A 57,671-nucleotide genomic window follows, 5' to 3' on the forward strand; every position below is an offset into this window, starting at 1 on the left:
CCAACCCAACCAGTAGCGTAGTAGACATTATCACCCGTATGATCAAACATCACTTTTCTATTGGTATCAATTGTCTCAATTCCATCACCATCTAAATCTAAAACCAAGGGATCTTGACGCAACGCAGGTACGCTTAATGCCGTATTAAATAGTTGATTAATCAAATCATCCAATACAACATTGCCCACTTGATTAATATCAACACCTTGAGCTAGTAAAGCCATTAATTGGCGCAATAACTCACCTTGTGCTGAATCATCATCAACATTTGTTCCCATGATTAGCATGTCTTTAAAATTCGCATAATCGCCAAAGACATCTTTGAAATCAGATAGACGATCGCGTGCCTCACTTAACAAGCCCTCATCAATGCCCGCATCTTCCATAGCTAACTTATATAGAGCCTCAAAATCTGCAGTATTAAGTGGGTTCTCAACCATTTTCTCTATTAATTGCTGCAAAACCAGCTCAGCTTTCGCAATCAACGCAATATCGTCCCCATACTCCTTTAGCACGACATCAATATTCAGCTTATTTGGAATCAAATTGCCATTATCATCATAGCCTTGATATAAGTAATTATGGATTTTATGGATATCTCCAGAGTCGAGAATCCCACCGCCAGGTAACATAATTGTTTGCCCAATATTATCCGACACCGGATCGACATAATCTCCTTCACGCAGATAATTGAGTATTTTATCATCGATAAGATCTTTATTCTCAGCATATTTATTATAAAGCGCTATTTTCCTCGGATCAGTTACAGCCACATGAACAATTTGATTATTAATCACACCGATCTCATAATACTGCCCATCAATCTTTAATGGATTTATAATGTTTTGGATACCAAAGGCTTCAAATGTGATACTTTCACCTAACTGCTCACCTAACATCGCACTTTGCGCTTGTGCAATACTGCCACCTAACGAATGACCCGTGGTGGAGATCGTCATGGGTTTTAAATTATCTCGAATTTTATCCACAAAAGTCACTCCAGCAAGCATATTATCAGCAATATTACCAATAAGCATTTGCACATCCGAGATAACATCACCTACACTATCAGTCCCTTTATTGACTATCGCAATACTCGTTTTGTCATCAACCGGATTGATTGCAATTCCATAATACCCCATACCGCCGACACCGAGCTCTCCATTATGCTCAATTGTCGTACTTGTCTCTCTTAGCTGAAAATTATTTAAAACTTCACTAAATTGTGCCGGCATTGTCGCAATTTGTTGTTTAATATCATCAGGGATGCCTTTTCTAAAATCACCTCGCTCGTCATAAATATAATCGTTTAGCGTTAAATCTTTTTTCTCACTATTAGCAACTACCGAATTATCAAAAATATAATTGCCTTGATTGTCACCTTCGGTACTGACCGCATAAATCAGATTGCTTAATATGGCAGCTTGCTGCTGTGTTATTGTCTTAGCCATGACTGTTCTCCTGCTCTTTATTGTCTTTGTTGTATATATCTTTTATTTGTTGATACATGGGGGTATCGATTAGCCACTTTGAGTCTGAGAGCTTAGCCCTTCTTGTTATACCCCATGAATCCTGCTCCCCATAAATTAAAGAATCATACTTAGCAGGTCTTCTGGGAATAAATTTAAAATATTGCGCCACATCCAAGGGGCTTTTAATGTTTTTGCCTATATTTGCATACTTGGGGATATTTGGTTGCCCATAACACTCTCTTTTGACGCCATTTATTGTACATTCATATATGTCTATAATTGCCCAAGTGTATTTATTGGTTTCCCAACCCTGTTGACGAACAAATATTTCATAACTGAGTGGAAACGTAACGAATTGTGGTTTTTCTGGTAAATCCATAAGCTGAATGCCTACTGCATAACTAAAAAAATCTGCTGACAACAAGTGGTTATTAAGCAAATAAACCGCCTCTAATACTTTAAGAATATTTTCGGGTGTTTCTTTAATATTGATTTTAATCGTACCACCAAACTTCATTGCCTGATGACTTGTTTGAATCCATTTATCCAAAGGCAACGCTTGACCATGCAAATTATCCAATGCTACTTTCGATAAATATTTCTGGTGTTTTGGTAGTTCTAAAGGAGATATAGAAGCTCCACTAAAACTTGCTTTATAATCCCTAGTCACACCTTTAAAGTAACCCTCTACCAATTTTGCAGATTCTATTGCTTGCCGAGTCTGCAAAAAATTACTGACAAAAGCCCCCTTATCCATCAAATCAGTAATAACAGTGAACTGCTCATCTGGCATCGAATCTGTCTCAACAATAAAGCTATAAGTTTTACTTTGAGCGTTATATTTGCCTCTGATTACTTTGAACTTTTCGTCATATCGCTCATTGAGTTCTTTGACTATGTTAGGCTTTAAGGTCTCAAGCTTAGCATCTATTGACTCATACGTGGCTGACCTATAAATAAAATAAGACGATAAACAGATGAGTAATACCACTATTGCCGATATCGCCAAATACCTTTTACTGCACGCCTTCATCACGCACCCCCAAATTGACCGATTTTTTCGTTTTGGATATATACCAAATACGATAAAAATGCCGCTTGTTGTGAATTGATTTGCTTATTCATAAGTCTTCTCCCGTGATTGTAGTTTAACGATTTGTTGATAAAGCGGGGTATTCACTAAAAATTGCGCCTGTTCTGAGCTATAGCGCCTTGAAATTGCCCAGGAATCTACAATATCTCCAAAAATATCAGCTTTAACAGGATGAGTTGGGATCAATTTAATATATTTGGCAATATCTAAAGGACTTTTGATTTTTGTATCTAGTTCAGTGTACTTTAAATCTCCTCTTTCTGCACTATTACACCCATTTTTACTAGGACTGTTTTTACAATCTGCTATAAATAACAATCCCCAGGTATGCCTTATTGCATAGCTATTTTTATAATACATCAATTGTCGCCAATCAAATGGAATATCAATCTGAGTGCTATCTATTGGTTCGGGTAAATCGACCAAATTAACTTTTAGGTAAGTTTTCTGAGTATTATTAATATTTTGATAAATCTCAAAGATGCTCGTCATAAACTCCAATAATTTCCGAGGCGTCTTCTGTATATCGATATACCCACTTAACCCATCAGAATAAATATTAAAAATCATTTTATTAACATCAAACTGCTTAAAGTATTTTTGCCTATAGGCAAGTTCTTGTTTGGCTTTTGTTAAATCATTATTGTCCAAATTCACACTATTACTTTTAGTAATACTAACGTCAAAATAGTGCCCTAAATATTTCTTTGATCTGACTGTAAAGTAATTGGTTTTACCTTTTCTTAAATCAGTGTAGGCTTTGACATCATAAAATTTTGCATCCGGATAATTTTTAGCTAAAAATATTTTGATGACATTCTGCTTACTTTCAAGAAAATTCGCCTTTTTATACTCGAGAATTAATGAAGCTATTGTTATAGATAGCGTTAATCCAACGATAATGATCAGAAAAATTATCCAGATTTTTTTTGCTCTTGATTTATAATAGACGCGCGTTCTTTGCTTATATTTATCCCATAATTTTTGATGTTTTTGTTTATAACTATCCCGCCGAGCATAACCACTAAATATTAACACAATAGATACAACAAAAGAGATAATCATAGCTATTATGACAAAAGGCGTAATTAAAGATAAAAACAAAAGTGGTCCAGCTCGATCACTTCCAACATGAGTATGCATAACATACACAATGCACAAACCAATGAGTAATGGCCAAAAAGCAATAGAAAATATGACAGTTAATACGTCAAAAAATGGCTTTACTTGCTCTAACAATCTAATTTTTCTTAGGTTTTTAAGCTTGGAAACTGTGCTTTCATTCTCTATCTTTGTCTCATTCTGCATTTCATACCTCGCCTAGGTTATATTACCAAAGCAACACAATTAAAAATGATTCAAACCAAGCCCTAAAAGTCGGCTGTTAATATAATTGATCCCTCAATAGATAAATAAACAAATAGAACAAGTGTCGCCCTTACAAGCCTAGCTCATTTTTTCAAAAGATCAAATTTCATCCTTTATTTTTTGTAATTTCGCACCACGCAATAATGGATAGGTAATCATTAATGCTAAAACAACAATAAAATAAAACCAATAGTTACTTGGGAAATGCATTTGGCTATTGATGATCAAAAACATCGTATAGATGACCATGACCATTAAGCCGGATAAGCCATAGCTTAAACCTTGGGTTTTACCTTGTAGCGTGATATCTGTATGCCTTTGGGCAAGGGTAACTGAAATTGCCCAACATGAAAGGCATATGCCAATAACAAAGTAAAAGATTAGCGCCAGCCACACACTATGGACTATTGCCAGCATAAAGTATAAGCATACCGATATCAGCAATGCGCCAACGATTGTTTTGACCTCGCTATAACGATCTGCAAACCATGGCAGGATAATACAACCAATAATAAATCCTATTGAGAAACCAGTTTCAATCAGTGCAAATTGCCATGAGCTTGCCTGTAAAATATTCTTAGCATAAGGTGCGATAAAAATCGGTACCGTCATAAACAAGCAGGTAAAGCCAATTTCTGCGACATAAAACCAAAAGACAAACCGCTTTTGCCGCAAAAAACGATAAACCATGCGCCAGTCTTCAATAAAGCTACTTGCTCTGCGTTCAACATGGCGTTTAGGCTTCACACCAAAGCTTGCTATCAATGCGACTGCTGTGCCAAATAATAAGAAGTATAGGATTTGATGCATATTAAAAAACACGACCAACAAACCACCCAGTGACATACCAATAACCATGCCAATTTCAAATATGCCATCCATTGTGCTATTGGCATATAATAGATAACTATCATCACTAAAGATCTCACGTACCATAATCAGCATTGCCGGCATATAAAATGCTAATATCAAGCCCCAAAAGCTAGTAAAGAAGTATACCTCAGCTAATGTATCAAGGTAGCCAAACATTAAAAAAGCAGCAATCACAACAACACGTGCACCATTGGTCGCAATAATGATTTTTTGTCGCGGGAAACGATCGGCAATATAACCTGTCACAGGAGATAAAACGGCTCCTGAGACCCACCAGCTAAACATAAATATAATAATCGCATTAACGCTATTATAAATAGCTAGCAAGTGCCAACTAAATGAGACATAAGCCATACCAACGGCAATAGCAGAAAAAAAGCTCATAATACATGCACAAGTAAATGAGCTATTTTTAAACAATGCTGCACGCGCCTTTAAATACGACTTCACACTACCCTCTTTATACAATTCTCCGCTCTAAAGAGCATTGTGGCAAAGATCGGATTTTACAGCAAGCAAAAGTATTTAAATCAGGCAATCTGCCCTTTTTTATAATGCCAACGACAAACTGAGATATAGCGCTCATTGCCGCCAATTTGCAGCTGTTCACCATCTTTAATAACATTCATATCTTGATCCAGACGTAAGACATGTGTCGCCTTTTTACCGCAATGACAAATGGTTTTGATCTCAATCAACTGATCAGCCCAAGTCAGTAGATATTTACTTCCCTCAAAAGGCTCCGCCTGGAAATCATTACGTAAACCATAAGCAAGTACTGGGATATCTAACTCATCAACAATATCAGTTAATTGCAAGACTTGCACTTTTGTTAAGAACTGTGCCTCATCGACCAAAATACAATGTAACTTTTTGGTTTTAAGCACTTCTTGCGTTTCCACACAGAGATCTGTTGATTGATCATATAACAACGCATCGGCTTGGAGACCAATGCGCGATGAGATCTTACCCACATCAAAGCGATCATCAAAGCTAGGCGCAAAGAGTAAGGTATTCATCCCGCGTTCACGATAGTTATAATCAGATTGTAAAAGGGTTGTACTCTTGCCAGCATTCATGGTGGAGTAATAAAAATGAAGCTTTGCCATATTCGTAAATAGTTATTCTTTATCTATTAGTCGCATAACTTACTGTATTGCGCGTCCACTTGGAATAAAAAGTTGTTGAAAATAGTTCGCGTTCGCTCAAAAATCCGTTAGGCTGTGCCTCAATGTTACGAAAAAATCGCTACTTGATTTAATGAAATTTGATTTTAAGTTTTTAGCTATTTTAGCTGTCTTACCACTTGCCGGTTGTATTACCGCACCACCAAACCATCCTAATAACGCTTGTTCAATCGCACAGCAATACCCTGATTGGTATTATGACTCTTTAGATTCCTATAAAAAATGGGGAGTACCCATCAGTGTGCAGTGGGCATTTATTCGTAAAGAATCAAGCTTCATTGCCGATGCGCAAACACCGATGCAATATGTATTAGGGTTTATCCCAACCGGACGCCAATCAACGGCTTATGGTTATGCTCAAGCACTTGATGGCACATGGGAGGAATATCAAAAAGAAACCGGAAACTCATGGGCAAGTCGCACGAATTTCTCAGATGCAGTGGATTTTATTGGTTGGTATGCCAATCGCGCACAACGCATTGCTGGGATTTCTAAGGACAACGCCTATCAACTATATTTAGCTTATAACCAAGGTGTTTATGGCTATATGAAAAAAAGCTATCGTAATAATCAATTTTTAATGAAGTACGCACGTGAAACCCAAGATATGGCGTATCGCTATGCCTATCAATTAAGACGTTGCAATATCCCATCGCAAAGTTGGTGGTGACAACTTAGACTATTTTGATATAGGCTATCAAACAGAAGCTTATGTGATAGTAATATCATCTACATTCTGAAAGCCTCGTGGCAAAATCTTGCCACGTGAAGCACGTTTACCCTGATAATCATGTAGATCGCTAAAGCTTAAACGCATATGGCGTTTACCTGAGTAGATTACTAAGCTTTGACCATTAGTAATGGCGCTAACAAATTTAAGCTCTTCACCGGTAGCTAGTGGACTTGGCATATTCAAAAGACGATTGCCTTTTCCCTTTGCTAAACTTGGCAGCTCACTCCTATCAACCGCAAGCAGACGCCCTTGATTGGAAATAGCAACAATCAAACTATGTTCATAATCATGCGCATTAGCCGGTGGCACCATCTTGTCACTACCTAATGTAATGACCTGCTTGCCTGAGCGGTTCTTACTAATCAGATCATCAACGTTTGCTAAAAAGGCATTACCGGCACTTGATGCTAAAACAAACTGATCTTCTGAAGTCACAAAAGTTAGTGAGACAATATGCTCGTTTTGGTCAAGCTTCAAATGTCCTGTAATCGGTTCACCTTGGCCTCTTGCTGAAGGTAGATCAGCACTTAATAAGCTATAAGCCTTACCCAAACTTGAGAAGAACAAACAATGCTGATTACTCTTACCCATACTTGAGGCAAAATAACTATCACCGGTTTTATAACTTAACCCTTCAACATTGACATCGTGCCCCTTGGCAACACGCACCCAACCTTGTTTTGATAAGACAACGGTGACACTTTCAACTGGTTGTAAATCCGCTTCTTTTAACGCTTTGGCTTCAGGGCGCACCACAAGGGCCGATTTTCTTTGATCACCATGTTTTTGTTGTACAGCTTTGAGCTCTTTTTTAATGAGGTTCTTTAATTTAGTTGGATTCTCTAAATACCCCATAATCTCATCACGCTCTTTTTCAAGCTCATGCTTTTCCTTTTTGATCGCCATTTCTTCAAGCTTGGCTAAATTGCGTAAACGCAGGTTAAGCACGGCTTCAGCTTGTGTATCAGTGAGATCAAAACGCTTTTTCAATTCCTGTTTAGGATCATCCTCATAACGAATAATGGCAATGACTTCATCAATATTTAAAAACGCAATCAAAAAGCCATCTAAAATATGCAAACGCTCTAAGATTTTATCCAAACGAAACTCTAAGCGCTTGGTTGTGACCTCCGTTCTAAATTGCAGCCATTCTACAAGTACTTCCATTAATGACTTTACTTGTGGCTTACCATTTAGACCGATCATGTTTAAATTAACACGATAGCTTTTCTCAAGATCAGTTGTCGCAAATAAATGGCTCATCAAAAGATTGGTATCCACACGATTTGAGCGTGGTACTAATACGATTCTCACCGGATCACTGTGATCAGACTCATCACGTATATCACTTAGCCATGAGATTTTTTTACTGTTCATTTGGGCAGCAATCTGTTCAATGACCTTGGCACTTGAGACCTGATGTGGCACGCGAGTAATAACGATATTACCCTCTTCCGTATGAAATACTGCACGTAAGCGGATGCTGCCGGTACCTGTTTCGTAAATCTTTTTACGTTCTTCAAAAGGCGTGATAACCTCAGCTCCTCCAGGGTAATCAGGTCCAGGGATATGTGTCATTAAACCATCTAGACCGTGATCTTTACCCGTTAGAAGATATAAACAACCATTAACAACTTCAGTGAGGTTATGTGATGGGATATCCGTTGACATCCCCACAGCAATCCCCATACTGCCATTTAATAATACATTTGGCACTTGCGCTGGCAACATCTTTGGTTCTTGCAATGTGCCATCAAAGTTTGGCTGCCAATCGACTGTGCCAAGCTTCAACTCATTTAATAACACTTCAGCATATTTGGATAATCGCGACTCAGTATAACGCATTGCCGCAAATGATTTTGGATCATCAGGCGAGCCCCAGTTACCTTGCCCATCAATCAAGGGATAGCGATAGGAGAAATCCTGCGCCATCAGCACCATTGCTTCATAACAGGCACTATCACCATGCGGGTGATACTTACCCAAGACATCACCGACAGTACGTGCTGACTTCTTATGCTTACTTAATGCCGATAAGCCAATCTCGCTCATCGCATAAATAATCCGCCGCTGCACTGGCTTTAAACCATCACCGATATGCGGCAATGCGCGATCGAGAATTACATACATCGAGTAATTCAGATATGCCTGACGACTAAAGGCGCTAATCGTCTGCTTTTCATTATCTTCAAAAGAAAGGCTTAATTGATCCATACGTTAAAAAATTAAGACGTTAAACTCATCATATCATAGCAAATGATCACCTAAGCGTCATCAAGCATTTTAGTTTCGTAAATAACTTATTAGCAACTCACGCGTTTTAAGTGCTCTGCCTTGCAGACAGGCATTTAAATTAATCCGTATGAGTTTTTGCAGCACTTGCAACGTGTCATTATTCCAACTAGATACAGGCTGTTGCAATTGTTTAATATATTTGCCACTGATACCACTGTCAGCAGTTGTTTGATAAAAGGCAGATAACGGCGCCATTGCATAATAATGATCTTCAGTAATTATTTTATGTTGCTCATCATAATCCACCTGAAAACCATAACCTAAACTTTCTAATAACTGCAGCTCAAAATAGCGTAATAATCTTGTAATATCATCACTAACCAATTCTTGTATTACTAATGAATAACGATCAAAGAGCACCGCATCATGATGATCATGTGGCAAGAGCCAATACAAGACTTCATTCAGATACATACGTGCCAATTGTGATAAATAACTTCCCATGCTAAAGCTTTTCTCACACTCGGCAAAGCGAATATTTGCTAAGCTTTCCGTCGCAGGCATGATCTTTATATCCACATTCAATAAGCTAAATGGCTGATAAATGCCATGATTCTTTTTGTTCGTCCGCGCAATCGCATTCAACTTACCATGCTCTTTTAACCATAATGTTAATAACAGTGATGATTCTTTGTACTTACGACTATGTAACACAACCGCTTTTTCTAGCGTCGCCATCACAACAACTGCTCAATCAACTGCAAAATCACTAAGGCATCTTGACGTTTATGCGTTGGTAACTCAAACATCTGTTGCAGCTTAGCAATATCAGCAAAAGTAGCAAGTGCTGCCTTATCGTTATCTTGCAATTGCATTACTAGCCATTTTGTCATTGCCAATAAATACGGGCTACCGATTGCTTTAAAGTAATAATTCATCTTATCACTATAAATGAAAACTTGCTGCCCCAACTCCCCAGCATGCGCAATCGTTTGAACGCATGAATGAGTATATTGGCAATCTTTCAATGTAATCGCTTTAAGCAGATCTAAAATTTTCTCACTCATCATAGTACTATTGCCCTTGCCACAATGGTGATAATGCACGCAATTTAGTGACCACATCAACAATTGCCCCAATTGCAATATCAATATCTGCACGTGTGGTATAGCGACCAAATGAAAAACGTAAACTGGCATGCGCTTGTTGTTGTGTTAAACCAATGGCACTTAATACAAATGACGGCTCAACACTGGCTGAATTACATGCCGAACCCATTGATACTGCTAACTGATGAAGCATAGCCACTAATGACTCGCCATCAACACCTTGAAAGGTAATATTAACAATTCCAGCATAACTATTATCTAGTGGCGTATTAATGATTAACTCAGGTAATACATTGATTCCTTGTAAAAACTGATTACGCAATTCATGCACATACTTATTTAATTCATTTTGCTTTGAAGATATTAATTCACAGGCGCTGCCTAATCCCACAATTTGATGTGTTGCCAACGTCCCTGAGCGAAATCCTTGTTCATGACCACCACCATGAATTGATGGCGTGAGTTTCACCTTAGGTTTTCTTCTGACATATAACGCACCAATGCCTTTTGGTCCATAGATCTTATGTGCTGAGATTGACAACAGATCAATATGCATTGCTTTTACATCAATGTTGATTTTACCAACGCCTTGCGCGGCATCAACATGAAATAAAACCTTACGCTCGCGGCATAAAGCACCAATTTCTGCCAAAGGATACATCGTGCCTAATTCGTTATTGACTGCCATGATTGAAACTAAAATCGTCTCATCTGTTAATGCGCTTTTGATTTGCGCTAATGGGATTTGACCTTTAGCATCGGGCTTAAGATATGTAACTGTATACCCTTTTGTTTCAAGGTAAACACAAGTATCAATCACCGCTTTGTGCTCAATCATTGAGGTAACAATATGCTTACCACGAGCCCCGTAGGCATCTGCCACACCTTTAATCGCCAAATTATCCGACTCTGTTGCACCTGAGGTAAAAACAATTTCACGCGCTTCCGCATTAATAAGATTGGCAACTTGTAATCGCGCACTATCCACGGCTTCTTTTGCCTGCCAACCATAATCATGCGTATTTGATGCCGGATTACCAAAGGCATGATCAAAGCTTAGATATTTCAACATCTGTGCAACCACCTCATCAGCAACCGGTGTTGTTGAGGCATAATCAAGATATATTTGTTTCATAACCAGAATACATTTATATATATTAGTATTATCACTAGCATATAGTTTATACCCATCACAGAGCAATGCCAAAAAGAAAAACTTTATTTGCAATCCACCTCGTGCATTTTTAATTATTTTCGATATGCTAATGTTTAACACAAACTTGGATGCTGTTGCAAAGCACACTAAGAAGGATTTTAAACCCACAATAAGGAGAACAACTCTATGAAAGCTACAAAATCAATGATCATCGCTTCGGCTTTAGCATTTGGCATGTCAACACACGCCTTTGCTGATAGTAACTTTCAAAGCAATGACATGAATAACGGGTATGCCAATGGTCAAAATGAACAAAGCGGCCAAATGGCAAATGCAAATAATAAATCTAGCGACATGAAATGTGGTGCTGGAAGTTGTGGCGCTAAAGCTTCGGAAAAATCAAGCGACATGAAGTGCGGTGCTGGTAGCTGCGGCAGTGATCATGCCATGGATAAATCACAAGATGGCAAATGTGGCGCAGGTTCATGTGGTACTTCATCTGATAAAAGCAGTGATATGAAATGCGGTGCTGGCAGCTGTGGCAGTGATGATGACAGTGACCATAATGACAACTAAGTAACAACAAGGACAGCACATGCTAGATCGCCAAGCCATAGGACTTGGACTGCGTCAGGAGTTTTTCGACGAGCTATTGCAAAACCCTCAAGGGGTTGATTTCATTGAGATTGCTCCTGAGAACTGGATTGGCATAGGTGGTCGTCGCGCGCACTTACTTAAAAAATATCGTGAACAATTCCCCATCGTACTGCATGGATTAAGCTTATCGATTGGCGGGACAGAACCTTTAAATATTGACTTTATTAAACGCATTAAAGCCTTTATGCATGAGCATCAGATTACTGTATACAGTGAACACTTAAGCTATTGCTCAGATCAGCAAGGCTACTTATATGACTTGTTGCCCTTACCTTTTAGTGATGAGATGGTTAAGCACGTTGCTACACGTATCCAGCAAGTACAAGATATTTTAGAATGCCCATTGATTTTAGAAAACGCTTCCTATTATGCAGCTCCTGGGCAAATACTCAGTGAAATTGACTTTATTCAAGCCATCGTTTCCGAATCTGGTTGCCAGCTACTGCTAGATGTGAATAATGTCTATGTCAACAGCGTTAATCATGACTATGACCCACGGCAATTTATTAAGCAAATACCTCGTGACAACATACACTATATTCACGTTGCCGGTCATTGGCAGAAATCTCCTCAACTAATTATTGACACTCATGGTGAAGATGTGATCGATCCGGTGTGGCAACTTCTTTGTTACTGCTACCAAACGCATGGTTTCTTTCCAACCTTGCTTGAACGGGACTTTAACCTACCTCCTTTGGCAAGTTTAAAGCGCGAGCTTCAAACCATTGCCCAAATTCAGCAACAGGTTTATTCAAGGGAGTCTGTATGAGCTATAAGATAATGACTGATTTCACCTGTAATTTACGCCAGCAAAATGCATCAAAAGATATTCCTAATATCAATCATGAGCAAATGGAGGTTTATCAAAACCTTATTTACAACAACATCAATAACACTTTAAAACGTGCCTTTCCTGTCAGTGTCAGCATTTTATCTAAAGCACAATGGCGTACATTAACCTTAGGGTTTCTAGCAGATTATGGTAGTGAAAGTCCTTGTTTTTATGACCTTCCAAAGCAATTTGTTGAATATATTAATACCCTAGAAGAATTACCTTGGCCTTTTTTGCATGAGCTTATGCATTACGAGTGGGTTGAACTAGATATTGAGCTATCCGTTGAGAGTGAACGTAACCCAGACTCTCATGTTCACTACATGACGAATAACAGTACTCGCGTACTTGTCTATCGCTATCCGGTGCATCAAATATCTAAAGACTTCACGCCCGAAAAGCCACCTCTTAATCCAACTTTTCTTGTGGTTTATCGCAATAGCAGCTTTAAAGTATTGTTTATGGAAGTAAATCTGTTAAGTGCTCATTTATTAGAGCTATTGATGACAGCCCCCCAAAGTATTGATCAAGCAATCACAACTGCCGCGCGCAATTTATCGCTACCTGTAAATGAGGACTTATTGCAAAACGGCAGAGCGCTCTGCCTGTCGTATATTGACAAGAATATACTTATTCCAACACACCTGTCATAAACCATTACTCCCAGCAGGCAACAGGTGTGCGTGTGATTGCGCCACCATTGGCGACTAAAGTTAAATTAGGACAATCACCACTATCTGCTGTTTGTGACCCCGTTGGTGTTGCAATAATGGTATAACCACTGCTTGTAACACCTGTTAAACTCATATCATAGTAACCTCTTGTTGAGGTCGTTCCTGACCACACATGAGTCAGCGTTGCTGTGTAAGTGCCTGAGCTTAAAGCCCATGCTTCTTCATTCATTGCAATTAGATTAATTGAGCTTACTGCGTCGGCTCGATGTGCCTTTAGCACATAATTGCTATACATCGGAATGGCAATGGCAGCTAACACTGCTATCACCGCAATGACGATTAATAATTCGATCAATGAAAAACCTTGTGCTTTGTCATTTCTGTTTGTTTTTTTAAGAGACATTTTCATACTCGCTATCGATGTTTATGCACCTAGTATAGAAGACTTTCAAACATCAGCTGACAAAAAACTCAAATTTTAGGAATATTTAAATCTAGCGCTTGACAGCCTTTTAAAACCTCCCTAGAATGCAGCTTCAGTTTCGGGGCTATAGCTCAGCTGGGAGAGCGCTTGCATGGCATGCAAGAGGTCAGCGGTTCGATCCCGCTTAGCTCCACCAGTAAACTGATACAACACAAGTTTGTGTCCCCATCGTCTAGAGGCCTAGGACACCGCCCTTTCACGGCGGTAACAGGGGTTCGAATCCCCTTGGGGACGCCATCATTAAAACCGCGTTAAGCGGTTTTTTTGTTTCTATGGACAAATATTTTCGCGCTTAAAACATTTTTAACAATCCTATATGCCCATTATAAATCGCTTTGCGGTGTTTAATGGTTTGTGATGGATATATATATGCTATACTTTGCAGCATTATGGACAACACGAGCAGCATATGGGTAAAGAACTCGTTCCTAAAAAAAACACCTTACCAATACCAGCACTCTCTGATACGGATGGCTTAGATAGCTACATCCGCTTTGCCAGTAGCATCCCGATGCTTTCCGAAGAAGAAGAAAAAGAACTAGCACATCGCTTACGCCAACAAAATGATATTGATGCGGCACAAAAGCTAATTCTTTCGCACTTGCGCTTTGTTGTTAAAGTCGCACGCGGATTTTCAGGTTACGGCTTACCGATTACTGATTTAATCCAAGAAGGTAATATCGGCTTAATGAAAGCGGTACGACGCTTTGATCCTGATGTTGGCGTGCGTCTTGTCTCCTTTGCTGTGCATTGGGTTAAGGCTGAAATGCATGACTATATTTTGAAAAACTGGCGTATTGTTAAAATTGCAACAACCAAGGCTCAACGCAAACTGTTTTTTAATTTGAGAAGTAGCAAAGAACGTCTTGGCTGGTTTAGTGATGAAGAAATCCAAAGTGTCGCCAAAGAGCTCGGTGTTAAACCTGAAACCGTCCTTGAGATGGAAAAGCGCATGAATGCCTATGATATGGCATTTGATGCACCGGTTGAAGAATCAGGCGATGAATCAAGTTTTCATCCGGCTTTATACTTGGAAGATCAATCAAGAAATCCGGAGCAGACAGCTGTTGAGGATGATTATGAGGAAAAAGTTCAAAGTAAACTACAAGAAGCAATTGATAAGCTGGATGCACGTAGCAAAGACATCATCTTATCGCGTTGGTTTGCTGAAGATAAACTCACCCTTCATGATTTAGCGGCAAAACATGATGTATCTGCCGAGCGCATTCGCCAAATTGAAGAGCTGGCAATGGATAAGCTCAAACGTGCTGTTGCGCGCGTCTAGCTCCTACTCAAGCATGTTTAAAACGAAATGCCAAAGCATTTATGGAGTAGAAAAGATTTAAATTTTTCTGCGTTTATATAGTAAAAGCCCGCTACATCCCAAAAATTGACGAGATAAATATCTGCAAACAAATAAGTATAAGCAACACCAACATTGGTGAGAAATCCATGCCACTTTGTGTTGGCGGGATAATTCTGCGTGCCTTTCTAAGCAGGGGCTCAGTTAGCTGATGCAATGCCATCAAAGCTGGATTATATGAACCTTGCGCAAACCAGCTGGCGATCGAGCGAATAAAGATCAAGATAATATACATCCAGATCATCGTTAGAATAAGCTTTATCACTGCAATAAACCAAATAATCGCCCATGTGATATAAAAGCTTTTTGCAGTTAGCATTTGTATTAAAATAATTTGCAACAATAGCACAACATACGCCAAAACAAGCGCTGCAAAATCCAAACCAAAAAAACCAGGAATAATGCGACGCAATGGTTTTAACAAAGGATTGGTCACACGAATAATCAACTGACAAAATGGATTATAAAAATCAGCCTTTACCCATTGTAAAAAAAATCTAAGCAGTACCGCATAAGCAAATAAGCTAAAGATAATTTCTATTAAGAAAAGTCCTACATTATTAAATGCATTAATCATACTTTATCCTTTTGTTCATCATGTGTTAAAGCATTACCAAACTGGCTTGCCAGCTCTTGTGAGCGTGAGAGGTTCTCTTTGATCGCTTTTGCAATACTCTCTTTAAACCCTGTTTCTGAGAAAGCTTTTAATGCAGCAGCGGTCACTCCTCCTTTTGAGGTGACATTTTGACGCAAGTGTGACAGAGTTTGTGTACTTTCTAACGCCATTTTGCTTGCACCAAAGGCGGTTTGCGTCACGAGCAATGCCGCTTGTTTTTCACTTAACCCTAGTGACACTGCCACATCAATCATATGCTCCATCATCAAGAAAAAATACGCAGGTCCTGAGCCTGAAATCGCGGTTGTGACATTAATTAAGCTCTCATGGTCAACCCAAGTAATAACGCCAACCTTACGCATAATTTGCTCAGCCATCTCTTTTTGCTGACGTGACACATATTCATTGGCAAAGAGCGCACTTGCACCACAACCAATAAGACTTGGCGTGTTTGGCATAGCACGCACAATCGCATAATCACCAACAAGCCAATGCGCAATTTGTGCCAAGGTAATACCCGCTGCAATCGATATAAATAAGGGTTTATTCTGCTTATGTAGTGCTGTTTTAACTGTAAACATCAACTCCTTTAATGATTGTGGTTTAACGCATAGCATAATAATATCGGCATTTTTCACTGCATCCTCAACACGTTGCGTTGTATTGACACGAAACAGCTGATTAAGCATATCCAGTTTGTCTTGGTTATGATCAACCACCGTAATTGATTGACCAGAAACACCATCACTAACTAACCCCGCGATAATACTTCTTGCCATATTACCGCCACCTAAAAAGCAAATTTGAGCATTAACCATTATTCAATTCCTTTTCCTATTTCTCTTATTTTTTTAAACCTTCTTAATCATTGGCATCTACACTTTTTCTACTTCAACACCCCGCCTCGCACGCTTAAGTACCCCTCTTGCAAAGAGTGGAATATAAAATTATCCTTACCTAATTCCCCTCTTTTTAAAAGGGGTGGCAGCCATAGGCTGACGGGGTGTTTTAAAATCATAGTTTTTTCTAAAATGCTAACTCCAACTAATTATTCTTTATACATTTCTTTTTTGTTTATGCAACCTTGCATTCACAACCCTCACATAAATATGATCATAAATGTAATTAAAAACAAGTGCATAGCACAAATAAAAAAATACAAAACCTAAGTTCACCGTAAATGCCGCAATAAAAGGTAAATGTAACAACATAATCACAAAGGGGACACTAACCAGACATAACGATAACTCAAATAAACAAGCATGCACAACACGCAACCAAAACTTCCGCTTAAAGCGTACACCGCCACATTTATTTTCAATCACGTCAAATAGCCAGTTATAAATAAAGTTCCAAAGCATCGCCGCAATCGCAAGAATAACAGCCAAAGCACCCAGTGCGACTGCGTTTTTCTGTAAAACAAAATACGATAGTGGAATCACAATCAACAAGGCGATAAACTCAAACGATAGCATATGGACAATACGTCCTTTAATACTCATTTTATGCTGACTCATGCTATCTATTATCGTATTTTAAAATTTTCATGTCATGCATTGTTTCAAATTGACTCGTTAAACTCAAGGTTTTGTAACCACTTCACTGATCTTTTGGCGTAACAGCTACACCAAATTTGCTAATCACAATCGAGCCAATAACGGCAATAATTCCACCAATAACAGAAAGGATACTTGGGATTTCGGATAAGAAGATAGCTGCTAATATCAACGTGAAAATGGGCATAAGATACAAAGCGCTTGATGCCGCTGCTGCCTTGATATGTTTAAAGGCGTACCCCCATAATAAATAAGCAATGGCTCCTGGGAAAACACCCATATACACAATGCTTAAGAGATGTGACATATCCGAATGTATTACTGATTTTATTGCCTCGGGCGCAAAAAACATCAACATCAAAGTGCCTAGCCACATGCAGTAACACACGACTTCAATTGGATGGTAGCGTGCTAAGAACTTCTTTTGAAAGCATGAGTAAATCGCACCTGAACAGGTCGCGCCATAGACTAATAGCACCCCACCAAATCCCGCGTTATTATGACTTCCTAAGAGTATTACCATTACACCGAATAAACTGATCACAAAACCCAAAACACCATAACGATTAACCCGCTCTTTAAACAAAATCATCGCTAAAACAGTGACGATAATCGGCAATTGCGCAACGATAAAGTTTGCTAATCCTGCACTTACCGTTTTTTCACCTTCATTTAACAAGATGTTATAAGAGAAAAAGCCGAAAAACCCAAGAATGGCAAAAATCATTAAGTCTTTAAGTCGTGGCAATTGTTTATTCTTAATCAGACAAAATGGGATTAAAGCAGCAATCGATGCCACAAAATAGCGTGACAATGCCAAGCCACCAGCTGAAAACGCTTCCATCACATAGCGAATACCGACAAACGCAGATGCCCATAAGACAACGGTTATGATCAGTGCAATCAATGCTTTTTTCTCGTTGGTCATACTTTCTCTTTTCTTAATTTTGATGCGATATACTAACTTAATCAGCTCAATAGTGACTAGCAATTTACTTCATTTGCTTAGTTTTTTATTTGCTATTAAACTACGCACAATTTATTAAACAGGATTCACTAAGCACATGAAAGAAATTGTCTTTGCATCAAGTAATAAAGGGAAAATCAAAGAAGTCAGCGAGATATTATCGCCCTTGGGCTTTAAAGTCATTCCACAAACAGAGTTTAATGTCTCCGATGCTGATGAAACTGGCTTAAGCTTTGTTGAAAACGCTATTCTAAAAGCACGACACTGTGCGCAATTTACGGGTCTTCCAGCACTTGCCGATGACTCTGGTTTATGCGTTGATGCCTTAAAGGGCGCGCCTGGGATTTATTCAGCACGCTTCTCAGGCGGGCATGGTAATGATGAAGCAAATATCGATAAGCTGCTTCATGACATGAAGAATATCACAGATGATAAACGTCAAGCCCACTTTCAATGTGTTTTAGCCCTTGTAATGCATGAGCATGACCCCATGCCTGTGATCGCTGAAGGACGTGTTGACGGTAGTATCACACATGCGCGTCGCGGCAGTAATGGCTTTGGTTACAACCCTGTTTTTTTATTGCCTGAATATCAGCAAACGATGGCTGAAGTATCTAATGATGTCAAAAATAGTGTCAGTCACCGCGCGCGCGCGTTGGCAAAACTCAAAGAGAAACTCCACCGCCTTTTGTAGAAAAACATGATACTTCAAGATGATTTTCTTGATACTTTACATTACACTGAAGCGCAATATTGTTTGGCAACTATAGGTTATATTTAAGATGAGCAACAACGACAAGAAAGAAGCACCAGAAAACAAAAAAGAACAAGCACTTCCTACAGAGACAACTAAAGCTGAAGGTGGTGAGGCAAAGCAGACTGAAACCTTATTTGAGTTTCCTTGCAAATTTCCAATCAAAATCATGGCAAATCCACAAAAAGAAGTTGCTGAGTTTGTCCTTAATACCTTAGAGAAATACATCGAAAATCCTGAGAAAATTGAATTCAGCACACGCGAAAGCAAAACTGGTAAATACGTCTCTATTACTGCAATCTTTGAAGCAACAAGCAAAGAGCAGCTTGATAATATTTATCAAGCATTAAGTGGACATCCAGAGATTCACATGGTCCTTTAACAGATGTCAATCCTCATTAAAAATCTGGGATTACAGGACTACGAGTCAGTTTATCAGTCAATGGTTGAATTTACACAATCACGCACCGAGGACACTCAAGACCAAATCTGGCTTGTTGAGCACCCAGCTGTTTTCACCCAAGGTCGCCATGGTAAACCTGAGCATATCATTAATCCTAAAAACATCCCGGTTATCCAAAGTGACCGTGGCGGTCAAGTCACCTATCACGGACCAGGACAAGCAGTTATTTACTTCTTGTTTGATCTTAAACGCCTTAATTTAGGTGTTAAAGACTTTGTTTGCACGATTGAGAAATCATGCATGCACTTACTAAAAACCTATAGTATCAGCAGTCATACCATTGAGAATGCACCAGGTATTTATGTTGATCAGGCTAAAATTGCATCACTTGGCTTGCGTGTTAAAAAAGGGCTTACCTATCATGGTCTTGCCATTAATGTAAATATGGATCTGACACCATTTAGCTATATCAACCCTTGTGGTTATCAAGGCTTGAAGATGACGCAAATTCACGCACATAACCCTAAAGTTAACATTGGCGATGTATTGAATGACTATGCGCAAATATTAACGCACAAGTTATAGCTAAATTGACTATAACCATATTCCAAACCACTTTGATTGTGTAAGCGCTGGCTGAGCGTAAGTCGAAGCCTCTATGAAGTTGTAACTTTCCCAAGCTTATCCACTTCGACTGATGCTCAGTGCATCGCTTCGACTTACGCTCAGGGTACGGTGAGCACTTGTGGGTAAATATTTAGTCTTAGCCGCTAACATAGATAGTTTAATTTTCAATTAGACCGATCATGAGATTATTGTCATAATAGCCAAAGATTCATTTGACGCGCATAGGCTATGCAACTAAAACCTAAAAAACTACTTCTTAACACCAAGCAACCCTTTGGCTTATGGTTTTTGTTATTAACATCGCTCTTTTACAGCATGGGAACGACTGCCATCACGGTGCATTTTTCTGGCTTTATTCATAGCATTGCTGATAGCACACAAGAAGGGTTAACCTCTGATATTTTAGCCATTAACTTTAACCTTGTGACCAATCTTTTCTTATATAGTGCCGCAGGATTGATCGGTGGTATTTTAGGTTACATGATCGGTCATCGCCGCTCGGTGATTATCGGCATGCTTTATTCATTTGTCGCGCTTATTCTATTATCACTTAATAACTTATCTTTAATCGGTTTTTCCGCCTATGTGATTGGTGTAGGCCTTGTCATTCCCAACCTGTTCACCACATTAAGCTTTCTTTATACCCAGGATGACCCACGACGTCACGCTGGTTTTACTTTGATGTATATGACCACGGTTCTTGGCGCTGCATTATCATTATCCATTAGTGGCACATTGCAACACTTAAGTTATCAGCACTGGTTTATGATTATGTCCGTAGTCACTCTCTTTGCAGTACTTATTTTCTTAGCAGGTGGCATTTATCTTAATCGCAATATTGGTTTGATTGATGGCGTTGAAGCAAAATATACACCATCAACCTACAGTGTTTTGTTTATTTTGATCGTACTATCCTCATTAACAGATTTCTTGCTGCATTATCAGCGCGTGTTACAAGCGCTTATTATTGCCTTAGCATTTATCTCGGTTACCATCATGCTTATCTATGCTTATCTTGAAAAAGATGAGACGCAACGCAAACGCAACCGCTTGCTGCTTATTCTATTAGCCTTTAGCGTGTTTTTCTGGTTGGCTGATAAGAGTATTATTACTATTTTTCTTAACTACCTCACCCTTTTTAACCGTGATTATGGCTTCTTTAACGCCAAGAGTTTATCGGCTGATTTCTTTTTTGAAGCTAATATTGCTTTGGTACTTATTATTGGCTTTGTCTCGGCAGTACTGTGGAATAAAAATAAGCACACGCAACATATGAAGCGCTTGATTCGCTTATTTAGTTTGGCTACTTTTTTTATGGCATTAGCATGTGGCTTGTTATTTTTTAGCTTCTTCTCGCAGTCATTAAATCACTTTGCAATGACGGGGAATTATCTGCTACTTATTACCTTGATGTTAAACTCCGTTGCCAAAGTATTGTTGTTACCTTTGTATTATGCAATGGTTGGGAAATTCTCACCACGCAAATATGAATCTATCGTAATGGGCTTTTTCTTTATCATCACTGCAGCTATCGGTGTATTTGTCTTTTCGCTTAATCAAAATATTCTTAATTCGCAAACATTAACGACAACTTACCAATCATTATCTTATCTTTATGGCACGCTGTTAATTGCTGGTTTGATATGTGCTTTAGTTGCCTACCTGTTATCAAAATTCATGCACTATCATAAAAAAAATGTCTAAATTTAAGCCATTGGCTATTGTTTTTTCAGCGACTCTCCCCATATACTTAGCAGCGATTTTAAGCTTTTTAATTAAATATCATATGGAGAGAATATGAACGATCGTTTTAACTACCAACAAAATGCACGCGTGATTGATGCTCGTGGCAGCTCTGTCATTCAAACCAACAAAGTATTACGTAATACTTATTTACTGTTGTCACTAACGCTTTTGTTTAGTGCCTTAACAGCGGGTTGGTCGATGATGGTGGCAGCACCTCCTATTAACCCATTTATTACTTTAATCGTCTACTTTGCTTTACTCTTTGGTGTGCAAGCAACACGCAACAGTCCCATGGGGTTAGTGTTAACTTTTGCATTAACAGGCTTTCTGGGATGGACATTAGGACCTATTTTAAACTATTACATTACAACATTTAGTAATGGCTCTGAGCTTATTATGATGTCTTTAGGAGCAACAGGTGCAATATTCCTAGGCCTTTCAGCAATCGCCTTAAATCCAAAACGTGATTTCTCAAGATTGGGTTCTTTCCTTGGCATAGGTGCACTGATTGCATTAGTTGCTATTGTGGTTAACTTATTCTTACAAATGCCAGCATTGTACTTAGCGCTGTCTGTTATTATTGCCTTTATCTCAGGTGGTTTTATTCTGTGGCAGACCAATCAGATCGTACGTGGTGGTGAAACAAACTACATCGTTGCGACAGTCACTATCTATGTCTCAATCCTAAATATCTTCTTAACCATTTTACAATTCCTAGGTATGTTCTCAGGAAATCGCAATTAAAAAAATACAGAGGAAGCATTTTCAGCAATCTGTTGCTGATCAGAAGTTTTATATCAATTGTCCCTGATTGTTGGTTGGTTACACCCAATACATACAGCAATCTCGCCATAATTGGACGACGCGCCATCATCATCATAGGCATAAACTGCTAGGTCAATAAACCCTCTATAGCCTGATTGTGTTGAAATACCAATACCCTCACTTAAAGCTTCAATTATTGCATCTTGATTATGTTCACCATTAATTCCTGTGATGGTCACGCTTGTTGTATTGTTGCCAGTACCTTCAGTATTTTCGGGCAAAAATAGTACGACTTCCTCACCAGGATTACTGTAACTTATCGTGTATTCCACATATGATAGATTACCATCAATATCATCCGCTTCACCAGCATCTACTATGGCAGTCGTAGTATCTACGGGTAAAATTATTAGATCTAATGGACTATTAAATACTGGAGGATCATTTACATCATTTACTTGAATAGAAACTGCTAATGGATCGGCACTTAAACCTTGAGCATCAGTGGCATAAATTATCATTTCAACTTCGCCAAAGAAATCTGGTTCTGGTGTGAATTCAATGCTTGCTAGAGCTTCTTGTATTGCATCCTGACCAAAGTTTCCTCTATACCCTGTTATAAGTAGTGTAGATGTATCATGACCAAAGCCTTCGGAATAGGGAATATTTAGTGTACCACTCTCTACATCAAGCGTTACTCTTGCTAAATTTCCTTCAATATCCGAAACCATAACAGCATCTATAGAACCTACTTCATCTTCTTCTACTTCTATTATAGATTCTGCAGTGATCATAGGAGGATCATTTGTGTTTAGCACGTTAATTATACTTGTTTTTTCGATTGCATAGAGACCTGTAGTATCAACAGCATTAATTGTTAGATAAGCCTGACCAACATAGTTGCTTTCTGGGGTATAAGAAATACCTTCGTATATGCTTCTTACGATTCCTGAGTGAGTAAAATTTCCATTAAACCCTGTTATCGTTACTTGATTTGTTCCATCACCACTGCCTTCGCCAAAAGCAGGTAGATTTAGAACACCCTTATCTACACTTATCTCTATAGCTTCTAAATCACGATCAGCGTCGGTCACTATTATACTTGTTTTATCAAACCTAGATGTAGTATCTTCCAGCACAGTTTTCGGAGATTCTGACACGATTATTGGTGCCTGTCCTGCGCAAGCTTGCCAATCTGAAACTAAACTCTCGGTTTGAACAATATGCAAACACCCATAACCTATTCTGATATTATCTGAATTGGATGTAAATATATTTATAATATCAGACTTAATAAGTGATGTATCATATCGTTTATCCTCAGACCAACTAACAACTGATTTGGGCATGTTAACAAACGAAGCAGCAAAAGCATCTTTGCTTCCTTTTGCATCTAAGAGGCTATTAGTTTTAACATATTTATCTATATCCTGTGGCAAGAACCCTTCATTACCCCAAATGCGCAAATCATATTCACCCAAAGTGTTGTTAGGTGTTAATAAGATAAATGAATTCATTGTTGTACCAATTGTCAAACCCTTATGTTGCTCACTATCTATAATCTCTTCTCTAGTGTCTACTTCAGCAGTCTTATCAATATTTCCCCAAGCCTTTGCAATATAATTTTGCTTAGATTCATCCATATCAACTGCTAAAAAAGCATTGCGATTAGAAAAGAATTCAGGATCTATCATTCCGTCCAATACTGGAGGCTCGGTAGTTCGTAGCTCTCCCCATGTAACCGCACTTTTAGATATGTCTACACCATTTTTGACAATTTTAAGTCCTGAGAATGAAGTTTGTGTCGCTGCTATATTTTTTATACTAGAAGCGCCACTGGTTATGGTCCCTCCTTCATCTGCATTTCCCCAACTGACTACAGTTAGATTTCCCAATAATACGGCAAAAGCACTTCTTGTGGAATAAACTGCAATGGCATTATGATTATCAATTGCTGCTTGATTATTAAGAGTTATCTCTCCGCCGGCTTCTATATCACCCCAAGAATAAACATTATAATCTTTAGTCAATACTGCATAGGCAAAAGGTGCTTCATCTTCATCACTACCACTACGGTAAACTGCTCTAACATTATTTTTCAGCTCAAGTAGGATCTCTTGATCTAGCGGTGGATCTTGTAGTGTATTAACATTAGAGGAGGAGATTAACTTTAGCTCACCGCTTGAGTTTATTACAACATACTCATCAATACCTGGATAAACTCTAGCAATATTATTAAAAACTCCAGTATTATTTGATGGATCAAATTTTGCCCCCCAAATAATTAACGTGCCATTGCCATCATTCAATAAAGCAGCCAGAGAACTTTTATTTGAGTACAAAGATTTGATTCCGTTGCTTTCAATATCATCTTTATATGATCCAAGTTTATCAGTAACTTCATCATTTCCACCTTGAGTTAGTTCATAGGTACTATTATCAAAAATGGCATAAGCATCATTACCCGTTGAGGCAAAAAATTCACTTTCAAATTTATACATTGAATTAAAGCCATGATTAGCACCTTGGTTTAGCCAACTTTTTGCAAATACTGACTCTGGAATTCCATCACGATAGTTGTCAATGTAGATAGATGTTTTTGATGGAACCCCAGCAACATCTCCACTAGGATTTGCTTGGATTGGTGTGACTATAAAGGTTAAAATTCCTGGTCTTCCAGAAGATATCATATCTTCATGGTTTAAACGAATGTAAGCAGTGTTAACTGAGTCTATTTTATTGCCATTAAAGTACCACTCATAAACTGATAGTCCTTCCTCTCCAACATTATTATCACAATAAATATAATTCGCATAAACTTTTGTATCTGTCCCTAACTTAGGGTCTTCACCACCATCAACCAAAACTTTTAAATCTTTAACATATATATTAGTCTGAAACTCTGATGATTTAACATCAAATAAAGTAGTTTTTTGGTCTCCACGACCTGGAACACAGGTATCTGATTTTACACCCTTGGTGCTTCCATTGACTTGATTAAAAGCCACAAGACTTATAAAACTTATTGAGAAATACTTAGAAGTTAATAAATACCCCTTACTTCCCACATCAAAAAGGCTTTTAAACCAACACATTAATAAGCTATAGTTAATCACGCTTTATTTTCCCCCATATATTTTAGCTTTACAATATTTCACCAATACCTATATACCCATCACAACCATCCTACAGTTTTCCTGCTATTGAATTTCGCGCATTTTTTCTATTTCAACACCCCGCCTCGCAAGCTTAAGCACCCCTCTTGAAAAGAAGGGAATTAAAATGACCGTCGCCCAATTCCCCTCTTTTCAAGGAGTGACAGCCGCAGGCTGACAGGGTGTTTATATAAAATCATAGTTTTTTTCTAAAGTACGTAACTTCAGTAATTTAAACTGTATCTTGCACACACATCACATACTGTGTACTTGAATCATAAACGTTATAGACACCACCGTAGGTAGTACCATCAGGTGGGTTTGGATTCATATAAACTGCTGTATATGGTGCGATTGGATCATTCGAAGGAGTTGATGATATATAGTTTACTTCAACAGGCCATGCATAAGTTGTAAGATCAGAACTATCGCTATCTAGCCATGATTTCAGTGCAAGTATATCATTAGATGACGGCAATCTCATTGCTTTGTTATTAATCTTCAAACCTGCACAAAACTCTACAGGACCAACCACATCATCATCCAAACTCATGCCATTCTCACCATGACTAATAGTAACCCAATCTGTTGAGCTTTCCTTCTTATTGTAAGTATGGGTTGGAGAAGGTACTGTGTTTAGTTCATTAAGTCGTTCGATAGTTATTGGAACACAAAAAATCTTATCTGTAGTTTGAATACAATCTGAGTCAAAAGCATAAAGGGTACTGTAATTTACCAGTTGAGTTGAATCGCCTGCTGGGTTTTGTTCTACGATGCGTAGTTTATAAGTAACATAATCCCCTTTTTCTATCTGATTCGTAATAGTCGAATCTAAAGAGCTTATATCTATGTTTGCAGTTACTTGTGAACGCTTATCTGGATCGTTAGGAAACTGATATGTTAAAAGTTGCTCTGAACCAAGTGCAAGCCCTGAGCCAACTGCTTCGTCTGAAGCTGTAGCATAAAACTGTATACCAGAAGCCATCACATCAATTGCGATATCAGTATCACCGTCTGTATTTTTTGCACTAATATCAACCGTTATTTCAGAAGCATCGTCAAAAGCCCCGTCATATGGACTTAAAGCAGAGCCTCCTGTTTCGCTATGAGTGATATCTGTTGATTCTACATCAAGCGCCAGAAAATCAGATTGCGCATAACTTATGTTTCCTAAAGTAATACCAAATAGACAAACTATTATTTTCTTCATGTTTTCCCCTTTTGAAATTTTAACATAAACATTTAGTAATCTAAGATTTATTATTTTTTAATTTTATTTACTTCATTTATTTCTCCATATATATTTTTATCGTTACTTTACTTGTATTTACATCTTTTAATGCAAGCTTTACCAAACCAAGTAGGCTTTATTACAATTAGCATCACCAAATGTATTTGTTAGGCAGTCAAAGTTGAAGTGCAAAAGGTTGGGTTTATCAATCTGGTTTACTTCTTCTAACACGCCCACCATAGAACTCTGACCATCTTTTGATACTGCAACATCGACAATTGATTGATAAGGAAAATACATGGAATACTCATTGCCAAAATAATTAATATAATTAATAGCGCAAGATGATGCATTTTCACCACACTCTCTACCAAAAGCTTTAACAACCATTGTGTTACCACTATCTGAAACTACGAGTTTACTAATGCTTGTCATTTCTGCTGGAGTTTTAAACTCTTGATATGAGCTGCCTCCATTATTCGAATAATATATAAGCGTTGGAGGCTCTTGCTTTCCACCAATATAATTCATTCCAACGTATATTTCTTCTTCATCGTAAGTCATTGCTATCGAGTTGTAAGGGTATGCTCCAGCAATTCCAGAAAGCTCTGAAACCATCTCCCAAGTAACACCTTTGTCTAAAGATTGATATACGATGCTCAAAATATGTTGCATATCGTTAGTACTATTTATCGAGCCTCCTAATAGAAGCCTTTCCCCAGATAAAGAAGCACCTACTGTATTTATTGAATAGTTTTCCGGTAGACCTGCTACACCCGTTATCGATGATAATTTATCATTGATCTGACTCCAGTTATGCCCAAAATCAGTTGATAAGAATGCGTAGTTTTGAATATCAATATTTCCTTTCAGAGACGTTGCGGCAAGCATTACAGAACCATCAGCTGATATTTTCAGAGAAAAAACAGGTTGATTAAGAATATTTTGCGTAATCGCTACTTCATGAAAACTATGACCAAAGTCAGACGATATAAATATACCATATTTAGTTACACCCACAGCCATATATTGACCATCTGAGGAAATATCAACACTCTCATTGATAAGATAAGGCACCGAAGTAAAGTTATCTATTATTGTTGTTTCTTGCCAATTTTTACCATAATCATTAGATCGATAAACACGCATTGAGCTATCTGTCAAAGCTAATGCTAAAATAAATATATACTTCCCATCTTCTGAAAGTTTAACCGTCTGAACATGGAAGTTGCCATTAGCACTTGGCGTTATTTCACTCCAATGCTTCTCTTGCTCTTTATATAAGAAGACATCTGTATCAGTAGCTGCGACAGCATATTCCCCGTTTTCTGACATGACTACTGATTTTAAATATATACTATCTAAATTTTCAACAACTCCTGCACTAATCGAGACAGAGTTATCCTCTGATTCATCTAACATAATTTTTAGCTGATGTTGCTCTGGCTTAGTATCACCATTAGAGGTAATTTCAAATGTCACAGGAGTTCCAACGGGAACCATTGCCTCTGCCACAGAGTTAAAGGCTGCTCCTGCCATTTCGGCACCTTTGACTCTTACTTGAAGTTTTTCATTTTCATTTATCTCTGAGGCGTCATATATAGAAACCTTAACCAAGTCGTTACCCACTGAATTAATTGTGGTGGAAGTTGTATCAACGATGATCTCATGCGTTGAAGGTTTTGTCTTAGATGCTAAAAAAGTTAGTCCATTGGGTGCGTTTATCTGAGAAATGGTTTTTTGTGATGTCTGCTGGCTAGCCTCAACTCCAACCTTACTGCTACATCCACTAACAGCAGCAACAACAAAAATGAGAAGAGAAATACATCTGGATTTACTAATGGATTTACTAAAAATTTTGAATATAAATTGATACATAAAATTCCGGCTCCTTATGAAGAAATATATCTTAAGGGTATCTTCTTGCATTCATAGGAATGAGTTATCAAATCAAACCGCATCCAACTGTCTGCCTTACATACAAACACCCATATTTTTTAACAAAATGTGACTCCGTGAGTTTATGCATAATATAAGCTATCCTTATACTCACTTATAAATATCCAATAATCATGGATAATCATCAGAACCATATCTAGCATCCAATGCAGATGACCCTCACCGCCACGGTGAGATCGGATAGAGTAATTTGAAAGCGCAGGAAATGCGGTGACAGGAATATTGTGAAACAGTTTAAAGCAGCATGTGTTTCATGCTTAAAAAGGTTGCGATATACCGCTTAAATTTAATACTTGAGCAACGATGACTAAAGCACCCAATATTAGAGGATACAGATTAACAGGATCTCTTCTATTAGATTTATCAAGATAAACTGGTGTGAATACAAAAATCACTACTGCAAAAATCGCAGCGTATTGCAATGCTAAAATGAAGCCTTTAGGGTAAAAAACCGTAAATATAAATGGCGGGATAAAGGTCAATAAAAAGCCAATAATTTTATTTAGCTCAATATTAAATCGTCTAAACGTATCTCTAATGTAGTGATAAAGCGACAAGCCAACACAAATAAATGAGGTAATAATTGAAATATTCACAAATACCGATAAGAAGGTATTAATACTCGCACTTTGGGTAGCTTGTTTTATCTCACTCATCAACGCGGTTAAGGTATTTCCATCTTTAAAAATCGTCTCATAACTATGCACACCTTGTTGTGGCAAAATCGCCAAGCAGACAATAAGCCAGATGATATAGATCACTAATACAGCAATACTGCCAATAAAAACACTACGCTTGACTGCTTGAACGTCACCCTTTTGATATTCATACAATACGGGAATGATGTTCTGAAAACCAAAAGAAGGCAAAAGTGTTGGCCATGCAAACACCAAAGCATAGAAAGATAATGGCATCTCAAGCATATTTGCCCACTTTAAGGCAAACAGCATACTCACGACGCAGAGCACATAAAATACAAGTTTAACTGACACAAATGAGCGATTGACATAATCACTTAAGCGCGTGCTTAAGATAACAAGTCCAAAAATCAAGATAAAGACAACTGCATCAACACTGACTGTTGGCACCTGTGCTTGTGATACTAAGTTTACCAATGATGCACCTTGTGTGGTATAAGCTGCCATTAACGCATAAAGCAAAAGCAAATAAACCAATGTGAAAACTACTTGTAAGCTCTTGGGCATTTCTTCTTTTATCAGCGAGGTAAAATTCACCCCCAATGGCTGATGCGCGCAGACTTTGATTAATCTTAACCCCGTCAAGTACATCACTGACCATGAAATAATAATTAATACTATCGATACCCACAAGCCACAGGCTGCAGTAATTAGCGGCAGTGATAACATCCCAGCACCAATCGTTGTCCCAACGACTAAAAACGCACCACCGAGCGATCTTGTCATTTGTTTTCTCCATTAAACACACCAAAAACGTAACGATACAACAGTACAGACAAAAAGTCTAACTCAACCATATCACATATCTAAATAAAAATTGTACTTCTCTAGATTATCTGCCAGTATGCTGCCATGAGTTTAAAATCTATATCAACATGCACTCTCAGAAGAATTGTTTCAAAAAGCGTTTATATCTTTGGATAATACTTTCAACCCTAAGCGTTCTAAGCTTTGTCTTTTTGCTTTTCCAAGGTTTGCCCATTAACACCAATATGCTGGCACTATTACCAGGTGCTAAAGACGCTAATAGTGTAGAAAAGATCGCGGATGATTTTGCCAACACCATGGGCAAACAAATCGTTATTTTGGTTGGCAATCCAGATCAAGATAAAGCACTGCAAGCTTCGGATATATTTAGTGATAGACTTCAACAATCTGATTATTTTTCGAGTGTAACTAATGGTGTGAGCACCAATGAACAAGAAGCATGGGCTAGTTTTTATTTCCCTTATCGATTATCCTTATTATCGGATAAAGATCACAAGCTTATAATGCAACATCAGTTTGGCACCATTAGCCAACATGCTTTGTTTAATCTCTATAACCCTATTGGCATTAGTAATTCTAAGCTTCTGCAAAACGATCCTTTTTCGCTTTTTCAGCACTTTATCTTAGCTTTGCCTAAACCATCTAATAAGCTTGATTTATATAAAAACCACCTGATGACCAAAGACAATGGCATCTGGTACAGCATGATTAACGCCACATTAAAAGATGATAGTTTTTCCTTAAGTAATCAAAATAATATCACGCATCTCTTTAGTGATATTAAACAAACGATTACAAGCGATTATCCACAAAGCACTTTTTTAATGACCGGCATGCTGTTTTATGCCAAAGCAGGCACGGATAGCGCGCGCCATGATGTGTCAATCATTGGTGTTGGTTCACTGATTGGTATCATTCTCTTAATGCTTATTAGTTTTCGTTCATTATCACCATTGCTATTGACATTATTCTCAAGTGCTATCGGCTTTGTTTTTGCCTTTATTGTGACTTATCTTATATTTGGTAAGGTCTTTTTATTCACACTTGTTTTTGGTGCCAGCTTAATTGGTATATCAGTTGATTATGCCTTTTTCTACTACGCTGATCGATTGTATGGTGGCAAGCTATGGCAGTCAACAGTGGGGTTAAAGCGCATCTTCTCTGGCATTACTCTAGGTCTTTTAAACGTTATCATTGCTTATTTGATTATCGCCATAGCCCCTTTTCCTGGACTCAGACAGCTTGCCACCTTTGCCATTAGCGGTTTATTTATGTCATACCTGACTGTGATCTGTTTGTTTCCTTATCTGCTTAAACCACATAAACGCGCCTTTAATTCGTTTATTTGTCACATTGCCACGCTTTATCTTAAGCTCTGGCAAAACTTAAGTATCAAAAAAATCATGATCATCTATATGATTCTTGTGATTATTGCCGCCATTGGCATCTCCAAACTGCATAGCAATGATGATATCCGCATTTTAGAGGCAACACCCAAAGCACTAAAAGCCAATGAACAGCAGTTAAAATCGATTATTGGCAGCGATGCTAGTACTGACTTTATTGTTGTGACAGGTAACACACCTGAAGATGTGATCAGTCATGAGCACATGTTAGTTAATCAAATTAAAGCGCAAAACCCAAATATCTTGCAACCGGTTATCTCGATTAGTCAGTATCTACCAAGTATTGAAGATCAACAACAGAACTACACCCTTGTGCGCGAAAACTTGTTACAAAATCGATTAAGTGACTTTTTAAACCAAATTGGTGTTGATAAAAAAGAAATCAAAAGCATTGAAAAGAACTTGCGCAATATCCCTTTTAAACCACTGACTGTTAACGATTGGTTAAGCTCACCCGTTTCACAAAACTTACAATTTTTATGGATGGGCAAAGCTAACACTTCAACAAGCTCTAACGCACAGTTTGCTTCTTTTTCTTCTTTTGCTTCCATTGTTTTGTTATCACAAAAACTCAATATGAATGATATCAAGATGATTTGCGCCGAGCTTCCTTATGCTAACTTTATCAACAAGGCAGATGAGATCTCTCATGTCTTTAAAACCTATCGTCAATATATTAGTTATCTCCTTAGTATCGTATTCGTGGCGTTATTTTTACTATTATTGTTACGCTATAGAAGTCTTAAAAAAGCGATTTGCTATTTTGTACCACCGACAATGGCAACCTTGCTAAGCCTTGCCGTGTTTGGCATATTTAATGTCCCCATCACCCTCTTTAGTATTTTGGCATTAATTCTAGTACTGGGCATTGCCGTTGATTATGTGTTGTTTTTTGCTGAAACCAAATCAAACTTGCATAGCACGATGCTGGCGGTCACGCTCTCCGCGATTACTACCATCCTCTCCTTTGGATTATTAGCCTTTAGCCAAACACCGGTTATTCACTACTTTGGCTTAGCTGTATTTGTCGGCATTGCCAGTGCGTTTTTATTGTCGCCACTTGCGTTAAAGGGATATAAACATAGATCATAATAACTTATCAGCACGACTAGACTACCTACCATAGCGGATATGTATCACCATAACAAATCCAGCAAAATACCCTTCTTTCCTCAAGAAAGAAAGTAAATTAACCACAATTGACGTAATACTAGGTATTAGGATATTAAAAAATCAAAACGACGCAAACAAAATGCGTAAATTACATCATAGATATCGAGCAAATTGGTACATGATTGATAAATAGCATTCAAGCTCTCCACCATATCAACCACATTAAAGCCATATTCATGCGCAACACTATTTCTGATTTTCCTTAATCGCAACCAGTTATCCGTCTCTAATAACTCTAACGCCTCTAAGCGATTTAAGATGTCAATAAATGATTTGCGCTTAACATCCTCTGCCAGAAGACCAAGTATCGTTGGAAATAGTTTTTCCCCCATCACATCCTGCAATTTAGAAAAACGAAATAAGAATTGATCAATATGCTCAATTTCCTCATCTTGAAATTGTTCATAATTTTCTGCATCAAAGGGAAGCCTATGCTTCATATTGTTATACGCATAATCTATTCTTTTTTTATGTTGATTACATTCATATAAAATTTTGACCAGCTTATCCTGCAAAGGTGTCATAACTCTATCCCCTGTCTTAATGCCACATCATCTATTAATCGTTTATCATCGCCAGTTTTTGCAAGCACAACATCAATTTTTTGCTCACCAATGGCTTTTTCTAATGTCACCAGTAACTCAATTTTTTTGTTAAACCCATTAACGATTACCTCGTCTTTTTTAGGTAAAAGATATAGATCTATATCCCCTCCGCGCTTCGAGCAATCCGTGCGACTACCAAATAAAAATACTCGCATATCATCACCAAACACCTGATGAACGCAAGATTTTATGATTGATCTATTTTCTTTGCTTAAACGCATAATATCAACTCTTGGGCACATAAATAAATGCTACAATCACTTGTCATATTTTTCATATAGATCTTAACTCTCAGTCAAATCATTACTGCCGCTTAGTGTAACAAATAAGTGCACTGCTAGAAACAGCACAATATCACAAGCCTGCTAAATACCTACGCCCCGATCAATGCCTGAGTCTCAGATAACTTAAAAATGGGAAAATCACCACTTGCAAAGGCTTAAGGACAAAACTCAAAGTTCATGGACATACCCTTGTTTTTTTTATATGATGCGCATCAGTAAAATTAGTCAAATTAGTGAAATTTTGCAGCCTAATTAATCGGTTTTAAATAAACTAAGCTAGTTATAACAACCATAAATTAACAAGTAGATCTATTATTATGATGTTTTATCCTCAAGACTTTGATGTTATCGTTGTTGGCGGCGGCCATGCTGGCACAGAAGCCGCAGCGGTGGCAGCACGCATGGGTGCCAACACTTTACTCTTAACACACAATATCGACACTTTAGGACAGATGTCTTGTAACCCTGCTATAGGCGGCATTGGTAAAGGTCACTTGGTTAAAGAAATCGATGCCTTAGGCGGCATTATGGCAAAAGCGATTGATAAAGCAGGTATTCAGTTTCGCACACTTAATGCTAGAAAAGGACCTGCGGTACGTGCAACACGCGCCCAAGCTGATCGCACACTTTACAAAATCGCGGTACGCCATGCGCTAGAGAACCAAGAAAACTTATCAATTTTCCAACAAGGTGTTGATGACCTATTGATCGAAAATGATCGTGTTACTGGTGTTGTCACGCAAATGGGATTAAGCTTTCGTGCCAAAACAGTTATTTTAACCGTTGGCACGTTTCTAGCAGGAAAAATTCATATCGGCTTTAATAACTATCAAGGCGGTCGTGCCGGTGACCAACCAGCTAATGCCTTAGCGCAGAAACTGCGTGCACTTCCTTTTGATGTTGCACGTTTAAAAACAGGTACCCCACCGCGCATTGACAAGCGCACGGTTAACTTCACAGCAATGGGTGTCCAGCCTGGTGATGATCCAACACCTTGTTTTTCATTTTTCACTGAAGCACATGAACATCCACTGCAAGTGCCATGTCATATCACCTACACCAATCTTAAAACCCATGAGATTATTCTTAAAAACCTAGATCGCTCAGCGATGTATGGTGGCATGATCGATGGTATTGGACCACGTTATTGCCCATCCATTGAGGATAAAATTGTGCGCTTTGCTGATAAAGATCGTCATCAGATTTTTGTTGAACCTGAAGGCTTAGATAGTATTGAGCTTTACCCTAATGGCATGTCGACTTCTTTGCCATTTGATGTGCAACTGCAGTTTATTCGCAGTATTGAAGGTTTTGAAAACGCATATATCACGCGCCCTGGTTATGCGATTGAATATGATTTCTTTGATCCGCGTGGTTTATATCCAAGCTTGGAAACCAAGTACGTTGAAAATCTCTTCTTTGCTGGACAAATCAATGGCACAACCGGCTACGAAGAAGCCAGTGCTCAGGGTCTTATTGCCGGATTAAATGCAGTGCTTAAAGCACAAAATAAACCGACTTGGTCACCCAAGCGTAATGAAGCATATATTGGTGTACTCATTGACGATTTAATCACCAAGGGTACACAAGAGCCTTATCGCATGTTTACTTCACGTGCGGAATATCGATTGATTTTAAGAGAAGATAATGCCGATGCACGTCTATGCCCAAAGGCTATTGAGCTAGGATTATTAAACAACAAAGATAAAGAAGCATATCTTGCCAAAGCAGCATTAATATCAAATGAAACCTCGCGTTTAAAATCCACGTGGGTTGCACCCAAAAGTGTTAAAGCTGATAAGTTAGAATCATTTCTTGGTAAAGCCATGAGTAAAGAAAGTAGCCTATTTGATTTATTAAAGCGCCCTGAGGTCGACTATCAAAGCCTTGCTGATATCGCAGAGCTTGGTGAGTTTATCGATCACACACAAGCCATTGAACAAATTGAAATCTCTGCCAAATATGCAGGATATATTGAGCGTCAAAACGAAGAAATTCTTGCCAATCAAACCCTTGAAAATGCACAAATTCCTCAAGATTTTGACTACAGCAAGGTTTCAGGGCTTTCTAATGAAGTACGTCACAAGCTTATGACACAGCGCCCATCAAGCTTGGGTGAGGCTTCACGCATCCAAGGGGTGACACCTGCTGCTATTTCCTTATTGACTATTTATATGAAGAAGTTAGGCTTTCTCAAGAAACAAAATAATATCAATGACTAATAAGGATCTTTGATGAAACTAAACAAAACATCTCCTTTACTTAAAACATTGCTTTTCATCATGCTAAGTCTTGTCATGAGTGCATGTGCAACCACTGCAAAGTATCGTGCGATTTTAGACCAATGGCATGGTCAAACAATTGATAACTTTGTGCAGATGTGGGGATATCCAAATAAAACATTAAAGCTTGATAATAACCAAACAGCTTACGTCTATAGTGATCGCCAAATCGTCAGCACACCAATCACACAAATGCCAACAAACATTACCACCGTGCAAAATGGCAATAATACAACAGTGATCTCGACACCTGGCACGATTGTTGGTGGTCAAACTTATTCATTATCCTGTACAACGTGGATTGTTTTTGATAATAAAACACGACAAATTGTTAATACTACATTTCGCGGTAATAACTGCGTTTCTTATTAAGAATACAAACCAAACAAGAAAAGAGACAAACCATGACTGATATTTTTTGTGAAAAACTGAAACAACAAGGCACTGCCATGCAATACGCACCAATCCCAGGAGAGCTTGGACAGCGCATTTTCAAATCGATCTCGCAAGAAGCTTGGAGCAAATGGCTTGATCATCAGACGATTCTAATCAATGAATATCGCCTTAATCTATTAGAGCCTGAATCTAAGAAATTCTTAATGACTGAAATGGAAAAATTCTTATTTGGCGAAGGTTCTGAAAAGCCTGATGCTTTTTCTACACCTGAATAACCACAGCATAAAAGCAATAGCATGATTTTATCAAGGGGCATTTCTCCCCTTGCAGGATATTAAGCTGTCATTTTCCCAAGCGACTTACGCTCAGTGCATCGCTTCGACTGCTGCTCAGTGCACCGCTCCGACTTAAGAGCCCTTTTGGGTAAGTATTTAATCTTAGCCACCTTTTCTTTGTAAATTAACCCATTCAGCAATTGCATAAATGGGTGTACCCAAAAAGAATAAGATCATGCCATAGTAAACAACTTCCTGCCCTGAACCTAATACTGTCCAGAATGAATAAGCGCACGCAAGTACGGCAATAATAATCGACATTTGCCAGAATGGACTATCTTTATCTTGTTGCTTAATCACCAAGATATTCGATATCGTCGTATAGAAATATGGCACTAGTGCTGTTAATACCGCCATCAGAATGATCAATTCAAATTGCTCAATCAAAGCTTTTGACATCGTTAATAATAGCAGTATCGTCATTAGCACAGCAGATAAGATTAGACTAAAGCTTGGCGCACCATAGCGGTTTTCTTTGGCAAAAATTTTAGGGAATAGATTAGTCTCAGCAATGGATTTAGAAACAACAGCTGTCACCATAATCCACCCATTTAATGTACCCAAACAAGCAATGACTGCAGCAACGGCGATAAATACGCCACCGGCTTGACCAATAATCTCTGTTGCTGCTAGAGCAAATGGCGCATTCGAGTTTGCAAGCTCCGCTGCAGGCACCATGCCCATAATCACCGTTGAGCTTGCAATATAGATAAATGCTGCAATTAATGTACCGGTTAATGTCGCCAATGGAATGGTTTTTTGTGGGTTTTTGACTTTACTTGCCGTCACTGCCGCAGACTCTAAACCAATAAATGCCCAGAGAGTCAATGAGGCCGCAGCACTCAATGCACTTAAACTTGAACTATCGGTGCGATTAAACTCTAAATAATACTCCGGATGAATATACCAAATTCCTGCAAAGATGATAAAAAGTAAAGGAATTGTTTTGCCTATCATTGATAATAACTGCAACCAACCAACGGTACGTGCACCAAACATGTTAAATGCTGTTAGTACCCAAATAATGCCGATCGCAGTAATTGCGGTCATTAATTTATCCGATAAAATTGGGAAAAAGAAACTCAAATACCCCACCATTGCCAAAGCGATTGCACAGTTTCCTACCCATAATGACACCCAATAGCCAAAACCACTTTGAAACCCTAGAAAGTTCCCCATTCCCACGCGCACATAAGTATAAGGACCACCATCAACTTTGGGCACTAAACGGCTAAAGCTACAAAAAACAAGCGCTAATAACACCGAGCCAATGGCCGTGAAAATCCATGCCAAAATACTAATTGAACCAAACTTTGCCAAACCTGATGGCAATAAAAATATCCCCGAGCCAACCATATTGCCAGAGACTAGCGCCACTAGCATCCAAAAGCTCATATATTGGTTCTTTCCACTTCTTACATTCTGCATCAAAACATTCCCCTAGCGTTTTATACTCTTCACTCAATAATAGTCAAAATAAATACCATAGTATAAGCAACTATTAAAGTATCCTTTTGTTAACAGCAGTTACCATGACAGAGTTTATCTCTCATGAATAGACATAAAATCATACGATTTCAGAGCTTAAATACTGAGCATAAAAAAAGGGTGCACTGCCCCCAGCACACCCTTTAATTTAATTAGCGACTACTGATTAAGCTGCTAATGCTGATTTTGCTTTTTCAACTAACTGTGCAAATGCATCTTTGTTGAATACGGCTAATTCAGCCAATACTTTACGATCAAGTTCGATATTCGCTTTTTTCAAGCCATTGATAAATAGGCTATAGCTTAAATCGTGCTGACGTGCTGCGGCATTTATACGCACAATCCAAAGCGCTCTGAACTGTCTTTTTCTCTGCTTACGGTCACGATACGCATATTGTCCTGCTTTGATAACTGCTTGTTTGGCAACACGGTATACACGCGAACGCGCACCATAATAACCTTTGGCTTGTTTTAAAATCTTCTTATGACGACGACGTGCTTCCACGCCTCTTTTTACTCTAGGCATAATCTACTCCACTTTAAAAAATTTGTTATTAACACTTATGCATACGGCATTTGTTGATTCAAACTTGGTACATCTGCTTTTGCAACTTGAGACATACCTCGTAAATGACGCTTACGCTTAGTTGTCATCTTTGTGTTAATGTGAGCGCGGTTCGCTGCACGATGCTTGAAACCACCCTTACCAGTTCTTTTAAAGCGCTTAGCAGCACCTCGGTTTGTTTTTATTTTTGGCATAATATACTCCGCATTTTACCATTTTCTGACATACTCAAGCTTGCGCTTGGCATGTGTTTATTTTTTCTTAGGCCCTAAGACCATAACCATTTGGCGACCTTCCATTTTCGGTCGGTGCTCAACCACGCCGTACTCGTCTAAGTCAGCTTCCAAGCGTTTAAGCATATCAACACCTAACTCTTGATGCGCCATCTCACGACCTCTAAAACGAACAGTGATCTTGACTTTATCGCCACCTTCAAGGAACTTTATCAGGTTGCGTAGTTTTACCTGATAGTCCCCAATGTCAGTACCAGGACGGATTTTAATTTCCTTGACCTGCATCTGCTTTTGCTTCTTTTTTGCAGCGGCTTTCTTCTTGCCTTGTTCAAACAAGAATTTGCCATAATCCATGATACGGCATACCGGAGGAGCTGCTTGAGAAGCAATTTCCACCAAATCCATACCATGTTCTTCTGCCTGTGTTAACGCTTGTCTTAACGACACAACGCCAATTTGCTCTCCTTCCGGCCCGATTAAACGAACCTCTTTCGCTCGAATATTTTCATTAATCGGCGTTTTCTGGTCTGCTTTGTTAATAATTCAAACTCCTAATTTAGGTTTTCTAGGCTTACTCGACCTTTTTTCTCAATTTCTGACAACAAAAGCTCAGCAAGTGCATCAATCGTTAATGCACCTAGATCGCTACCATCTTGCTTTCTGACGGTGATTTGACCCAAAGACTGCTCTTTCTCTCCAGCAATGGCCATAAACGGCACTCGTGCTAAAGTGTGCTCGCGGATTTTAAACCCTATTTTTTCATTTCTCAAGTCAATTTGTGTACGAATACCAAGTTTTCTTAATTTTTGCTCAACTTCTTTGAGATATTGGTCTTGTTTATTGCTAATTCCAGTAAGCACGATCTGCACCGGTGACAACCACACAGGCAATTTACCCGCATAATGCTCAATCAAAACACCAATAAAACGCTCGAGTGAGCCAACGATCGCGCGATGCAACATTACCGGCACTTGTTTGTCACTATTTTCATCAATAAATGTTGCCCCCAAGCGCATAGGCATGGATAAATCCAGCTGAATTGTACCACACTGCCAACTGCGACCTATCGCATCTTTTAAATGAAACTCAATTTTAGGACCATAAAATGCACCCTCTCCAGGCAAATAGTCAAAAGCAACCTTTTGATTATTAAGCGCATCGGTTAAGGCTTTTTCTGATTTATCCCAAATCTCATCTGAACCGACACGATTCTCAGGACGAAGTGCGAGTTTGACATCAAAATCAGTAAAACCAAAATCGCGATAAACCTCAAAGCATTGCTCAACCATTTGCGCCACTTCAGATTCAATCTGCGCCTCTGTACAGAAAATATGGCCATCATCTTGCGTAAAACTTCTGACACGCAATAAACCATGCAAAGCACCCGATGCCTCATTTCTATGAACCACACCAAACTCGGCCATGCGAATCGGCAAATCGCGATAGCTATGCAAATGATGATTATAAACCTGAACACAAGTTGGACAATTCATCGGACGAAGTGCATAATCACGATTCTCTGAATTCGTCATAAACATATTCTCAGCATACTTTGCGGCATGCCCTGATTTCTCCCACATCAAGATATCAGCGATCAATGGCGTTCTAATCTCAGTGCAACCATACTTTTCATTCGATGCACGCATATAATCTTCAACAACACGCCAAATGGCTGTACCCTTTGGATGCCAAAAAGCAATGCCAGGGGATTCTTCTTGAAAGTGATATAAATCAAGCGCCTTACCAATCTTACGATGATCACGCTTCTCAGCTTCTTCAAGACGTGTTAAATACGCTTTTAATTGTTTTTTATCTGCCCAGCACGTGCCATAAATACGCGTTAACATTTCATTTTTTGAATCGCCACGCCAATAAGCACCTGCCACACGCATTAATTTAAAAGCCTTTAGATGCGATGTATTTGGCACATGCGGTCCACGACATAAATCGGTAAAATCACCCTGTGAATATAAACTCAGTACTTCTCCTTGCGGCAAATCAGCAATAATCTCTGCTTTATATTTCTCGCCAATAGCTTCAAAGTAAGTGATTGCATCATCGCGTGATTTAACAGCACGCGTCACAGTTTCAGCTTGTGCCGCTAATTCGTACATACGCTTTTCAATCTTATCCAGATCTTCGGGTGTAAACGCACGTTCATAAGCAAAGTCATAATAAAAGCCATCTTCAATCACAGGACCGATTGTTACCTGAGCATTAGGATAAAGCTGTTTCACCGCTTGCGCTAACAAATGCGCACAAGAGTGGCGTAGAATCTCTAATCCCTTGTCATCCTTTGCCGTAATTAAGGTCAAGGTTGCATCGTGTTCTACGATAAAACTCGTATCTACTTCTTTGCCATTGACAATACCCGCCAAGGTAGCTTTTGCTAAACCTGGTCCAATATCCAAGGCAATGTTATACACAGAAATAGGTTTCTCAAACGCACGCTGCGACCCGTCCGGCAAGGTAATTACAGGCATTATTCACTCCAGATTTATTGTTTTCATTCGGCTTGCTTTCACTTTAAGCAAAGCAACAAGTCTATAAGTAGAGTATTTTCGAGGATTACAGTAGCTGCTGTCAAGCATTGTGATTTTGTTTCAGTGGTTATGACTATATTTTATATCTCAATGAGTCTGGCACTTCTTATTTTGCTAATTTTTGTTTAACTTCTTGGCGCATATTTTTAATAAACTCAATTATAAACACAATAATTGTTGCTAGAATTAGCGATAAGATAATGCCCAATATCACAATGACTAGTGAAGTTAAGCCTACAGGCTTATACGATTTAATAACTCCACCATAAATAAACGTGCTACGATTAAGTGTTTTTAGCTGTGATTTATAATGCTGTATTTTAATATCATTGTGAAACATTTGGTTTTGATAAGACAAAATTGTATTGGATAGATTATTTAATAACGCCTGACCATTTACGGTTGCTAGATCTTTTGATTTAGTTAAGCTATCCATATTATGTTGAAATTTCTTCACCACATCACTATATATTTTACTCTGTTGTTGTAGTTGCTTAAGGTTAAACTCAATATTTTCCTGCCAATTATTAATGTTATCAATATATTGCTGTTGTTTTTGAATATAGGCAATGAAATGAGTAAATATTTTATTCACTTGTTCTTGCTCATCTTTTTTTGCTTTGATCGTCATCATTAATTTAGCTGGATCAAACTGCATTCTACTTTCAAGTTCATCCTTAGATCCGAGATTGTTATCTCTATAGTGTTGATAATAAATATCAATCAGTTTGGAAAACTCCTCTGTCCCCATAACTCTTATCAGTTGACCACTATCAATGTAACTAGGTCCCAGAAGATTAGCACTAAACTCATAATTATCTTTATGCTTCACACCATAAATAACACTTAAAATGACACCTAACACCACAATCACAAGCCATAATTTAATGTGCTTAATTAGTGTCACCAATAAATCACTCATACTAATAATATCATTATCCTGTTGTGACATATTTTTCCTTATTTTCTTTTTTCTAACTCACCTAAAAACACTGGCAAAAATATAATGAATTAAAGACAACTATGCAATGAAAGGTTTTGATTATTTTGCACCGAAGCCAGTCAAAATGGTATAAATCGTTTTCATAACAATTTTCAGATCCATCATGAGTGAATAATGCTTTACATAATATAAATCATATTGCAGCTTCTCATAATTGCCATCTGCACCAATAGTATGTCCTTGTGTTACTTGTGCCCAACCTGTGATACCAGGTTTAACAATATGGCGAAGTCGATATAAAGGGATATCCTTTTCAAATTGTCGCGCAGTTTCCACCCACTCAGGGCGCGGCCCAATTAAACTCATATCACCTTTAAGAATATTCAAAAACTGCGGTAACTCATCGATTCTAAATTTACGCATAAATGCCCCAAATTTGGTGACACGCATATCTCCGGCTACTGTTTCGCCATCTACATCTGCATTTTTAACCATGGATCTGAATTTATATACTTTAAATGGTTTATTATTAAAGCCCATTCTTGACTGCATATAAAATATAGGGCGTCCCATAGTGACAATAATGACCAACGAAACCACAGCAAAAACGACAAGTAATAATGGTAGCAATAATAACGCAAACAAAAACTCACATATGTTTTTAAAAAACCGATACCATAGTGGAATATTAAACCCTGCGTACATCCAATTTTCATTTAATTGTGTTAAGGATAAGCGTTGTTCGATTAGCTCTTCATAGGCACTTAAAGTTAGCACAGGAATGTCATGTTGACTTGCATGGAAGATGAGCTGATTCCAATCATTTTCATAATAAAAATGCCTATCTACGACAATTGCATCAATGCGCTTCAAATCTTTTGGAATAACCTTATCTTTTGAGATTAATTTAACTTTATGACTTAATGCAAGCCTCGATAGTAAATGTGAGTGCGCTAAAATACGGTAAGGATGACCAAATGCTCTTATAATAACAAAGCGAGCAAGTGTAACCACCAAGAACCAACTAGCAATGGCACAACTGCCCACTAAAAAAACATGTGATGCTTTACGCAAAACCACCGTGACCAAAGAAATAATAATAAAGAAAAAGATTGTCACAATAATAATATGTGTGTAGTACTCTAATAGCATGCTAGAACGTTGATAGCGATATAACCAACTGAAGCAGAAAATCACAAGCATAAACACAAAACTCTCCTGACTTAAGCTCCAGATATACTCATAAGCCCATATAAATAATAAAAACATAAGAGTCTCTAAAATAAAAGCAATCAGCGATGATTTATTCATATAGATCAATTAAATAAATTCCTATGGCGCTGCAGTATATACTAAAAGCACTGAGCTTGCCCACGGTTTAGTTATATTAGTTTACTTTTTAAAAAATTAACTGATATTCCGTTTACTTAAGTAACTCTTTCACTAAAATCGATATCTTATCCCTAAATCCCACCAACAAATCATAGAAATCATCTTTAATGGCATAATAAACATCTTTTGCCATATCCTCGTGATAAGTATGTGATGTCAGATTTCTTTTATCAAGCATCTTAAGCCAGATACTAACTTCAGAAATCAATCCTTCTTTAAACGCCTCACGGAAAGCTGCTCTTGGACTGTTAACATCAATCCCAACATACCTTAAATAAGCTTTAATCAATTTCCAACAAAGCTCATAACAAAATTCAAACCGCTGGATCGTAGCATCTAAATACATATCATCTTTATATATATCTTTTTCAATCGCCTCTTCTAAACGCATTAAAGCCGAATTAAAATCATCCAGCTTCTCATTTAATAACGCCAATGACATCCAATTTTTCTCTTCAAGATGATTCTTGATCAGCATAATACCATCTGACAATACATGCTGATATATTTTTTTATCTCTGCATAATTTGATATCAACAATATCAACTATGAAAGGTAAAGTGCTTTCTTCAAATTGCTGGTCTAAGCTGATTGTGTTAGCTTTATAATCAACTGCTAGATCAATATCTGAAGCAGGCTTATAGTCACCTCTTGCTCTTGAACCAAATAAAACCACCTCGTTAAGAGATGCTTTATTTTTATCTAGAATACACATTAGCTCAACAAACTGACTAGCGGTTAAACCAAAAATAGTTGTTGCTTTCATTTAATCACAAACCTTCTTTAACATTCACACTTTTTCAACCCACAAATCTGCCATATTGCGCTGTTTGTCATCAAAACTCATCCCAATTAAATAAATTGGTTTATTATAAGACGCATATTTTTGTGCATATTGACGTGATTTAATTTGAGCAACAGCCTCTTTGGCATCACCATATTTCTGTAGTTTAAACTCAATAATCATCACCTTATCTGGCATCACAAGTGTCAAATCAATTTTCCCGTGATTTGTCACATCTTCAGCAATTAAATCATAGCCAAGCGCTGCCAAAAAGCTATAGACAATACTGGCATAAAATCCCTCGTACCTCTCAATATCATTATTGCGATACCAATCATGTGGAATGCTTGCAAAGTGACTACATATAATTTCACCTAAGCGCTCGAAATCATTTTTTTCAAAAGCGCTAATCATGTGATCTATTACTTGATTTTTCTTACTGTCATTTGTCGCTATCGTTGCCAGGCTGTTATTAAGGCTATATTTGACCTCATAATTTGGATACCCTAACCGATAAGCAATGACATGCCCACGGAGAAACATTTCTTTAATCGTTAAGTATCCCGTCTGAAATAAAAGTGTTTCAATCGGCATATTATCAACATCAAAGGTTCTCAACAAATGCTCGTTGACCACAACATTCTCAAAATCAGGGATAAAATAGTGATTTTTTTGCACCATTTTCACTAAAAATGTTGGTGTTGCTGTTTCAAACCAATAATTACGATAATGAAAATCTTTACTTATAAATAATAAGATATCAAAAGGATTATAGACTTTTTGTTTTTCACTTCCTGCAAAATTATAACCATTATACCAGCTCCTTAATAGGTCATAATCTACTTTACCTTGCTGCAAATGCTCGTTAAAAGTCTCGACTAATTCGGCTTGATTATAACCACAAATATCAGCATATTTAGCATCTAAGGTTATATCGTCTAAATTATTTAAATCACTAAATAAGCTAACTTTACTGAATTTAGATACCCCAGTTAGCATTACAAGCTTAATATATTCATCTTGCGCTTTAATCACACTATAAAAATTTTTTAAACGCTGGCGCATCGCTATAGCAAGATCACTGTTATCAATATTGTCTAAGATCGGTTTATCATATTCATCGATTAGAATAACCACCTGCTGATACTTATTGCCAAGTGTATTAATAAGATAAGAAAACTTGCTACTGATCTCACTATAAGGTTGCTCAATATTATAACGCTCATAGTAAGCATCTAAAAATACACTAATCTTCTCATCTAAGGCTTGTGGGCTTGATATATTTCCCTCACCAAAACTAAAGTGCAATACAGGGTAAGTTGTTTGCCAGTCCCAGTTATTTTCAAGGTGTAACCCTTTGAATAATTCCTTGCTCCCTTCAAAAGCATGCTTAATGGTATCAATCAGTAACGATTTACCAAAGCGTCTAGGACGCGATAGAAAATAACGCCCCGCACCCTTGTTCACCAGCTGATCAATATGTTTGGTTTTATCGATGTAAACATAGTTTTCATTAATAATTTTCTCAAAACTTGAAATACCAATCGGGAGTTTTTTCATATTCTTGCCTTTTCCCTACTTAAGGAGTTCATCAATATCGCCAAGTGATGATAGTTTATATTCAACATCATATCCATCATAATAACTCACTAGCTTGTGTGACTTTAATATCTATTTGTCTCGATTCAATTTTTGCTTATTCTGTTTAACTTATCTGCTTTCTGCTTTTGCCGAAAGAGCTAGTTAGCCCATCTTGTCGATTATAAAGCTTTGTAATTATAATAACCTAGGTTGTGATAACTTTGGTTATCATAATAAAACAGAAGTTAATATTCCATCGCTAACCACTATGATCTATCAAAAAGCCTAAAGATGATCCTAGAAATAATCATTCAAATTCAGGAATAACTGCAAGCAAGTCATTAACTTTTAGATTTCTTTTCAACAAAAACATCTAGAATTTTTTCTGCAGCAGACTCAACCGAGAAGACTGATTTTGCCAGCCTTTTTGCGTTCATGGCATATTCTTGACGACATCGCTTATCCAGTAGTTTAACAGCATTAGCATACAACACACTGTCATCACCTGTAAGGGAAACAAGACCAGACTTGCTTTCGTTAATGAGCTCCATCAAGTCATTTCCGAAATTAACTGATCCTAACACCGGTAAAGGTTGACTCAAATAACCCAATATTTTACCAGGAAAATTATGAGCTTTATGATCTTTATGCAAAGAGAACAAACCCACATCAGCAATTTTCTGGATTGAAAAGTACTCTTTCTGGGAAACGCCTGGAAGCAATAATATATTGTTTAACTCAAACTTTTTAATTGCGTCTGCAACCAGTTGATATTCATCACCTTGTCCAATCAAAACAAAACGTGCCTGACTATATGCTCGCATTTGGTGAGCTAAATTAACCACATTTTGCATATTTTGCGCAAAGCCAATATTACCACCGTAAATAAAGATCACTTTATCCTCAAGAGCATATTTTTGTCTAAACTCAATATTCGGTATGATATTATCTAAAGAGTCCGTATCAACCCAGTTATATAACACACTACAATTCTCTATATAACGTTTATCAGTGTAATTGTTAAACCAACTTAAATTTTCTGGTGACATCACACCAATGTAACTAGCAGCTTGATAATTAACACTTTCATAATATCGCAAAAACTTTGCTATAAGAGATTGCTGCTTAATCATACCGTGATCTATGGTCCACTGTGGAAAAAAGTCCCTTAACACCAGATAGCTTGGAATGGAGAAGTGCTTTTTAAGCTTTATCACTGCTTTACCAAAGAAAATGGAGGGTGAATAATACACGATTGCATCAGGCTTTAAATTATTCTTATTAACAAGCTTCCAAACTTTCTTTGAGAATCTTAGCTCATTAATTAGACGCTTCAATTTTCCTGTATTTTTAACCGCTCCCGTTTTAAAGCGAAATACTTCTATTTCATTAATCACTTCATGCGCAGGGTCATCATAGTTATTTGGCGTAACACAACACACCTGATGTCCCAACTTATGAAATTCACACGCTAACTCATGCAGCATCTTAGCTGAGACTTTTTTACTCTTTGGTAAATAGTCATCGGTGATAATTAGTATCTTCATTTATAAAATCAACTCTCAATAAGTCAAACAGCATGCATTAGTTTTTAAGATACATACGATAAGTCTGATTATGTTTCTCAATCCAGTCTTGCATTTCAACAATCATAATCTCATAATCAGGAACAATATAATCCGTAGCGTTGCGCGTACTTATAAAGCTTTTATCTGACTCAAACACCGCATTATCGTGAATATTAACATCACGCCTATTGAATACTGTTTGAAAAATGCACAATAAATCTTTCTTTGATATACGCTGATTATTACCCAAATGAATTAAACCATTAAGTGGTAGCTGATTCAGCATTAAGAAATGAATGAACTTGGCAAGCTCCAAAGTAGTAACACCCGACCAGATTGCCTTGCTAAAACCTTGGATATCCCCTTTTTGCTGCATAAACCAATGGAATAATCCAACACCTTGCGCTTTTATCTCAGGACCAATGATTGACGTGCGAATGGTTAAGTTGCGATCATTAACAACCTCACCTAAAGCCTTTGAGCGACCATAAAAGTTTGTTTCATTAGGGACATCAACTTCTGTATACCCGCCTTTTTTACCATCAAACACACAATCTGTGGATATGTGGACAAGCTTATAGTTAAATGCTTGAGAAAGTCTATCTAAGAAATGCGGAAAGTAAGCGTTAACATATATTGCATTATCTGGGTGATTTTGTGCGTCTTGCACAAGCACACCAACACAGTTAATCACATAGTTTGGTGCTATGTTTTCGATTAGCTTCTCTAGCTTTTCACGTTCATAAACATCAAGCTGAAAATGATGGGATTCATTTTTAAATGCTCTTGAGACAGTAAATAGTTCATAGTTAGCAGTTTCTCTTAGGTATTGCACAAGCAAATGTCCAAGCATACCATCAGCCCCAATCACCAAAACCTTGATCATACGCTTTTCTTCCATGTAGTACGGTTAATATAATCGGTATAGCTTTGGATAATGCGCACCATTTTGGTGGAAACATTCGGGGCATCATAGTCTGCTACAACTCTTGTTGCGCCATATTGTGCATATTGCGATGTAATAATCTCTACAGATTGCAGCACTCTTTCTTTTCTTAACCCAGACATAACCAAAACACCTTCATCCATCCCTTCAGGTCGTTCATGCGCATTGCGAATTGTAATCGCTGGGAATCCTAATAAGGACGCTTCCTCAGCTATTGTGCCACTGTCCGAAATGGTACAAAATGCATGTTGTTGTAGTTTAATGTAATCAAAAAATCCTAGCGGCTTCATAATTTCAATCAATGGGTTTAATACTTGAGCCTCAAGCGCTTGTATTTTTTTCATTGTTCTGGGGTGTGTTGAAAAAACAATCCGTTTACCATAGAAGTCACCTAAAGCATTTAACGTCTCGATTAAATGCTGAAAGTTTACGTCTGAGTCGATATTTTCCTCGCGGTGCGCACTTAATACAAAGTAGTCCTTGTCAGTTAATGATAAACGATCTAATACGTTACTCTCTGCAATATCCGTTCGATGAAACTGTAATACTTCCTGCATGCAAGAACCCGATTTAATAATGGTTTCAGGTTTAATGCCTTCATTAATTAAATATCTTCGCGCATGCTCCGTTAAAGGCAGATTAATATCACTTAGGTGATCAACAATCTTACGATTTAATTCCTCAGGCACACGCTCATCAAAGCAGCGATTTCCCGCCTCCATATGAAATACCGGAATCTTGCGACGCTTTGCAGCAATAACCGATAAACAGCTATTGGTATCACCATAGAGCAAAATGGCTTCCGGTTTCACTTCAGCAATCACTTCATCCGCTTTAAAGATTATATTACCTATTGTTTGTGCAGTACTCTCGCCTACCGCATCTAAAAAGAAATCAGGTTTTTTAATCCCCATTTCATTAAAAAATATTTCATTCAACTCATAATCAAAATTTTGCCCCGTGTGCACCAAAACATGATTCATCTGTTTTTCAAGCTCAGCAATAATACGACTTAGCTTGATAATCTCCGGACGTGTGCCAACAATAGTCATTACTTTCATTGCTTTTTTCGCTTTTCCCACGTTTTCCGCTTTTGCTGCTTTTGTGCTTTCCATCATTTTACAACTCCTAAACTTTGTAAATCTTCTTGAATCTCACGCAAACTAAATAGCAGATTGACAAGCTCTTTTTCATTCAAGCGATGTGTATTGTGTGAATGATACTCATCAGCCTGTGTCACCACCTCAGCACCTTCCTCAAAATAGACATCGTAGTTAAGATCTCGCCCATCAGCAGGAATCTGGTAATACCCATCCAGATCAATCGCTTTTACCATTTCTTCACGAGTTAGCAATGTCTCATAGAGCTTCTCACCATGGCGTGTGCCTATGATCTTGATCTGATGATCTGGCGCGTTAAGTAGCTTTCTTAGCGTTTTTGCTAACAACTCTATGGTTGCAGCAGGCGCTTTCTGTACAAAAATATCACCATTGTGGCCATTATCAAATGCAAATAAAACTAACTCTACAGCTTGATCAAGGCTCATCATAAAACGCGTCATTTGCGGGTCTGTTATTGAAATTGGTTTATTATTGCGTATTTGATCAATAAATAATGGAATAACAGAACCACGAGATGCCATCACATTACCATAACGCGTACAACAAATTGTTGTGACATTTTCATCAAGATTGCGTGATTTAGCCACAGCGACCTTCTCCATCAATGCTTTGGACATTCCCATTGCATTAATTGGGTAAACTGCTTTATCTGTACTAAGCACAATTACTTTTTTAACTTTATTCTCGATAGCAACGTTTAATACATTTTCGGTGCCCAAGACATTTGTCTGCACTGCCTGAATCGGATAAAACTCACATGAAGGCACCTGCTTTAATGCTGCAGCATGAAATACATAATCCACTCCACGCATCACATCACGAATCGAGTTAATATCTCTGACATCACCTAAGTAGAATTTTAACTTTGGTGAATTATATGATTTACGCATATCATCTTGCTTTTTTTCATCACGCGAAAAGATGCGAATCTCAGCAATATCCGTTTCTAAAAATCTTCTCAAGACAGCATTGCCAAATGAGCCTGTGCCGCCTGTTATTAATAAAGTTTTATTTTTAAACATTTTATGATTCTCCTTTATTTCTGAGATGTTTTTTTAATACCAGTATTCTTAAAATCACATAAAGTAACACAAAGATTAACAAGGTTCCTATAGATGCGGTAAATTCAGAGTAAAACATTAATGCACATAACATAACACTAAATAAATAAAGCACTCCCCAATCTACAATCGGTAAACTAAATCTAGCTCTCAAAGCTAGTCTGAATCTTATATATATATAAACTAAAATATAATTCACTACAAACAGTAGTATCAAACCAAACACTGGACCAATGGAGTATCCAAAGTTTAAAATTCCCTCTGCAATAACACCCGGACTATAAGCGCTAGTAAGATCTCCTTTGTGTATTATATGAGTCAACACTGTCCCTCCACTTTCTGGCTTAGCAGGAAATATCTCTCTAGGAATTAAATTTGTTATGGCTGAAACATAAGTCATACCATATTGTAAATTATCAAAATCATGTTCATATATGATATTCAATGGAGTAACACCGTAATTCCCTTGAATAGAGGAGGCTTGACTATAGTTATCCATCATTTTGTTAATTATTGTTTCCAAACCCACAGAGCCAGTCAAAACTCCTGATAAATTATCACGCATAACCACAGAGGCATTAAGCACTATAACTCCTAAACAAGCGGCTACAATATACTCCCAAATTTTTATCGGTCGAATAAAATAATGACATGAGATAATTATAAATAATATTAATCTGAAAAAATCTCCCCTTGAACCAGAGCTAAATGCAATAGCTCCGGATAACAGAAGAATAAAACTAATACACCAAAAGTATTTTTTCCGCCCTCCAGAAGATTTATCAAAAAAAATCAATATAAATATTACGAAACTAATTAAAAATATAAAGCTTCTCACAATAGTAATATAACCAAGCCCCTTCCACTCCTGAACTCTCAAAGCTATACTTGATATATAATTGGACAAACTTCCAAATTGCATAATAATTAAGAAAATATAAGTTAAAGTAATAAAAATAAACAACAAACTAAGTTGCCTTACTATGGCACGGATTTCTATTTCTGTTTCTGAATGCTTGATACTAATCTCATGCTTTACACTACATTTTGCTAAATAATGCAACTCTAAAAAAATCATGATAAATCCAAACAAAATAAAAATAATTCCGTAAAGGTACACATAAAAGTGTAAGTTTATATTGACAAACAACTGGTTAAATCCAAGAAAAAAATATAAAAGATAAAATTTTGTAGGAGAAAACACATCTTTATTCAGAAATGATGAAATCAAAACAAATATATACAATATCAGCACAAAAAAGTTCATTTGCTACCTTTTAAATAATTCTTAATTATTTTTCTTGTAATATTACCCCATAAATATTCTTGCTCACAAAGTTCTTTTGCTCTCATCGAAATAACCATATTTTCCTCAAAAGTCAAGGTTATTCCCTTTAAGACTGCTTCACTTATTGTATCTGCAACAACGAATCCACAGCCATAGCTCTCAATACACTCAGCTATATTAGTTTCTCTAGTCACGACTCCGGCTAAACCGTAGGATAAACATTCAATCGCCGACATGGGGTGTCCTTCAAATCTTGAAACCAACACAAAAAAACTAGATGATAAAATTACTTGCTCTTTATCCCTACCATACACTGGAGGATGTATCTTCACTAAATCATCAACGCCAAGTTCTAATATTAATTTCTCAAGCAAAGCTTTACCGCCTTTAGGTTCATCCGAGCCATACATTTCCAAAGTATAACCAGCTTCTCTGAGTTGTTCCTTAATTTCACTTACAGCATATATAAGACTATCTAGCCCTTTTGTATAAGGGTCAAGTCGCCCTAAATACAAAATTTTCTTTGCTAATTGTACTTTTTGATCTAATTTACTCGTTTTAGGAATTTCAATTCCATTTGGAATAGTAAAGTTTGCTTTTCTAAAATAAATTGACATCTTTTTTTCTTGTGCCGTCAAAAAATGTATTTTCTTTGCTCGAGCAAGGAATAAAAAGTAAAGTGGTGAAAACAACAACTTCTTATACCACTTGCGCTTCAGGGCATTTTTAGTTAAAGAGCCTCTTGGCACGACAATGTAAGGAAGCCTTCTTAGGAAACAGTTCGCTGATAAACTAATAAACTGCTTCTCCCAAAACTGATGAAACACGATAAGATCATAATTTTGCATAGATTTAAATGAAAAATCCTTATAATCAAAATACTTAAAAGCATACTTCTTAGTAATTGACGGATTAGCACGTTGATGCGTTAGATTAACTAAATCACTAACAACACCGTTTTCATTTAAGGCTTTTATCATTGCAGGCACAGAAAACGATGGCCCATTTGACACATCATGAAAGATAGCGCATATATGTAGGGTTTTCATTATTCCTCTGCCTTTAATGCCATTTTTCTAACCATTGAGAAAATATCAAAATATTCCATATGATATTTTGATATTTATCTTCCCCTGCTAGAAACTTTGCCCAGTAATTATGAGTTAAATTCATATTAATCATATTAGTTTGCGTTAATTTCTTACTAAATAGATAATACTCTGCCATCGGTTTTAACTCACCTTTAAGCCAATGAGCTAAAGGAATACTAAAGCCCATTTTAGGACGCTCAACCAATGACTGTGGTACATATTGGTACAGTATGTCTTTAAGTATTACTTTCCCTTTTTTATTATTGATTTTATAACTAAGCGGCAAACTAAACGCCAACTTAAAAAGGTGATGATTTAGAAATGGAACTCGTGTTTCTAGCGAATTTGCCATAGCGCTGCGATCAACTTTTGTTAAGATGTCATCCATCATATAGCGCTGACTATCCCAATACATAATTTGCTCTGCTAATGTTTTTTCCAATAGAGGCTCAGAAGGCTGATCTTTTTGATCAAAACCTACTCTCATCACCAAGTCTTCATAGGCAAAATTTTGTGCAAGCAATGCACTATAGATCGAAAATAAAGATTCATTTCCTTTGAAATCAAGTTTCTTTAAACGCTCTAGTTGCTCCGCAATTTTATGCCATTTTGTCTGCTGGGCATAAGTCAGAAAACTACTAGGTGTTAATCTTAGCACATTTCTATAAAAAGCACTGTCTACGAGTTTATGTTTAATAAAAGGCGCTTGCCAATGTCTAGTATAACCACCAAATAACTCATCTGCTCCATCACCAGTTAAAGACACCTTAACGGATTTAGCTGCCAATTTACTAACTAAGTAAGTGGGGATTTGTGAAGAGTCAGCAAATGGTTCATCATAAATATGCGCTAACCTAGGGATTAAATCCAAGGCTTCTTTTTCTGAGATATATAACTCAGTGTGCTGTGTACCAAGGTGTTTAGCAACAGCAAGCGCGTATTGAGCCTCATCATATTTTTTTTGCGCAAAACCAATACTAAATGTATTCACTTTGCTTGTTCTCATAGATTGCATCATTGCAACAACAAGCGATGAATCAACGCCTCCAGATAAAAAAGCACCCACGGGAACATCTGCGCTTAGCTGTAAGGAGATCGATTCTTTTAACAACCTTTCCACATCATCTTTAGCTTGTTTAAAACTCCCTTGATAAGCTGGTGTCTGACTGATTTCATCCTTTGCACTCCAGTAGTTGATGATCTCACTCTCACCTGATTCCTTAACACAAAGATAACTTCCTTGTGATAATTTTTTAATTCCTTTGTAAATAGATTGCGGTGTTGGTACATAGCCAAGCTTCATGTAGTCAACTAAGGCATTTTGATCAATCTCAAGTGCATCAATATAATTTACCTGTATTGCTTTAAGCTCTGAGGCAAAAACAAAATCGTCGGCCACATGACCATAATATAGAGGCTTTTCACCAAAACGATCTCTTGCTAGATATAAGCATTTTTCATATCTATCCCAGCATGCAAACGCAAACATACCCGTAGTTTTTTTTAAGGTGGTCTCTATACCCCAAACTGCAATTGCATTAACAAGAACCTCAGTATCAGTGTCACTTTGAAATGACGTAGACATATCTTTAGATAATGTATTCTTTAAATCTAAATAGTTGTAAATTTCACCATTAAATGCGATAACCCACCTGCCACAGTGCGACAACATCGGTTGGTGACCTGCCACTGATAAATCATGGATAGACAAGCGCACATGCCCCAAATAAACATTATCTTTAGCCCATATACCATCATCATCAGGTCCGCGATGCTTAAGCATATCAATAGATCTTTTTAATTTTGCAACATGCCTCTCATTTGGGTGCTTTGTTACAATTCCTACTATTCCGCACATACTCTATATATTACCCATATGTTCTTGCTATATTTTCGGGATATAATTTATCAGGAAAATCTGGAAAAACTATATTTTCTCGTGTCAAAAAATGCTGAATATCATCCATATTGAGCTCTTTACTCTCTGTTTCAAAAATAAAATAAAGATGATCTCCAATTAAATTTTCTCTCAATAAAAATTGGTAGGTTGGCGCCTTTCTATCTTTTGCAAAAAAGAGTATTCTTTTTTTGACATATAGATATTCTAGTATCTTGCTTGGTAGTTGCTTAGCGCTTAAATTATCAATAAAGATTAATACATCACATCCTTTTATCATCGATAAAACAGTGGATTTGCCCACCTGTGAGTACATTGAAAAATTATTTGGAAATCCTAATTCAAACTTTCGACATACATCATCACAATCAACCTTATCGCCAACAAAAAAAGCTTTTTGATTAGTCTCTAAATACTTGCTTAGCACAGTCAACGCAAAACTTGGGTCTCGTATGGATTTAAAAAATGTGCCTATATACAACAATTTCGTGCCGTTATGTTTAAAGTCATAAGATTCTGAGTTACGGTAATCTCCTCTTGAAATGGTTAACCAAGGAGCACAAACCTGAACGTTCGACACTGAGTCATAGGTTTGCATACTTGCATAGGCCTCTGCACTGACAAACACCTTATTAGCCCGACTATTTACTTTACGCTCCATCGATCGGTTAAGCCATCCATATAACCTAACATTGTTTGATGGCTGTTCATGCGCCATCAATAAAGAAAAGGGGTCAATATAATCTAGATGAAGCTTTATCTCTGAGAATTTTCTTTTCAAACCATAGCCAACTAGGTGACAACTAAATGGATAACACAACGATATCACATGCGTATAATGATTGGCTTGATGTAATTGTATGGCTTTAGATTTAGCTGGTTTAATCCACAGAAAAGCAAAATCTGGCCACATGAAAAAGTGAAATGCCTTTTTTATCATCGTCTTCAATCTAGATTTTTTCACAGGCAAAGTATTTTGTATCTCCTGTAATTGTTTGGGTTGATAGTCTCTCACCAAAGCGTTGTGATTTACGCGATGTACATTGACGTTATCAACTAACTCATGATGCTCCAACCCTCTATGTAATGAAGTTAAGATATCAATTTGCTGATATTCTTTCTGCAGATAAGGTATCAATAGTTCAAATTTATTGCTCTGACATGACGACATGGGCGCATAATGATAACTAATAATCAGTAATTTTTTCTTCATAAACCTGCCCGATACTTTTTAAATTGTTCTTATATAACTTCAAAAGCCAGAAGTAAACCAAAAGCATTGCAAAACTTGTTGTAGTTATTGCAAGAACACTACCAAACAATCCTATATATTTTAAACAAATAACAAGGACAACAATATTAAAAACGCTTAAGATGAGCGTATATTTAAGTAATTCATTAATCTTATTAAGATATATCAAGACTGGGTTTAATATCTGCGTTGCTGACATTAACAAAAACGCAGGAAGAATACCGAGAAATAAATAAAAAACTTCCAATTGATGCCCGCTTTGTTTATCACTTAATAGAAAAATCAAATAAATTGCATAGTAAACAAATGGGATCGACATAAGCACAAGAAGTATACAGGCAGAAAAATACAGAAGAAAATCTCTCCTAACACACTTTAACCCCATCACCGCTAATTCCTTTTGCATTAGCATTAAACCAGCTGTTGGCAAAATGAAAAGTAGAGAGTGAAATTGTATTACTATACTATACACTCCTGCACTTTCAGTCCCCAACACGTAATTGACAAAGATTACATTCGTCGAAAATATAAAAGTGCCAAAAACTGAATCTAAATGGACTACCCCCCCTTTAGTTACCAGCTTTATCATAAATGCTAGATTAATCCGGCACTTCGGTCTAATAAGGAAAAAAAATATCAATAACTCAACTAGAAAACTCAGTAAATTAATACCAGAAAAAATAATAAATAACCATACCAGATTATAGTCGTAGCAATAAATCAAGATAACTAACAATATCAACAATAATACTCTATTAATGACAACAACAATGCTTTGAACACCAATTTTTGAAACTTGTGCATAGAAAAATGTTCCACAAAATTGCCACATAGTGTAGGGTAATGACACTAACATAATCATTAAATACAATGGTTCCACATCACCTTTAAAGCTAGGGAGCAACCATAAAAACATTAGAAATATTAGAATAGCACTTACCATTAACAGCAAAAAC

Annotated in this window: 52 protein-coding genes and 2 tRNA genes (2 of these 54 running past the window's edge); 16 read left to right on the top strand and 38 right to left on the bottom strand. The window is 37.4% G+C overall.

Annotated elements, in window-relative coordinates; all coding sequences use genetic code 11:
• The 5 genes from IE867_RS01750 to IE867_RS01770 all read right to left on the bottom strand — a co-directional run.
• Window positions 1-1,451: the 5' portion of a hypothetical protein gene (locus tag IE867_RS01750; RefSeq protein WP_192483058.1), read on the bottom strand. 2,980 nt of this gene lie to the left of the window's left edge; the window shows 1,451 of its 4,431 coding nt (coding positions 1-1,451); the start codon lies at window positions 1,449-1,451; the stop codon falls past the left edge of the window.
• Complete coding sequence (locus IE867_RS01755; protein ID WP_192483059.1) at window positions 1,444-2,265, bottom strand: hypothetical protein; 822 nt, start codon at window positions 2,263-2,265, stop codon at window positions 1,444-1,446. Before IE867_RS01755 ends, IE867_RS01750 begins: the two co-directional genes overlap by 8 nt.
• Window positions 2,266-2,589: 324 nt before the next feature.
• Window positions 2,590-3,873, bottom strand: coding sequence for a hypothetical protein (locus tag IE867_RS01760; protein WP_192483060.1), 1,284 nt, complete (start codon window positions 3,871-3,873; stop codon window positions 2,590-2,592).
• Between the two features lie 159 nt (window positions 3,874-4,032).
• The gene (locus IE867_RS01765) at window positions 4,033-5,256 is read right to left on the bottom strand and encodes an MFS transporter (protein ID WP_192483061.1); all 1,224 of its coding nucleotides are present in this window, start codon (window positions 5,254-5,256) and stop codon (window positions 4,033-4,035) included.
• An 80-nt stretch (window positions 5,257-5,336) separates the two neighbouring features.
• Window positions 5,337-5,915 (bottom strand): thymidine kinase, encoded by a 579-nt coding sequence (locus IE867_RS01770; RefSeq protein WP_192483062.1) that lies wholly within the window; start codon window positions 5,913-5,915, stop codon window positions 5,337-5,339.
• A gap of 151 nt (window positions 5,916-6,066) precedes the next feature.
• On the opposite strand from IE867_RS01770, the gene IE867_RS01775 reads away from it, so the two are divergent.
• Entirely contained in the window at window positions 6,067-6,663 is a 597-nt protein-coding gene (locus IE867_RS01775; RefSeq protein WP_192483063.1) for a transglycosylase SLT domain-containing protein, read from the top strand.
• 39 nt (window positions 6,664-6,702) lie between these two features.
• Here the strand turns inward: IE867_RS01775 and parC are convergent, their stop codons facing one another.
• The 4 genes from parC to IE867_RS01795 all read right to left on the bottom strand — a co-directional run bounded on the left by parC (window position 6,703) and on the right by IE867_RS01795 (window position 11,205).
• Entirely contained in the window at window positions 6,703-8,940 is a 2,238-nt protein-coding gene (gene parC / locus IE867_RS01780) for a DNA topoisomerase IV subunit A (protein WP_192483064.1), read from the bottom strand.
• A gap of 69 nt (window positions 8,941-9,009) precedes the next feature.
• Window positions 9,010-9,699, bottom strand: coding sequence for a DNA repair protein RecO (gene recO / locus IE867_RS01785; protein WP_192483065.1), 690 nt, complete (start codon window positions 9,697-9,699; stop codon window positions 9,010-9,012).
• Window positions 9,699-10,031 (bottom strand): hypothetical protein, encoded by a 333-nt coding sequence (locus tag IE867_RS01790; protein WP_192483066.1) that lies wholly within the window; start codon window positions 10,029-10,031, stop codon window positions 9,699-9,701. The genes recO and IE867_RS01790 overlap by 1 nt, the downstream gene beginning before the upstream one ends.
• Before the next feature lie 4 nt (window positions 10,032-10,035).
• Window positions 10,036-11,205 carry an IscS subfamily cysteine desulfurase gene (locus tag IE867_RS01795; protein WP_192483067.1) on the bottom strand — a complete coding sequence of 390 codons (1,170 nt, stop codon included), beginning with the start codon at window positions 11,203-11,205 and terminating at the stop codon, window positions 10,036-10,038.
• Between the two features lie 207 nt (window positions 11,206-11,412).
• On the opposite strand from IE867_RS01795, the gene IE867_RS01800 reads away from it, so the two are divergent.
• Genes IE867_RS01800 through IE867_RS01810 form a run of 3 tightly spaced genes read left to right on the top strand, consistent with a single transcriptional unit; the run spans window position 11,413 to window position 13,368 of the window.
• Window positions 11,413-11,802 (top strand): HvfA family oxazolone/thioamide-modified RiPP metallophore, encoded by a 390-nt coding sequence (locus IE867_RS01800; protein ID WP_192483068.1) that lies wholly within the window; start codon window positions 11,413-11,415, stop codon window positions 11,800-11,802.
• A 19-nt stretch (window positions 11,803-11,821) separates the two neighbouring features.
• Window positions 11,822-12,652, top strand: coding sequence for an HvfB family MNIO-type RiPP peptide maturase (locus tag IE867_RS01805; RefSeq protein WP_192483069.1), 831 nt, complete (start codon window positions 11,822-11,824; stop codon window positions 12,650-12,652).
• Window positions 12,649-13,368 (top strand): HvfC family RiPP maturation protein, encoded by a 720-nt coding sequence (locus tag IE867_RS01810; protein WP_192483070.1) that lies wholly within the window; start codon window positions 12,649-12,651, stop codon window positions 13,366-13,368. Before IE867_RS01805 ends, IE867_RS01810 begins: the two co-directional genes overlap by 4 nt.
• Before the next feature lie 4 nt (window positions 13,369-13,372).
• On the opposite strand, the gene IE867_RS14795 is transcribed toward IE867_RS01810, so the two are convergent.
• A complete protein-coding gene (locus IE867_RS14795; protein ID WP_192483071.1) occupies window positions 13,373-13,792 on the bottom strand; it encodes a type IV pilin protein in 420 nt (139 codons plus the stop codon).
• A gap of 141 nt (window positions 13,793-13,933) precedes the next feature.
• On the opposite strand from IE867_RS14795, the gene IE867_RS01820 reads away from it, so the two are divergent.
• From IE867_RS01820 to rpoH, 3 genes are all read left to right on the top strand, one after another.
• Window positions 13,934-14,009: transfer RNA gene (locus IE867_RS01820), tRNA-Ala, on the top strand.
• Between the two features lie 25 nt (window positions 14,010-14,034).
• Window positions 14,035-14,110: transfer RNA gene (locus IE867_RS01825), tRNA-Glu, on the top strand.
• Window positions 14,111-14,282: 172 nt separating this feature from the next.
• On the top strand, window positions 14,283-15,158 hold the full coding sequence (gene rpoH, locus IE867_RS01830) for an RNA polymerase sigma factor RpoH (protein ID WP_192483072.1): 876 nt from the start codon (window positions 14,283-14,285) through the stop codon (window positions 15,156-15,158).
• Between the two features lie 91 nt (window positions 15,159-15,249).
• Here rpoH and IE867_RS01835 read toward each other — a convergent pair whose 3' ends face one another.
• The 4 genes from IE867_RS01835 to IE867_RS01850 form a co-directional block, all read right to left on the bottom strand.
• Window positions 15,250-15,813: a YggT family protein gene (locus tag IE867_RS01835; RefSeq protein ID WP_192483073.1), complete on the bottom strand. Its 564-nt coding sequence runs from the start codon at window positions 15,811-15,813 to the stop codon at window positions 15,250-15,252.
• A complete protein-coding gene (proC, locus tag IE867_RS01840) occupies window positions 15,810-16,670 on the bottom strand; it encodes a pyrroline-5-carboxylate reductase (protein ID WP_192483074.1) in 861 nt (286 codons plus the stop codon). The genes IE867_RS01835 and proC overlap by 4 nt, the downstream gene beginning before the upstream one ends.
• Before the next feature lie 237 nt (window positions 16,671-16,907).
• Window positions 16,908-17,369: a PACE efflux transporter gene (locus tag IE867_RS01845; RefSeq protein WP_192483075.1), complete on the bottom strand. Its 462-nt coding sequence runs from the start codon at window positions 17,367-17,369 to the stop codon at window positions 16,908-16,910.
• Window positions 17,370-17,451: 82 nt separating this feature from the next.
• A complete protein-coding gene (locus IE867_RS01850) occupies window positions 17,452-18,336 on the bottom strand; it encodes a DMT family transporter (RefSeq protein ID WP_192483076.1) in 885 nt (294 codons plus the stop codon).
• Window positions 18,337-18,472: 136 nt separating this feature from the next.
• Between IE867_RS01850 and IE867_RS01855 the strand changes: the two genes are divergently transcribed.
• The 5 genes from IE867_RS01855 (at window position 18,473) to IE867_RS01875 (ending at window position 22,649) form a co-directional block, all read left to right on the top strand.
• Entirely contained in the window at window positions 18,473-19,069 is a 597-nt protein-coding gene (locus tag IE867_RS01855) for an XTP/dITP diphosphatase (protein WP_192483077.1), read from the top strand.
• An 88-nt stretch (window positions 19,070-19,157) separates the two neighbouring features.
• Entirely contained in the window at window positions 19,158-19,511 is a 354-nt protein-coding gene (locus tag IE867_RS01860; RefSeq protein ID WP_192483078.1) for an HP0495 family protein, read from the top strand.
• A gap of 3 nt (window positions 19,512-19,514) precedes the next feature.
• Complete coding sequence (lipB, locus tag IE867_RS01865) at window positions 19,515-20,117, top strand: lipoyl(octanoyl) transferase LipB (protein WP_192483079.1); 603 nt, start codon at window positions 19,515-19,517, stop codon at window positions 20,115-20,117.
• Window positions 20,118-20,387: 270 nt separating this feature from the next.
• The gene (locus IE867_RS01870) at window positions 20,388-21,863 is read left to right on the top strand and encodes a hypothetical protein (protein WP_192483080.1); all 1,476 of its coding nucleotides are present in this window, start codon (window positions 20,388-20,390) and stop codon (window positions 21,861-21,863) included.
• A gap of 93 nt (window positions 21,864-21,956) precedes the next feature.
• Window positions 21,957-22,649 (top strand): Bax inhibitor-1/YccA family protein, encoded by a 693-nt coding sequence (locus IE867_RS01875; RefSeq protein WP_192483081.1) that lies wholly within the window; start codon window positions 21,957-21,959, stop codon window positions 22,647-22,649.
• Window positions 22,650-22,702: 53 nt separating this feature from the next.
• On the opposite strand, the gene IE867_RS01880 is transcribed toward IE867_RS01875, so the two are convergent.
• The 4 genes from IE867_RS01880 to IE867_RS01895 form a co-directional block, all read right to left on the bottom strand.
• Complete coding sequence (locus IE867_RS01880; RefSeq protein ID WP_192483082.1) at window positions 22,703-25,786, bottom strand: hypothetical protein; 3,084 nt, start codon at window positions 25,784-25,786, stop codon at window positions 22,703-22,705.
• A 271-nt stretch (window positions 25,787-26,057) separates the two neighbouring features.
• Window positions 26,058-27,035 carry a hypothetical protein gene (locus IE867_RS01885; RefSeq protein WP_192483083.1) on the bottom strand — a complete coding sequence of 326 codons (978 nt, stop codon included), beginning with the start codon at window positions 27,033-27,035 and terminating at the stop codon, window positions 26,058-26,060.
• Window positions 27,036-27,173: 138 nt separating this feature from the next.
• A complete protein-coding gene (locus IE867_RS01890) occupies window positions 27,174-28,934 on the bottom strand; it encodes a VPS10 domain-containing protein (RefSeq protein WP_192483084.1) in 1,761 nt (586 codons plus the stop codon).
• Window positions 28,935-29,272: 338 nt separating this feature from the next.
• A complete protein-coding gene (locus IE867_RS01895) occupies window positions 29,273-30,439 on the bottom strand; it encodes an amino acid permease (RefSeq protein ID WP_192483085.1) in 1,167 nt (388 codons plus the stop codon).
• 233 nt (window positions 30,440-30,672) lie between these two features.
• On the opposite strand from IE867_RS01895, the gene IE867_RS01900 reads away from it, so the two are divergent.
• Window positions 30,673-32,979, top strand: coding sequence for an MMPL family transporter (locus IE867_RS01900; RefSeq protein WP_192483086.1), 2,307 nt, complete (start codon window positions 30,673-30,675; stop codon window positions 32,977-32,979).
• 125 nt (window positions 32,980-33,104) lie between these two features.
• On the opposite strand, the gene IE867_RS01905 is transcribed toward IE867_RS01900, so the two are convergent.
• Both IE867_RS01905 and IE867_RS01910 read right to left on the bottom strand, forming a co-directional pair.
• Complete coding sequence (locus IE867_RS01905) at window positions 33,105-33,584, bottom strand: hypothetical protein (RefSeq protein WP_192483087.1); 480 nt, start codon at window positions 33,582-33,584, stop codon at window positions 33,105-33,107.
• Window positions 33,581-33,907 (bottom strand): nucleotidyltransferase family protein, encoded by a 327-nt coding sequence (locus IE867_RS01910; RefSeq protein ID WP_203249616.1) that lies wholly within the window; start codon window positions 33,905-33,907, stop codon window positions 33,581-33,583. Before IE867_RS01910 ends, IE867_RS01905 begins: the two co-directional genes overlap by 4 nt.
• A 362-nt stretch (window positions 33,908-34,269) precedes the next feature.
• Here IE867_RS01910 and mnmG point away from each other — a divergent pair, with 362 nt between their 5' ends.
• The 3 genes from mnmG to IE867_RS01925 are packed head-to-tail and all read left to right on the top strand — an operon-like array spanning window position 34,270 to window position 36,902.
• Window positions 34,270-36,171 carry a tRNA uridine-5-carboxymethylaminomethyl(34) synthesis enzyme MnmG gene (gene mnmG, locus IE867_RS01915; RefSeq protein ID WP_192483215.1) on the top strand — a complete coding sequence of 634 codons (1,902 nt, stop codon included), beginning with the start codon at window positions 34,270-34,272 and terminating at the stop codon, window positions 36,169-36,171.
• Window positions 36,172-36,183: 12 nt separating this feature from the next.
• Window positions 36,184-36,603, top strand: a complete 420-nt coding sequence (locus tag IE867_RS01920) for a hypothetical protein (protein ID WP_192483088.1) — start codon at window positions 36,184-36,186, stop codon at window positions 36,601-36,603.
• 32 nt (window positions 36,604-36,635) lie between these two features.
• Complete coding sequence (locus IE867_RS01925) at window positions 36,636-36,902, top strand: oxidative damage protection protein (RefSeq protein ID WP_192483089.1); 267 nt, start codon at window positions 36,636-36,638, stop codon at window positions 36,900-36,902.
• A gap of 162 nt (window positions 36,903-37,064) precedes the next feature.
• Here IE867_RS01925 and IE867_RS01930 read toward each other — a convergent pair whose 3' ends face one another.
• From IE867_RS01930 to IE867_RS02015, 18 genes are all read right to left on the bottom strand, one after another.
• A complete protein-coding gene (locus IE867_RS01930; protein ID WP_192483090.1) occupies window positions 37,065-38,390 on the bottom strand; it encodes an amino acid permease in 1,326 nt (441 codons plus the stop codon).
• Between the two features lie 226 nt (window positions 38,391-38,616).
• Entirely contained in the window at window positions 38,617-38,976 is a 360-nt protein-coding gene (gene rplT, locus IE867_RS01935) for a 50S ribosomal protein L20 (RefSeq protein WP_117003271.1), read from the bottom strand.
• Window positions 38,977-39,011: 35 nt separating this feature from the next.
• The gene (gene rpmI / locus IE867_RS01940) at window positions 39,012-39,209 is read right to left on the bottom strand and encodes a 50S ribosomal protein L35 (RefSeq protein ID WP_192483091.1); all 198 of its coding nucleotides are present in this window, start codon (window positions 39,207-39,209) and stop codon (window positions 39,012-39,014) included.
• Window positions 39,210-39,266: 57 nt separating this feature from the next.
• The gene (gene infC / locus IE867_RS01945) at window positions 39,267-39,788 is read right to left on the bottom strand and encodes a translation initiation factor IF-3 (RefSeq protein ID WP_192483216.1); all 522 of its coding nucleotides are present in this window, start codon (window positions 39,786-39,788) and stop codon (window positions 39,267-39,269) included.
• A gap of 11 nt (window positions 39,789-39,799) precedes the next feature.
• A complete protein-coding gene (gene thrS, locus IE867_RS01950; RefSeq protein WP_192483092.1) occupies window positions 39,800-41,731 on the bottom strand; it encodes a threonine--tRNA ligase in 1,932 nt (643 codons plus the stop codon).
• Window positions 41,732-41,897: 166 nt separating this feature from the next.
• Complete coding sequence (locus IE867_RS01955) at window positions 41,898-42,743, bottom strand: hypothetical protein (protein WP_192483093.1); 846 nt, start codon at window positions 42,741-42,743, stop codon at window positions 41,898-41,900.
• Between the two features lie 90 nt (window positions 42,744-42,833).
• Entirely contained in the window at window positions 42,834-44,045 is a 1,212-nt protein-coding gene (locus IE867_RS01960; RefSeq protein WP_192483094.1) for a sugar transferase, read from the bottom strand.
• A 112-nt stretch (window positions 44,046-44,157) separates the two neighbouring features.
• A complete protein-coding gene (locus IE867_RS01965; RefSeq protein ID WP_192483095.1) occupies window positions 44,158-44,892 on the bottom strand; it encodes an HI0074 family nucleotidyltransferase substrate-binding subunit in 735 nt (244 codons plus the stop codon).
• Between the two features lie 24 nt (window positions 44,893-44,916).
• Window positions 44,917-46,470: an ATP-binding protein gene (locus IE867_RS01970; protein WP_192483096.1), complete on the bottom strand. Its 1,554-nt coding sequence runs from the start codon at window positions 46,468-46,470 to the stop codon at window positions 44,917-44,919.
• A 362-nt stretch (window positions 46,471-46,832) separates the two neighbouring features.
• Window positions 46,833-48,038 (bottom strand): glycosyltransferase family 4 protein, encoded by a 1,206-nt coding sequence (locus IE867_RS01975; RefSeq protein ID WP_192483097.1) that lies wholly within the window; start codon window positions 48,036-48,038, stop codon window positions 46,833-46,835.
• Window positions 48,039-48,075: 37 nt separating this feature from the next.
• Window positions 48,076-48,945 carry a dTDP-4-dehydrorhamnose reductase family protein gene (locus IE867_RS01980; protein ID WP_203249614.1) on the bottom strand — a complete coding sequence of 290 codons (870 nt, stop codon included), beginning with the start codon at window positions 48,943-48,945 and terminating at the stop codon, window positions 48,076-48,078.
• Window positions 48,942-50,123, bottom strand: coding sequence for a non-hydrolyzing UDP-N-acetylglucosamine 2-epimerase (gene wecB / locus IE867_RS01985; protein WP_225629920.1), 1,182 nt, complete (start codon window positions 50,121-50,123; stop codon window positions 48,942-48,944). Before wecB ends, IE867_RS01980 begins: the two co-directional genes overlap by 4 nt.
• Window positions 50,120-51,148 (bottom strand): polysaccharide biosynthesis protein, encoded by a 1,029-nt coding sequence (locus IE867_RS01990; RefSeq protein WP_192483099.1) that lies wholly within the window; start codon window positions 51,146-51,148, stop codon window positions 50,120-50,122. Before IE867_RS01990 ends, wecB begins: the two co-directional genes overlap by 4 nt.
• Window position 51,149: 1 nt before the next feature.
• Entirely contained in the window at window positions 51,150-52,454 is a 1,305-nt protein-coding gene (locus IE867_RS01995; protein WP_192483100.1) for an O-antigen polymerase, read from the bottom strand.
• Entirely contained in the window at window positions 52,451-53,524 is a 1,074-nt protein-coding gene (locus tag IE867_RS02000) for a glycosyltransferase (RefSeq protein WP_192483101.1), read from the bottom strand. The genes IE867_RS01995 and IE867_RS02000 overlap by 4 nt, the downstream gene beginning before the upstream one ends.
• A gap of 13 nt (window positions 53,525-53,537) precedes the next feature.
• Entirely contained in the window at window positions 53,538-55,424 is a 1,887-nt protein-coding gene (gene asnB / locus IE867_RS02005; protein ID WP_192483102.1) for an asparagine synthase (glutamine-hydrolyzing), read from the bottom strand.
• A 10-nt stretch (window positions 55,425-55,434) separates the two neighbouring features.
• Window positions 55,435-56,676, bottom strand: coding sequence for a glycosyltransferase family protein (locus tag IE867_RS02010; protein ID WP_192483103.1), 1,242 nt, complete (start codon window positions 56,674-56,676; stop codon window positions 55,435-55,437).
• Window positions 56,651-57,671 carry the 3' portion of an oligosaccharide flippase family protein gene (locus tag IE867_RS02015; RefSeq protein ID WP_192483104.1) on the bottom strand. Its footprint extends 278 nt past the window's final position, so only the last 1,021 of its 1,299 coding nucleotides appear in the window; the start codon falls outside the window, past its right edge; its stop codon occupies window positions 56,651-56,653. The genes IE867_RS02010 and IE867_RS02015 overlap by 26 nt, the downstream gene beginning before the upstream one ends.

The sequence above is a fragment of the Cysteiniphilum marinum genome, from assembly GCF_014857925.1.
In the GTDB taxonomy this organism is placed as follows: domain Bacteria; phylum Pseudomonadota; class Gammaproteobacteria; order Francisellales; family Francisellaceae; genus Caedibacter; species Caedibacter marinus.

Coding starts and splice junctions, on each gene's coding strand:
- IE867_RS01905 (WP_192483087.1), bottom strand. CDS start 33,584: ATGACACCTTTGCAGGATAAGCTGGTCAAAATTTTATATGAATGTAAT.
- IE867_RS02000 (WP_192483101.1), bottom strand. CDS start 53,524: ATGAAAACCCTACATATATGCGCTATCTTTCATGATGTGTCAAATGGG.
- IE867_RS01955 (WP_192483093.1), bottom strand. CDS start 42,743: ATGTCACAACAGGATAATGATATTATTAGTATGAGTGATTTATTGGTG.
- IE867_RS01995 (WP_192483100.1), bottom strand. CDS start 52,454: ATGAACTTTTTTGTGCTGATATTGTATATATTTGTTTTGATTTCATCA.
- IE867_RS01805 (WP_192483069.1), top strand. CDS start 11,822: ATGCTAGATCGCCAAGCCATAGGACTTGGACTGCGTCAGGAGTTTTTC.
- mnmG (WP_192483215.1), top strand. CDS start 34,270: ATGTTTTATCCTCAAGACTTTGATGTTATCGTTGTTGGCGGCGGCCAT.
- IE867_RS01845 (WP_192483075.1), bottom strand. CDS start 17,369: ATGAGTCAGCATAAAATGAGTATTAAAGGACGTATTGTCCATATGCTA.
- IE867_RS01790 (WP_192483066.1), bottom strand. CDS start 10,031: ATGATGAGTGAGAAAATTTTAGATCTGCTTAAAGCGATTACATTGAAA.
- IE867_RS01960 (WP_192483094.1), bottom strand. CDS start 44,045: ATGAATAAATCATCGCTGATTGCTTTTATTTTAGAGACTCTTATGTTT.
- IE867_RS01975 (WP_192483097.1), bottom strand. CDS start 48,038: ATGAAGATACTAATTATCACCGATGACTATTTACCAAAGAGTAAAAAA.
- IE867_RS01970 (WP_192483096.1), bottom strand. CDS start 46,470: ATGAAAAAACTCCCGATTGGTATTTCAAGTTTTGAGAAAATTATTAAT.
- IE867_RS01775 (WP_192483063.1), top strand. CDS start 6,067: ATGAAATTTGATTTTAAGTTTTTAGCTATTTTAGCTGTCTTACCACTT.
- lipB (WP_192483079.1), top strand. CDS start 19,515: ATGTCAATCCTCATTAAAAATCTGGGATTACAGGACTACGAGTCAGTT.
- IE867_RS01850 (WP_192483076.1), bottom strand. CDS start 18,336: ATGACCAACGAGAAAAAAGCATTGATTGCACTGATCATAACCGTTGTC.
- wecB (WP_225629920.1), bottom strand. CDS start 50,123: ATGATGGAAAGCACAAAAGCAGCAAAAGCGGAAAACGTGGGAAAAGCG.
- IE867_RS01990 (WP_192483099.1), bottom strand. CDS start 51,148: ATGTTTAAAAATAAAACTTTATTAATAACAGGCGGCACAGGCTCATTT.
- IE867_RS01755 (WP_192483059.1), bottom strand. CDS start 2,265: ATGCCAGATGAGCAGTTCACTGTTATTACTGATTTGATGGATAAGGGG.
- IE867_RS01810 (WP_192483070.1), top strand. CDS start 12,649: ATGAGCTATAAGATAATGACTGATTTCACCTGTAATTTACGCCAGCAA.
- IE867_RS01795 (WP_192483067.1), bottom strand. CDS start 11,205: ATGAAACAAATATATCTTGATTATGCCTCAACAACACCGGTTGCTGAT.
- rpmI (WP_192483091.1), bottom strand. CDS start 39,209: ATGCCAAAAATAAAAACAAACCGAGGTGCTGCTAAGCGCTTTAAAAGA.
- parC (WP_192483064.1), bottom strand. CDS start 8,940: ATGGATCAATTAAGCCTTTCTTTTGAAGATAATGAAAAGCAGACGATT.
- IE867_RS01835 (WP_192483073.1), bottom strand. CDS start 15,813: ATGATTAATGCATTTAATAATGTAGGACTTTTCTTAATAGAAATTATC.
- IE867_RS01855 (WP_192483077.1), top strand. CDS start 18,473: ATGAAAGAAATTGTCTTTGCATCAAGTAATAAAGGGAAAATCAAAGAA.
- IE867_RS14795 (WP_192483071.1), bottom strand. CDS start 13,792: ATGTCTCTTAAAAAAACAAACAGAAATGACAAAGCACAAGGTTTTTCA.
- IE867_RS01800 (WP_192483068.1), top strand. CDS start 11,413: ATGAAAGCTACAAAATCAATGATCATCGCTTCGGCTTTAGCATTTGGC.
- IE867_RS01925 (WP_192483089.1), top strand. CDS start 36,636: ATGACTGATATTTTTTGTGAAAAACTGAAACAACAAGGCACTGCCATG.
- IE867_RS01980 (WP_203249614.1), bottom strand. CDS start 48,945: ATGATCAAGGTTTTGGTGATTGGGGCTGATGGTATGCTTGGACATTTG.
- IE867_RS01890 (WP_192483084.1), bottom strand. CDS start 28,934: ATGTATCAATTTATATTCAAAATTTTTAGTAAATCCATTAGTAAATCC.
- proC (WP_192483074.1), bottom strand. CDS start 16,670: ATGGTTAATGCTCAAATTTGCTTTTTAGGTGGCGGTAATATGGCAAGA.
- recO (WP_192483065.1), bottom strand. CDS start 9,699: ATGGCGACGCTAGAAAAAGCGGTTGTGTTACATAGTCGTAAGTACAAA.
- IE867_RS02010 (WP_192483103.1), bottom strand. CDS start 56,676: ATGAAGAAAAAATTACTGATTATTAGTTATCATTATGCGCCCATGTCG.
- thrS (WP_192483092.1), bottom strand. CDS start 41,731: ATGCCTGTAATTACCTTGCCGGACGGGTCGCAGCGTGCGTTTGAGAAA.
- IE867_RS01770 (WP_192483062.1), bottom strand. CDS start 5,915: ATGGCAAAGCTTCATTTTTATTACTCCACCATGAATGCTGGCAAGAGT.
- IE867_RS01760 (WP_192483060.1), bottom strand. CDS start 3,873: ATGCAGAATGAGACAAAGATAGAGAATGAAAGCACAGTTTCCAAGCTT.
- IE867_RS01930 (WP_192483090.1), bottom strand. CDS start 38,390: ATGCAGAATGTAAGAAGTGGAAAGAACCAATATATGAGCTTTTGGATG.
- IE867_RS01910 (WP_203249616.1), bottom strand. CDS start 33,907: ATGTGCCCAAGAGTTGATATTATGCGTTTAAGCAAAGAAAATAGATCA.
- IE867_RS01860 (WP_192483078.1), top strand. CDS start 19,158: ATGAGCAACAACGACAAGAAAGAAGCACCAGAAAACAAAAAAGAACAA.
- rpoH (WP_192483072.1), top strand. CDS start 14,283: ATGGGTAAAGAACTCGTTCCTAAAAAAAACACCTTACCAATACCAGCA.
- IE867_RS01870 (WP_192483080.1), top strand. CDS start 20,388: ATGCAACTAAAACCTAAAAAACTACTTCTTAACACCAAGCAACCCTTT.
- IE867_RS01885 (WP_192483083.1), bottom strand. CDS start 27,035: ATGAAGAAAATAATAGTTTGTCTATTTGGTATTACTTTAGGAAACATA.
- IE867_RS01875 (WP_192483081.1), top strand. CDS start 21,957: ATGAACGATCGTTTTAACTACCAACAAAATGCACGCGTGATTGATGCT.
- IE867_RS01965 (WP_192483095.1), bottom strand. CDS start 44,892: ATGAAAGCAACAACTATTTTTGGTTTAACCGCTAGTCAGTTTGTTGAG.
- IE867_RS01895 (WP_192483085.1), bottom strand. CDS start 30,439: ATGACAAGATCGCTCGGTGGTGCGTTTTTAGTCGTTGGGACAACGATT.
- IE867_RS01920 (WP_192483088.1), top strand. CDS start 36,184: ATGAAACTAAACAAAACATCTCCTTTACTTAAAACATTGCTTTTCATC.
- rplT (WP_117003271.1), bottom strand. CDS start 38,976: ATGCCTAGAGTAAAAAGAGGCGTGGAAGCACGTCGTCGTCATAAGAAG.
- asnB (WP_192483102.1), bottom strand. CDS start 55,424: ATGTGCGGAATAGTAGGAATTGTAACAAAGCACCCAAATGAGAGGCAT.